The sequence below is a fragment of the Ruegeria sp. CH2 genome (assembly GCF_056537065.1).
The window spans coordinates 1-48438 of record NZ_JBQFQV010000020.1 but is presented as its reverse complement, the minus strand read 5'-3'; the positions used below and the strand labels follow the sequence as shown (position 1 = coordinate 48438).

Here is a 48438-nt window from a genome sequence, read left to right as displayed (position 1 = left end):
CCTCATGCGCACAGTCCCAGAACATGATCCCAGCCTTCGGAAACAGATCCGAAATCGGCATCATCGCAGAGCCAATGATCCCAAACGCATGCTCAATACCATGCATCTGCAAAACCTTAACAAAGGCCTCTTCCGTCGTCATCTTCATAGGGGTGTTTCCTTATCTTCAGAACGCCAAAGCGTTGGTAAATTAGAGTATTTCGTCTCTGAGGTAATAGCCGACATAGGCTATGCGCTGGCCGAGGCGGCGGAAGGGTGTCAGGATGCCATGGCTGGGCAGCGGGGACGTGAAGATCGGCAGGGCAAAGGCCTTGTCTTTCTTGCCCGCGATCAGCTGTGCCATACGACGCCCGGCCTGAGCCGAGTACATAACGCCGTTGCCACCGTATCCCATCGCGTAGAACACGCGCTGTTGCGGGTCCGGTTGAAAGATACGCGGCATCATGTCGTGGCTGACATCGACCCAGCCCCACCACGAGTAATCGAGGTTGATATCCGTCAACGCCGGGAACTTTCGGGCGAGGCCCTTCTTCAGAAGCTCCAGGTGTTTTTCGTTCTCGGCGTCTCGTCCTGTTACCGCGCTGCGGCTGCCGATCTGCATCCGGTTGTCGGGCAACAAACGATAGTAATGGCGCAGGGTGCGGGTGTCCGTCAGGGGTGATCTGGTCTGAATGCCACACTCATCCAGTTCGGCCTGGGTCAGCGGCCGTGTCACCATCGAGTTCGACAGGATAGGCATCAGGCGGTGCTTTGTGCGCGTGTTCAGGCCCGGTGGGGTATAGCCCGCGGTTGCCAGGGCCACCGTTTTGGCGCGGACGATGCCGCCCGGTGTGCGCAGGTGATGCACGCCGTTTTTCGTCTGCCATCCCATGACCGGACTGCCGGTGTGAATTTTCACCCCCAGACGGCGCGCCATGTTGACGTAGCCGAACGCCAGTTTACCCGCATGGATGCAGGTCCCGTCAGGTTCCCACATGGCACCTGCGGCCTCCATATCGCGCACGTGCTTTTCGTGAAGTTCTTCCCGAGAGAGGATGCGCGAGCCATAGCCGAACACATCGTTGAGCAGCTTGCTCTCTTTCTTGAGGGACGGCATGACCTTGTCGCGATGCGCGATGTAGTAGTGGCCACCCGGTTGGGGGTCGCATTCGATATCGTCGGACGCAATCAGATCGTTGAACAGCTGAAACGCTTCTGTGACCTCGGCATGCATGCGCTTGGCCACGTCCGTTCCCCACCGTTCGATCCATTGCGACCGCTTGAGCCGCCCGGATGAAATCTGGGCCTGCCCGCCGTTGCGGGTGGAGCAGCCCCAGGAGACGGTATTTGCTTCTAAAACAACGGCTTGAATGCCGTGTTCCTTGGCAAGATGGATGGCGGTGGACAGGCCGGTATACCCCGATCCGATCACCACCACATCTGCATCCATATCGCTGGACACAGGTCCATCATCGGCCGGAGGTGTTCCGGCCGTTCCAATCCAATATGTGGGCGCGTGGTCGCGATTGTGACCCGGACCCGCATCAATGATCGGGTCATATTTGGGGTCATAGCTGGCCTTGGGCCAGTGACGCGGGATGCTGTTATCCACCATTCTTGTTTTTCTCCGAGGCTGCGCGCAGGGCGGCGGATCAGGCTTTGAACATTGGGCGCGTTTTGCGAAGCGCCTGTTTTACAACGATTTTACCGTCACGAACCGTGAACAGATCCGCACCTTCAGCTTCGATCCGCATACCGTTTGCATCGGTTCCCGAGAAGGTCCACTCGGACACCGCACGATCACCGTGGACAAAATGGCTGTGATGATCCCAATGGGCGTCTTTCATGCCTGCCCAGACGCCCGAAAACGCAGCGGCGATGGCTTCGGCACCTTCAACCTTGTTGCCGTATTTTTCGTCACCGGCAACGGTGTAGAACACGCAGTCGTCGGCGAAGTGGGTCATCACCCCGTCGATGTCGTGGCGGTTAAACGCGTCAAACGTATCCGCCAGGTCCTGCGCGGTCAGGGATTTGTTCATTTTGTACTTCCTTGTCAGTGGTGTTGTTACATTTCGTCCGGGTTCGGAACGATCAGTGTCGGGATCCTCGAGCGCCGCAAAACGCGTTTTGCGACCGTGCCCAGAAAGGTGTGCGAAAAGCCGTGATCATGCGCGCCCAGCACGATCAGATCACAGCCCAGTTCGACCGAGCGGCGCAGGATCACTTCGGCCGGATGGCCATCTGTCACCTCGACCGAGGTAACCTGATCGCGAATTTTCCCGTCGTCGCCGTCGAACTGCGCCCAGAACTTGGCTTGCCGTTCGGCCAGAACCTTGCGCACCATCTCGTGACGACGCTCAATCGCGGTCTTGCGGGTCTCTTCGTTCATGATGAATATTTCCATCGTGATCTTGGCATCCTCCGACAGGGGTTCATTCACATGCAGCACGTGAATCTCCGCCCCGGTGGCCTGCGCGATGCTGGCGGCATGGCGCATGGCGTGACCCGAGTTTTCGGACAGGTCGGTGGCAAACAGGATGTTGGTGACCATCTGTTTCATGTCGTCATCCTTTCAGATCAGTAGCCAAACAGCCGTGGGAGCCACAGCGACAGTTCAGGGAAGAAGGCGATAACGAAGATCGCCACCGTGTTTGCAGCCGCAAAAGGCAGCGCGCGCAGCGAGATCTGTTCGATCGAGATGTTCGAGATACCGGATGCGATGAACAGGTTCTCGCCCAGCGGCGGGGTCTGGAACCCGATGCCCAGCGTACAGACCATCACCACGCCAAAATGGATCGGGTCAATACCCACCGAATAGGCCACCGGCAGCATCACCGGAACAAGGATCAGGATGGTGGCCAGCGTTTCCATGAACATGCCGACGAACAGCAGGAAGAAGATGATCAGCGCCCAGATCACATAGAGGTTGTCGGTAAAGCTGAGCATCCCTTCTGCGATGATTGCCGGGATCTGGTTTTCCACCAGCAGACGACCAAACACCGTTGCTGTGAACAGGATCAGCAGAACGCGGCCGGTCAGCCATGTGGTGGCTTCAAGCGACTGGAACAGCGACTGCCAGGTCAGTTCGCGATAGATGACGACACCCACGAACAGGGTATAGAAGATCGCGACGATTGCAGCCTCGGTCGGGGTGAAAAAGCCGGTATAGATACCGCCCAGGATCACCAGCGGAGCCATCAACGACCAGAACCCGCGATACATCTCGCACCCGACATTGCGGATCGACCAGCCCTCGGCGACGCCTTTGTAGCCGCGCTTTTTCGACATGAAATAGTTCAGGATCAGCAGGCTTGTGGCGATCAGGAAGGCGGGTACGAACCCGGCAATGAACAGTTTCGAAATCGAAACCGACTGGAAGGTGCCGAATTTCTCGACCGCTTCGGGCGGCGGGGCCATACCGAGCGCGGCAATGCCGAAGATCACCATCGGGATGGAGGGAGGAATGATAATCCCGAGGCCGCCAGAGGACGCAGTGATCGCCGAGGCATAGCCGCGCTCATAGCCGCGGTCGATCATTGCCGGGATCATCAGCATCCCAACAGCCGCGGTTGTTGCCGGGCCCGAGCCCGAGATGGCACCAAAGAACAGACAGGCCATGACCGTTGCGGCCGAAATACCACCGGTAAAAGGACCGGCCAGACTTTCGGCAACGTTGATCAGGCGTTTTGAGATACCGGCAGCCTCCATCAGGGCCCCGGCAAGGATAAAGGCTGGCAGCGCCATCAGCGGGAACGAGCCCACGGATGTAAAGGCGATCTGCACGAACTTGATCGGATTGTCGCCCAGATAGAGAAACGAGATCAGCGACGCGACACCCAGCGCCACCGTGATCGGCGCGCCAATGAGCAGCAAGAACAGAAATGATCCAAACAGGACCGTGACGATTTCGGATTCCATGGTTACCCCTCCCGGTCTCAGTGGTCTTTGGCCGCTTCGGCAGCGGCCTTGATCTCGTCCAGATCGATCTGGTCGGGATCGTGAATGTCCTCGCCTTTGACAAGGCGGCGGTAATTCACCTGAATGATGCGGAAGGTCATCAGCGCAAATGCGATGGGCAGCACCATGTAGATATACTTCATCTCGATGCCCAGTGTCTGGGATTTCCAGAACTTGTTCATCTTGTTGAAAACAAAGTCTGTCGCCAGATAGAGGAAGTAGACATTGAAGAAGAGCCAGAAGAGGTCGGCAAAGGCTTCGACATATTTGATCGACCCGTCAGGCAGGAATTTGAACTGGAACGTCACGCGGTTATGCGCCCCTTTCAGGGCGGCGTAACTTGCACCGAAATAGACGAACCATACGAACATGTAGACCGAGAGTTCTTCGATCCAGCTGACCGAAAAGCCGAAGACCTCGCGCGCGATGATCTGCACGAACAAAAGGCAGACAAAGCCGGATAAGAGTATCCGGCAGATGACACTTTCTATGTTGTCCAGAAATTTCCAGAACATGTGGTTTCACTCCTCCCTGAGATGAGAAGAGCGCCGTGGCGCTCTTCCCGGTATCGCTCTGCGGCGATTATTGCTGCACCGGCTCGCGGCCGATGGCTTCCAGAACGGTGTTCAGTTTTTCGACGCCACCGATGGAGTCGTAGAACTGGGGCCATACGGCACCGGTCGCCAGTTCGATGAACTCGGCTTCGTCGTTTTCGGGATCGATGATCTCCATGCCTTTGGCGGTCAGCTCTTCCTTGATGGCGGCTTCGGAATCCCGCAGGAATTGTGCGGATGCCAGGGTGGCTTCTTGTCCTGCTTCAAGGAGGATTGCCTGATCTTCTGCGGACAGGTCCTGGAAGACCGCTTCTGAAACGATCAGCGGTTCAATCGAGAAGATGTAGCGCAGGTTGGTGACGTGGTCCTGAACCTCGTAGAACTTCATCGCGTTGATGGTCAGGTAAGGGTTGTCCTGCCCGTCGACCACCTTGGTTTGCAGACCGGTGAAGGTTTCCGACCATGCCATCGGCGTCGGGTTGATACCCCATGCCTTGTAGGTTTCGATCATGATCTCGTTCTTGGGAACGCGGATGACCAGATCCTGAAGGTCAGCAACCGATTTGACCGGTTTTTTCGAGTTGGTCAGGCGGCGGAAACCGGTATAGGTCCAGCCGATGATGCGTACTCCGGCATCACGGATGGTGTTTTCGACCAGTTCCTGACCGATTGGGCCCTGGGTCAGCTTTTCGGCATCTTCCAGGCTGAGGATCACGTAAGGCAGCGTGAAAACACCGACCGAAGGCGAGAACGGCGTGATGTTGTTGATCGCCAGCAGAGACATATCCAGCGTGCCGATCGCCGCCTCGTTCACGGTGTCCTGTTCGGACCCCAGCTGACCGTTCAGAAACAGCGTTGCGGTGTGGGCACCGCCCGATTTCTCTTCCAGCGCCTTGACGAAGGCGATGCCCAGAGCTTCCTGTGCGCTTCCTGCGCTATCGCCCACCGCGATCTTGAAGTTCTTCGCATCAGCCGTGCCCGCAACCATCAGTGCAGCAACGGAAACGGCGGCGCTGATGGTGCCAAGCTTTTTGATAAATGACATGGATGTCCTCCCATTTGTCGTGTTTCGAGGTGCGCGATGGCCTGGGGAGAAGGTGGCCAGTCCGATTCTGCCTCGGCCACAAGAGGCTATCTTGCCAACATGGTTTCGTCGTTGTTAATATTTGCGTGAAAGGTTTCACAAATGTCGAACTTATAATATGAGACAAAACCCACTGGCCACCCGCATCGGGGACACGGACATCCGCCTTCTTCGGGTTTTCAAAACCGTTGCGGAAAGCGGAGGGTTTTCAGCGGCGGAAAATGAGCTCAACATCGGGAAGTCAACAATCTCGAAACACATATCGGATCTGGAGCTGCGGCTGGACTTGAAGCTGTGCAACCGTGGCCCGGCGGGTTTTTCCCTGACTGAAGACGGCGAAAAAGTGCTGGCCGCGACAGAAGACCTGCTGATTTCGGTTTCTCAGTTCAGAACCGAAGTCAACGAGATCAAGCAGCAACTGGCAGGAAGTATCCGCGTGGCGTTGTTCGATCAGTGTACCACGAACCCAGAAGCGCGCCTTGCCCGCGCCATTCACAGGTTCAACGAAGCCGCCCCTGCCATCCAGATCGAGTTGTCGATCGAACCGCCCAACGTCATTGAGACCATGGTTATCAGCGGGCAGCTGGATGTCGGGATCATCGCCCTGCACCGCCCCTCGGCAAGCCTGCATTATGCGCCACTTTATGGGGAAAACATGTTTCTGTATTGCGGGCAGGACAATCCGTTGTTCAGCCAGTCCGCTGACACGCTGAGTTTGCGGGACATTCAGGCGTACAACTATGCGGGTCTGAACGTGAATTCGCCCAACCTGATCTATGGCCAGCAACTGGGGTTTCGGCGCGCTGCCAAAGTGCAAAACGAGCAGGCTCTTGCAATTCTTATTCTGTCAGGCAGCTATCTGGGCTTTCTTCCGGACCATCTGGCGCAGGAATTTGTCGAACAGGGGCTTATGAGGCAGGTGATGCCGCAGGAAATCAAATACAGAACGCGCTTTGCGGCGGTGACACGGAAACATCCGGATCCGACACGTGCGGCCAAGCTGTTTCTGGAAACCCTGCTGAGCGTTCATTCCGACGTGCCCTGAGCCCGGCCTCGCCGCCTGTTTGCGCGTGGCACCCCGCAAGAGAATTTGTTCACCGAAGGCATGCGCCAACCGGGTGCGCGCGGCCACGCTTGTCCTGTCCACTCGGGCGTAAGGCATGAGGAAAATGGGTCGAAAACGTCTGATTGAAAACAAGTTTGACTTGGCAATTCCAGTTTGATTTCAATCAGCAAAGACCATCACCTCTTGCCCCCAGACAACCGGAGAGCCGCATGTCATCCGACCCTGTTGCCGCCTTGCGCACTCAAACCGATCACGAGGCGCTATCATGAGCCGCGATGCCTTGCTGCAACCTTATCAGCTAAAGCACCTGACGCTGAAGAACCGGATCATGACGACCAGTCACGAACCCGCCTATCCCGAAGATGGGATGCCGACGGAACGCTATCGTGCCTATCACGAGGTGCGGGCCAAAGCGGGGGTTGCGATGACGATGACGGCGGGGTCGGCCGTTGTCAGCCGCGACAGCCCGCCTGCGTTCAACAATATCCTGGCTTACAAGGACGAGGTTGTCCGCTGGATGGCGGAGCTGACGGATGCCTGCCATTCCCATGGCTGTGCGGTGATGATCCAGCTGACCCATCTGGGGCGGCGCACGGGCTGGAACAAGGGTGACTGGCTGCCATCCCTTTCGCCGTCGCACGACCGGGAACCGGCGCACCGGGCCTTTGCCAAGAAGATGGAAGATTTCGACATCGCGCGGATTGTGACCGATTACGCCGATGCTGCCGAACGGATGCAGGCCGCCGGGCTGGATGGAATTGAATTGCAGGCCTATGGCCATCTGATCGATCAGTTCTGGTCGCCGATGACCAATCGGATGGATGCGCCTTTTGGGGGCAATTTGGACAACCGGTTGCGCTTTGGCTTCATGGTTCTGGATGCAATCCGCGACCGCGTCGGGCGCGATTTCATCATAGGGGTCCGTTATACCGCCGATGAGGTGGAAAAGGGCGGCATCACCGAAGCGGAAGGGTTGGAGATTGCCCGAAGGCTGCGCGACAGTGGTCAGGTCGATTTCCTGAACATCATTCGCGGGCGTATTCACACTGACCCGGCCATGACGGACGTGATCCCGGTTCAGGGCATGAAAAGCGCACCCCATCTGGATTTTGCCGGGCGGGTTCGGGCCGAGGTTGGGATGCCAACCTTTCACGCCGCGCGCATTCCCGATGTGGCGACGGCGCGGCATGCGGTGGCCTCGGGCCTGCTGGACATGGTCGGCATGACCCGCGCGCATATGGCAGATCCGATGATCGTTGCCAAAATCCGGGCTGGACGGGAAGAGGACATCCGGCCCTGTGTCGGTGCCACCTACTGTCTTGACCGCATTTATCAGGCGGGTGAGGCGCTGTGTGTCCACAACCCGGCCACCGGGCGCGAATTGTCGATGCCGCATGTGATCCCTGCTGCTGAAACGCGCCGCCGCGCGGTGATTGTGGGCGCAGGCCCCGGCGGGCTTGAGGCCGCGCGGGTCGCGGCCGAGCGCGGGCATGACGTCACCGTTCTTGAGGCCGCGCCCGAACCCGGCGGTCAGGTGCGGCTGACCGCGCAATCCCGACGCCGGTCCGAGATGATCGGAATCATCGACTGGCGCATGGCCCAATGCGCGGCGCGCGACGTGACATTTCGGTTCAACACCTTTGCGGACGCCGATGCTGTAACCGCGCTTGCGCCGGACATGGTGGTGATCGCAACCGGCGGGTTGCCCGAGGTGACGGTTCTGGAGGCGGGTAACGATCTGGCGGTTACTGCATGGGATATCCTGACCGGTGATGTGCGCCCCGGCGACAATGTCCTTATTTATGACGATGCGGGGGATCACCCGGCCCTGATGGCGGCTGAGGCTATCGCACAAGCGGGCGGGCGGGTAGAAATCATGACCCGCGACCGCAGTTTTGCCCCCGAAATCATGGGGATGAACCTGGTGCCCTATATGCGGGCCCTGCAAAAAACCGGAGCCGTGTTCACAGTCGCCCGGACGCTGAAATCACTGGTGCGATCAGGCAACCAGCTGGAGGCAGCCATTGGCACGGATTACTCGGACCTGATAGAAAAGCGCCTGTATGATCAGGTGGTTGTCAATCAGGGTGTTTTACCACTGGATGATCTGTACTTCGATCTGAAACCGCTGTCGCGAAACCTGGGCGCCGTGGATTATGAAGCGCTGGTCGGCAGGTCCGGCCCCGTGTTTCCGCAATCTGTCCCAGAGGCCGGGTTTGATCTGTACCGGATCGGAGATGCCGTTTCATCACGCAACACGCATGCCGCCATTTATGATGCGCTGCGCTTGGGGCTTCGGTGGTGAGATCAATGAAGCACACCACAAGCAGCCTTTCACCTGACAGTCAGTCAAAGGACCGGACATGAGCAACACAGAGGTCATCGAAACCGTTTGGATTCCCATGCCGGACGGCGCAAAACTTGCGGCACGGCTTTGGCTGCCCGGATCGGCGCGAACAACGCCTGTTCCCTGTGTTCTGGAATACATCCCCTATCGCCGCCGGGATCGCACCCGGATGCGGGATGAAAGCATGCATCCGCATTTCGCCGCGGCAGGCTATGCGTCGATCCGGGTGGATATCCGCGGTTATGGTGACAGCGACGGGATTCCCGAAGATGAGTATTCGCATCAGGAGATTCAGGATGGGCACGACATCATCCTGTGGATTGCAGATCAGGACTGGTGCGACGGAAATGTCGGAATGTTCGGCAAAAGCTGGGGGGCGTATAACGCCTTTCAGGTGGCCGCGACCCGCCCACCAGCGCTGAAGGCGATTGCGCCGGTGATGGGAACGGATGACCGCTGGCGCGAGGATATTCACTTTTACGGCGGCTGTCTGGCCAATGACAATTTCTGGTGGGGTTCGATCATGCAGCTGTACAATGCCATGCCGCCCGACCCCGAGATCGTGGGCGCGGATCGCTGGATCGACATGTGGCGCGCACGGTTGGAGGGGGTCGAATTCTGGCCCGCCAAGTGGCTGGAACATCAGACCCATGACGACATGTGGCGGCGCGGCTCGATCTGCGAAAACTATGCGGATGTCGATGTGCCGGTGTATTTCTTTGGCGGATGGATGGACCTGTATCGCGACACGCCGTTCCGCATCGCGGAACATCTGAGCGGGCCGGTCAAGATCCTGATGGGCCCCTGGGCGCATCTGTATCCGCAAGAAGGGGTGCCGGGGCCCCGGGTCGATTTCGTCGGCGAGGTGATCCGGTTCTGGGACCATTGGCTGAAGGGGATCGACACCGGCCTGATGGACGAGCCGCCCTTGCGGTTTTTCCTGCAAGACAGTGCCGCCCCGTCCGGGACACATGTGCACCGCGAAGGGCGGTGGATCGAAGAGCCGAGCTGGCCGTCGCCAAATGTCAAGGACCAGCCCTTGTGGCTGAATGACGGAACCCTGGACGCCTCCGCCGGGTCGGGCGGGGAGATGTCGGTCTGTTCGCCACAGAATTTCGGGGCCGCAGCGGGCGACATGTGTTCCTTTGCAATACCCGGAGATATGGCAGCAGATTGCCGGATCGAGGCCGCAGGGGCGCTGCAATTCAAAGCAAAGCCCTTGGAAAAGCCCATAGATATTCTGGGCCAGCCCTCGGTTGACCTGACTGTTTCTGCCGATCGGACGCAGGGCATTGTTGCGGCCCTGCTGGTGGATGAGGCCCCGGACGGCGCGCAGACATTGATTGCACGCGGGTTCTGCAACCTGACGCACCGGATCAGTGACACTGAACCGACGCCGATTACACCCGGCGAAGACATGCACGTGACTGTCCCGCTTTATGGAACCGGTTATCGGGTATTGGCGGGTCATCGCATCGTTCTGCAAATCGCGTCTGCCTATTGGCCGGTCCTGTGGCCAGCGCCGGAACCTGTGACGCTGACGATCCGACCCGGCACGTCGCGGCTGATCCTGCCCGTGCGAAACCAGCGAGATGACGCGCCAGCCCCACGCCCGCTGCCCGAACCTCAGGGTTCCGACGTCGCCCCGCGGAAGACGAACGTTCGCTCTGGGTCGATGGAGCGTTCGGTCCACACCGATCTGACCAATGGCGCGGTGACACACAGGTATTTCCTTGACGGGGGTGTCTTTGGGCCGGTGGGCGATATTCGCCTTGACGATATCGGCACGGTGCTGAGCGATATGTCGGATCGACGCTATACCATCCAGCCGGGTGATCCATTGTCGGCAGTGGCCACAATGGAGCAAACCGCCGGTTTCGACCGCGAAGGGTGGTCAGCCAAGATCTGGACCTGTTCCGAACAAAGGGCGACAGCGACCGAATTTCACCTGACCGCTCGCCTAAAGGCGTGGTCGGGTGACGACCTGATCTTTGAGGAAGAACAGTCTTTTGTCATCCCCCGCAACGGGATGTAGGCGCAGAATGGTTTACAGACCTGCCGTCTTGTGATGCGTGGGCTGGTGTTCCCCTCGCGGGATCGAAATTGTTCAGGGCTCTCATCCGGGGGCAACGTGCATCAATCGGAACCTATCTTTGAGCGGGATTGCAAAACCCTGTAGCAATGACGAAAGAAAGCAGGACGAAGGAGAGTTGCCATGACGAGTTTTTTCGAAAACCTGCGCGCCCTGCGGCATGAGTTTCACCGCAACCCCGAGCTTGGCTTTCAGGAGGACTGGACCAAGGCCCGGATCGCCGATCACCTGAGAAGCCTTGGCATCGAAGTGCATGAGGGTGTCGGCGTTGTTGGTGTTCTACGAGCGGGCCATGGCAACCGGTCCATCGGTCTGCGCGCGGATTTCGACGCCCTGCCCATTACCGAGGCCAACAGCTTTGCCTACAAGTCTCAGAATCCGGGCGTGATGCATGCCTGCGGCCATGACGGCCATACGACGATGCTGCTGGGCGCGGCCGAGCTTTTGGCCAGGGATCAGGGCTTTGACGGCACCGTTGTCTTCCTGTTCCAGCCCAACGAGGAGCAAGGGCTGGGCGCGCGGGCGATGATTGAGGAAGGCGTCCTGCGGGATTTTCCGATTGACGAAATCTATGGCGCGCACAATCTGCCGGGCGAACCCGTCGGGCGGGTTTCAACCCGCGCCGGTGTCATTTGTTGCAGCGAAAGCCTATTCGAGATCACCATCACCGGTCAGGGCGGCCATGCCTCGATGCCCCATGTCGGGCGCGAGACAATCACGCCCGCAGCAGAGCTTGTTCTGGCCTTGCAAACCATCGTTTCGCGAAAGCTTGCCCCATTGTCTGGCGCGGTCGTTTCCGTGACCGAGTTCATCACCGATGGGCAGCGCAACGTCCTGCCGGGTCGAACAGTGTTGAAAGGGGACGCACGGGCGATGTCCCCCGATGACCGCGCGCGGATTGAAAACCATATGCGGCAGATCGCGGCGGGCCTGGCGGAAAGCCATGGTGTCGCGGTGACGGTGGAAATCCGGACCGAATTCATCGAGGCAATCAACGATGCCGACGCCGCAACCCATGTGGTTTCAGCAGCAAAAACGCTGGGCCTTGAGGTTGACGGCGACCGGACTGCCATGTCGTTTTCCGAGGATTTCGCGGAATTTGCGGCTGCGGTTCCGGGGTGTTTTCTGCTGATCGGCAATGGAACCGAGGGGTCGAATGGCCGCCCCCTGCACGCGGACGATTATGATTTCAACGACGCGCTGCTGCCATTGGGGGCAAACCTGTGGGCCGAACTGGTGCGGCAACGTCTGCCAGTGACCACCTGACTGCGCAGGACGATCCGTGGATGTTTCGGATCGCTTCCTCTGGTCGCCTCAAACATTCGCCCACGGATGCCGGACTTTTCCAGAATGATCAGCGTGCCGCTTCGGTGGACACGCGTGCCGAACCCGACCATTCAGCACCGGATGCGCCGGTCAGGAACCCATCGCTTAGCCTTATACCGGGATCGTCCGTGCGCAGGGCATGTTCCAGATCGCCCCGGTCAAGTTGACCATCCAGCCGCTGTCGGTAGAGCGCGCAGAGCCTTGGGAACCCCTGAGATTGCGGCGACAGTCGCAGGGCCGAGACGCCCGCGCTTTGCAGCAACTCGACCTGATGATCCGTGCAGGCATAGCTGTCTGACAGGGTCTGCACGCCGTTCATGGCCATGAATGGCTGTCCATCGCCGGTCAGCACATCCAGCCCGTCGGGGTCGTTTTCGCAGGCAAACTGGCAGTTGTCTTTGCTGCGCCCATGCAGGCGCGCGTGGTAACACCGGCCGGAGATGGCCAATGGCAGGCGACCGTGGCCCCAAACCTCGACCGCGACACCCAGACTGGCGGCGGCTTGTGCCAGAACCCTGACCGAGGCGATTGGCAGTTCCGGTGGCAGGCAAATGCGGCGCGCGCCACGTGACGCCAGCCATACCAATGTGCCTTCGTTATAGACATTGATCAGGGGTCCGACATCGAAAGCCGTGTTCTGGGGCAGATGCGCCAGCGCGGTCAGGTCGTTGATCTCGACCGTGACCCCCAGATCCGCCAGATCGGCGGTCAGCTTGCGTTCACGCTTGAGCGTCACCAGAGCAAGACTGGTCAGCGCAACCTGTTTGCCAGCCTCAACCAGTCGGGTAATCGCGTCGGGGATCCGGTCCTGATAGAACGGCAGGCGCTTGGAGCAAACCAGCTCACCCAGCACGATGCGGTCGACGGGGGTTTGGGCCAGATCCCCATAAAAAGACATCCAGTTCTCGGCGGGCCAGAAAAACTGGTTGGGGCCAACGGTCAGTTCCATCGCGCTATCTCCAGGTTTTTTTGTAGGCGCCGGTTGTCATGGCCTGCCCTTCGGACAAACGGGCCAGCATCCCCTCGGGCAGAGGGCGTCCGGCCTCAAGCGCGTCGACAGCGGCGCGGAAATTCCGAACCACCTGCGCGACGTAGGATTTCGAACGCTGGCGCCCTTCGATCTTCAGCGCGGTAACACCGGCCTTCTGCAATTGCGGGATCAGCCGTTCCGCGTTCAGGCTGACGGGGTCTTCGAACAGGTGGCCCGTCTTTTCACCTGCGGAAAAGCACCCTTTGCACAGTGTCGGATAGGGTGCAGGCTGGTTTCGTTCGACCCGGTGGATCAGGTAGCCACCCAGACGGGTGTTCAACGCGCCCTTGTCGTTCTGGTATTCAACATGGCTGGCGGGCGAACAGACGCCATTCATGTTCGGAGACAGCCCGGTGGCATAAGAGGACAGCGAACAGCGACCTTCGGCCATCACACAGAGCCCGCCGAACACAAAAACCTCGGTCTCGACTTCTGTTTCGGCGTTGATGGCGGCGATTTCGGGAACCGACAGCACGCGCGGCAGGACCACGCGTTTGACGCCAAAAGTTTCGGCATAGAAGTTGATCACATCGGCATTCGCCGCCGCGGCCTGCACGGACAGGTGCCTGCGCAGCCCCGGATGGTTGCACGCGGCATAATCCAGCAGCCCGATATCGGCGAGGATCACGGCATCCGCGCCGCAGGTTTCCGCATCGGCCACGGCGCGGTGCCAGATTGCTTCGCTGCCCGCGCGGGGAAACGTGTTGATCGCAACCAGCACCCTGGCCCCGTGGTCATGGGCAAAGGCAACGCCCGCGCGCATTTCGGCCCGGTCGAAGTTCAGGCCCGGAAAGTTGCGCGCATTGGTTTCATCATTGAAGCCGCAATAGACCGTATGCGCCCCGGCCTTGACGGCTGCGCGCAAGGCGGCGGGCGTTCCTGCCGGGCAGACGATTTCCATTAACATAGTACAGCGTCTTCCGGTCGGGTCAGGTACAGGCCGGTTCGACGTTCCACCAACGCAATGAGTTGCTTGAGCGGGCGCGCAAGCGGGCCGGAGAGGGCTTCGACCTCGTGCGCGAGGTCCAGTTCTGCGTCGTCGATTGCGTTGCGCAGGGCCAGCGCCGCGGCCGTATCGCCCTCGATCACCAGATCACGCGAAAAGAACAGCGCATCGCCGTCAAACGCACCGTGAACCAGCCCAAGAAGGGCCGCCAGAGGGCCGGAAATACGCGCAACCCCTGTCCCGCCGCGCCGGGTCAGTGTCACCTTTGGGGCACCGCCATTCGGATCAAGCAGCAGGACAACAGGCAAATCCGTCGGATCAAGAACGAAAACTGATCTTCCGTATGGGCCAAGCCGTTGAAACATTTCCGGGTTTTTCTTTGCCAACTGGCGCGTGAAGACCGTCAGCGACAGTGACAAGGGGGCAAGCGGCGCTATCCGAAGCGTGGCCGCCAAAGCCGCCGGGCAGCGCGGTATCGGGTTCTGAGGAACGGGCAACGAGACCTCCTGCTGTCTCAACGTTGTGACCTTGGATGCCTTCCTAGGGCGATCGCAACAGGGGTGACTTGACGGTTGTCAATTCGACGCCTCGCTTTCGTTGCTAGAGGGTGGAAACCACTGTCGGAGCAGCCCCATTCGCACCCTGCCGCAATATCCCAGCCTTCGGCGTTTTCTGAAATGGTGCGAAGACACCGGACAATTCAGGCGCATCCCTGATCCGGTTTCCGTACGCCATCAGATGACTGCCGTTCACCGCGCCGTGCTTGAGGCGGGCGGGCCGGTTCTGCAATTTGACCATCCGACAGACGTGGCCACTGATCGGCTCGATACCCCGGTCGTCGTCAACCTGTTCGGAACGGCGGAACGGGTTGCTGCCGGGCTGGGTGTCACACCCGACGGGCTGGACGATCTGGGGGCCTTTCTGGCCGCGCTGCGAGCCCCGACGCCGCCGGACGGGGTGCGGGACGCGCTGGCCAGATGGCCGATGCTGAAGGCGGCCCTGTCGACCCGACCGAAACTGGTCAGAACTGCCCCGGTTCAAAGCCACTGCCACAGCGGGGCGGATGTGGACCTGACCGCACTGCCGGTCCAGACCCACTGGCCCTGTGATGTGGGGCCGCTGATCACATGGCCCGTGGTCCTTACCCGGCCCTACGGCAGCGATGCAAACGCGGCGCAAGGCTATAACGCGGGTGTTTACCGCATTCAGGTGCTGGACCGGAACCGTGTCATCATGCGCTGGCTGCCTCATCGCGGCGGCGCGGCGCATCACAGAAGCTGGGCGAGGTGCGCCGAAAAGATGCCCGTCGCAATTGTGCTGGGCGCAAACCCCGCGACGCTGTTGTCGGCGGCCTTGCCACTGCCAGAGGCGGTATCCGAGCTGACATTTGCCGGAGCCCTGAACCAGAAGCGACCACATCTGATCCCGGCCAGAACCATCCCCCTGCTGGTCCCTGCTGATGCCGAGATTGTTCTGGAAGGTTGGGTTTCACCAAGCGAGACCGCCCCCGAGGGGCCTTTTGGGGATCACACCGGCTATTACAACCCGGCTGAACCCTTTCCGGTGATGCAGGTCAGCGCTGTCACCCATCGGGACGCGCCGCTGTATCTTTCCACCTATACCGGGCGGCCACCGGACGAGCCGTCGATCATTGGCGAGGTGTTCAACCGTCTGGCCTTGCCGACCATCCGCGCGCAAATCCCCGAAATCCACGATCTTTGGCTGCCGCCCGCCGCCTGTTCCTATCGCATCGCAATCGTTGCCATCGACAAACGGTATCCGGGGCAGGCCCGGCGCGTGATGATGGCCCTGTGGGGAATGCTGCCGCAATTCAGCTATACGAAAATGATCATCGCGGTCGATGCTGATATCGATCCGCGAAACTGGGAGGATATAGCCTGGGTGCTTGCCACACGCATGGACCCGGGCCGGGATGTGATGGTGCTGGACAGGACACCTATTGATTATCTGGATTTTGCATCGCCCGAACCCGGTCTGGCCGGAAAAATCGGCATCGACGCCACGACGAAACTGGGCAGTGAAACGCTGCGGGAATGGGGGACGGTGATGCACACTGCGGATGCCGATCACGCCTTTGCGGAAGACCTTGTAAACCGATTGATGCCGGAGCTGAGAGAATGACAAACGCCCGTGTTGTTCTGGGGGTATCCGGTGCGTCGGGCGCGGCGTTGGGCCTTGCCGTGGCCCGGTGTCTGGCGTCATCGGATATCGAGACCGACCTTGTGGTCAGCGCTGCCGGGATGCGGACCCTTGCGCAGGAATGCGGCCCGGATTCTTTGCAAAACCTGCGGCAACTGGTGACGCGGCATCACCCGAGCGCCGATATCGGTGCCAGCATTGCGTCCGGGTCGGTTCCGGTATCCGGCATGATCGTTGCGCCCTGTTCCATGCGAACGCTTGCCGCAATTGCGCATGGGCTGGACGATAACCTGCTGACGCGCGCCGCCAGTGTTCAGCTCAAGGAACGCAGGCCGTTGGTTTTACTGACACGCGAAGCACCGTTGACGCTGGCCCATTTGCGCAACATGACGGCGGCGGCAGAAATGGGGGCCGTCATCCTGCCCCCGGTTCCTGCGTTTTATCTGAAGCCCGACACCCTGATGGATATCGTGTCCCAGATCGCTGCACGCGCGGTGGACTGCCTGCGCATTTGTGACCCGGTGGCGCAAGAGTGGCGCCCGCAATGCACAGGTTGAGTGAGTTCGGACGCCTCCGGCGGGAGTATTTGGAAAAAGATGAAGTCGCCTGAAGTGCCGAGACGAGACATCTTTTGGAGCGTCTTATTGGCCTTGCCTGCCTGTAGACGGGTTATGAGCGTCAGCACCGCAGTCTGGCGCCTGTCGGGTCAAACGGAGCCTCGGCCAGTACGCGCGCCTTGTGCGGTTTGCCGATGACCTGAATGACCACCTCATCGCCCGGCTGTACCCTGTTTGGGTTGCGGAACCCCAGCGCCAGCGATTTCCCGACCGAATAGCCGAACGCCCCCGACGTGACACGACCCACGGGCGCGCCGTCGGGGGTAAAGATCGGCTCACCCCCGGTTGCGTCGGCATCTGCGGTCACATCCAGTTCGAAGACGGACAGCACCTCGCGCGCGGGGTTGTCCTTGATGGACAGATAGGCGTTTTTGTGCAGGAAATCCTTGTCCAGCTTGATCAGGCCGGCCAGCCCGACCTCTTGCGGCCAGTATTCCTGAGAAAACTCTCGACCCCACGAGCCATAGCCCTTTTCGATCCGCAGCGCCCCCAGCGCGCGCCCGCCCACCGGACCGCCACCACAGTCTTTGGCGGCCTCAAGCAGGGCGGTGTAGAGCGCCACCTGATCCCCCTCGGCGCAGTGCAGTTCCCAGCCCAGATCGCCGGTAAAGCTGACCCGGATGGCCACGCATTCGACGCCGGCGACCGTGATTTTCTGCGACCGCATGAAGCGGAACGCCTCGTTCGACAGATCGGCATTGGTCAGGCGTGCCAGCGCTTCGCGTGACCTGGGGCCTGCGATGTTGAACCCTGCGATGCGGTCGGTGGCGACCTCAAGCGTGGTGCCCTCGGGCATTTCCACCATTTGAAAGAAGCGCTGATGATAGCGTTCGGCCATGCCTGACCCGATCATCATGTATTCATCCTCGGCCAGCTTGGTGATGGTGAAATCGCCCGCCACGCCACCGCGAACCGAGATCAACGGCGTCAGACAGCTGCGCCCCACTTCGGCAGGCACCCGATTGGCCACCAGACGGTCCAGCCAGTCATGGGCACCGGGGCCCTTGATCACGTAATTGGCGAAGTTCGAAATGTCGATCAGGCCCACGCTGTCGCGCAGCATCTGCACCTCTCGGCCCACGGGCTTCCACCAGTTCTGGCGGGTAAAGCCGGTGGTCTCTTCCACCTCGGGCTCATCGGCGAACCAGAGCGGATGTTCCCAGCCGCAATTGAGGCCAAAGACGCAGCCCATCTGCTTTTGCATCTCATAGGCGGGGCGCACACGGGCCGGACGGCCTGCGCTGCGTTCCTCGTTGGGGAAATGGATCTTGAAGCGGTGGGTGTACGCATCCTGAACACGGGCCTTGGTGAATGCCTTGTCGGCCCAATCGCCAAACCGGGCCAGATCCCAGGCGAACATGTCATATTGCGGCTCGCCCTCGATCATCCATTGCGCCGCCAGCAGACCCAACCCCCCGGATTGCGAGAAACCGGGGATCAGGCCGCCGCAGAGGAAATAGTTCTTCAGCTCGGGCACCGGCCCCCACAGCATGTTGGCGTCGGGCGACCAGATCATCGGCCCGTTGATCACGCGTTTCACCCCGGCGGTCGCCGCAACCGGCACGCGTTCGGTGGCGCGGATGACGTTTTCCATGATCCGGTCCAGATCGTCGGGGAACAAATCATGCGCGAAGTCGAGCGGCGTGCCGTCCTCGGCCCAGAACTTCATATCTTTCTCATAAGCTCCGATCAGAAGGCCGTTGCCTTCCTGCCGGAAGTAATATTCGCCGTCGCGGTCAGCGATCGAGGGCAAACGACGGCCCAGACTGGCGACCTCGTCGATGCTTTCGGTCACGAAATACTGATGCTCGGTCGGTTGCAGCGGCAGGGTCAGACCCGCCAGCGCCGCTACCTCGCGGCCCCAGAGACCGGCGGCGTTGACAACCCATTGCGTGTGAATGTCGCCTTTGGGCGTGCGCACGATCCAGCTGCCGTCGGGCTGTTTTTCGGTCGCTGTCACCGGGCAGAACCGTTCAATAGTGGCCCCCATCGCACGGGCCCCGGCGGCATAGGCATGCGGCACGCCCGACGGGTCGACATTGCCGCCATCGGGTTCGTACATGATGCAGCGGATGTCATCGAACTGCGCCAGCGGATGCAGTTCCTTGGCTTCTTCACGGCTGACTTCGTAGAAGTTCAGACCATAGAACCGGGCTTTCGCCTCTTGCAGGCGCAGCTGGTGCTCACGCTCTTCGGTCTGGGCCAGATAGAGCGAGCCGGGCTGGAATACGCCGCAGCTTTGGCCGGTTTCCTGTTCCAGCTGTTTATACAGATTCATCGTATAGTGCTGGATGCGGGTGATGTTGTTGTTGTCGTGCAGCCCGTGGATATTCGCCGCTGCGTGCCAGGTCGAGCCGGAGGTCAACTCATTCCGTTCCAGCAGGACAACGTCGGTCCAGCCAAGCTTGGCCAGATGGTACAGGATCGAACAGCCGGCAAGGCCCCCTCCGATCACGACAGCTTGTGCATGGGTTTTCATGAGTGCATGTCCCTTGGTCCGCCGCAGCTCAGGCGGCGATTTCTTTCATGACAGCCAGAAATCTGGCGACTTCGCCGATTGAGTTGTAGTGGCACATCGAGACCCGGACGCAGGCGTCATAACCCAGCGGTGTCAATATGTTGCCAGAGTAATGGTCGGCCTTGCGCAAATGGGTGCGAATACCTTCATCGTTCAGCCGTTTGACGACATCTGCCGAGGCCACACCCTGAACGCGAAGCGACACCAGCCCTTCGCGTGCGGGGTTGTCGGCACCGCCCAGAATGGTGACCTTCTCCATCTCGGCCAGACCGCTCAGGTTGCCGGTGCCGTGGATCATCGCGTCGGTCAGCGCCTTTTCCTGCGCGTGGATGGCTTCGCCCGCTGCCAGAAATCTGGCACGCCGGTCGGTGGCGTCGCTGACCTGACTGCCAAGCCATTCGAAATAAGACACAACGTCGGACATGGTCGCATAAGCCCCGGTGTCGCGCGTGCCCATTTCCCAGTTATCTGCCGGGCCGTCCAAAAGGGCATTGTGTTCAAGTCGGGTCAGCCGGTCGGAAATCCACGCCACACCGTAGCCATGACGCGAAAACACCTTGTAGGGCGAGATCACGTAGCCGTCGACGTCATACGCGCTCAGGTCAATCTGGCCATGGGCGGCGTGCTGGATGCCATCGACAATGATGAAACAGTCTGGCGCCACGGCGCGAATAGCCTGCGAAACAGCGGCCACATCGACGCCCATGCCCGTCACGGGTGAGGTGTGCAGGATTGTCGCCACTTTGGTGTTGGGGGTAACAGCTGCGGCATAGGCCCCGGCTGTTACGGTGCCGGTGTCGTCATCATGGGGCACCAGCACATGGGCCTGCCCGGCAATACGGGCCCAACGATCACAGGCTGACCGTGTGGCGGGGTGTTCCAGTGTCGACCCCAGCACAACCCCCGGACCGGTTCCCAGACAGGCGTTCATGATTAGCCGGAACAGAAGTTCGGTGCCGCTTTCACCGACAAAGAACTGACCACCGGGTGCATTCATGAAATCCCGCATATCGGCCTTGGCCGCGTTGATCGTGGCAACCAGCGCATGAGACCCCGGATTGTCGCGCCCCTGATTGTCGGGGATTGCGGCATGACGCGCCGAGCTGTCCAGCACGGATTTCAGTGTCAAAGCCCCACCGGCGTTTTCGAAAAATATCCGCTCGCCCTGTTCGGGGCAGTGATCGATCTGGGCAAAACGGTTGCGGATCCGGTTCAGCAGGCTTTCCGAAATTTGGCTCATGAAAAGCGGCACCTTTGTATTTTGTGAACGTTTGATGTTTCAGACAAGCCTAAGATGGTTTCCCCGCGGGGCAGGCCAAATTTCCCGTGACTGTGCAGCTGGTTCAACATGTGCTTCATTCCCGAGCGACCCTTATTCCGACTATGGCGTAGAGGGCGCGGTATCTTGTTCTTTTGCGACGTAAATACAGTCACATCTGCGACACGGCGCGTTGGGGTGGCCAGATTTCCCGCCCCATATGCCGGGTCGCAATTGCCTTTGAGGCAGGCAGCCGTCCGGGGCGGATTCCGTTCTTTTGTCTGACCCACGGCTATAGCAGATCAAACACCCGCCCCGGAACATTTCTGTGCCTTGGCAGGTCAAGCGCCCGCATCAGGGCAAACATCATGGCCTGATTGGACGTGACGACAGGTTTATCAAGGGCCGCTTCGATCCGGTCTATGGCCTCGACTGCGCGCATGTCGGTGCAGCTGAGTATGATGGCCTCGGCCTTTGGGTGGTCGGCCTGCATGGCAAGGTCGAAAACCTCGTCCGGGGTCAGTTCGCCCTGCCCGTAATTGCCCAGTTCTCGGCCGATATCGGCGCATTTTACCGTTGCGATCCGGTTCTGCGTCAGAAAATCCATGGCCTGCGTGTTGATCTCGCCCAGATAGGGTGAGGAAAAACCGACCCTGGACACGCCAAGCGCATGGATCGCAGCAACAAGCGCCCCAGCGGCGGTAATACACACGGCCCCCGACGCGGCCCTGATGTCCTGCGCCAGCTGGTGGTCAAAGGACGGGCCATGGGTCAACGTGGCCGAGGTACAGCCATAGAGCACCACATCGGGCCGAACGCCCGAGATCATCTTGAGGTCGTGGCTGATATCCGAGGCCCCCAGACCCGCCATCTGATCCGATCCGGGGATCTCATCCACGTCATAGCCACCCATTCGCTGAAAATGCACCGTCGTGTCCGGGCAGCGCATCAGCATCATGTCAGCTTCGAGATTGGTGTTGGTAAAGGGCACCAGCACCCCGATTTTGGCCCGTGTCCGGGTTTCAAAGGTCATGACGTCACCTCTTTCAGAACAGTCAGGCAGCGCTCCATCACTGCCGTGTCGCAGATCGTGGCGCGCAGGCAATCCGCGAGGCCATAGCCGCCCATTCCGCGCATGAGCAAACCCACTTTGCGCAACGCGGCATCCGCTTTTTGCGCCGTCGCGGCATCGGCAAAGCGGATCAGGACAAAATTGGTGTGGCTGCGCGGAACAGATAATCCCAGCGCCCGGCACCCATCGGCAAAGCCATCCCGGATGGCGGCGGTTCTGGCAACCGTGTCGCGCATGTGGGGCTGATCCTGCATCGCTGCCGTTGCCATGGCCTGAGAGAGGGTCGATACGTTGTTGGGGTTGAGCAGCTTTCGCAGCTCAATCGCGACCTCTGACGGGAAAAGACCCCAACCCACGCGCGCGCCCGCCAGACCGTAAGCCTTTGAGAAGGTGCGTATGACCACGGTATCCCCACGTGTGATGAGGGCAAAGATTTCAGCCGGGTCGTGATCGCGGTCGGCGAATTCGGCATAGGCCTGATCGACCACCAGCAGCACGTTCCCGGGCAGGGTGCCGCGCAGGCGGATGATCTCGGTATTCGGGATCAGGGTGCCGGTCGGGTTGCCGGGGTTGCAGACAAAGACGATCCGGGTTTCAGGCGTGACAGCGGCCAGAATGTCATCGACCGAGACGGTCAGATCAACCTCGCGCGCTTTCACATAATCTGCCCGCACCTGCGCCGTGGCTGAGGCCACATAGGCATAGCCGTAATCCGTGCCCAATACATGGTCGCCCGGCCCTGAATAAGCGCGGATCAGGCAGCCGATCAACTCCATCGATCCGGCACCGCACAGGATGTTGTCGGCTGGCACCCCGTGCGCCTGAGCGATGGCCGCGCGCAGGTCCGACCAGTCGGGATCGGGATAAAGCGGCATCCGGTGCAATGCCGCCTGGCCCGCCGCAGTTGCGGCAGGGCTGACCGGAAAGGCGCTTTCATTCTGGGCCAGAGATACAGTGTCCGGCGCGCCCAGATCGGCCAGCGCATAGGCCGCCATGGCACGAATGTGACCAACTGCGCGGATCATGAGGCACCCCCATAGGCTTTGGCCCCTTCTTCCGTGACCAGCCCGCGCCTGAGGTCCAGCGCCAGCGCCTCGGGGTCGCGCGCGGCCGGATTGCCAAAGCCGCCGCCGCCGGGGGTGTCGAAGATCAGGTAATCGCCGCTTTCCACGCGCAGCTCGCCCTTGCCCGGAATGTCTGCGCCGCCATCGCGGAACCGGATACGCCCCGGTGCGCCGGGCAGGCCGCCCATGCGACCCAGAGCGGGGAATTTCAGTCGTTCAACCGACAGGAAGACGATGAAGGGGGCATCGTTCGCGGACGTCATCTCGATCCGCTGACCCAATCCGCCCCTGAACTGGCCCGCGCCGCCCGAGTCGGGCAACAATTCGCGTCGCCACATGATCACGGGTGCGACACTTTCGGTTATCTCGACCTGCGAGCCGAACACCCCCGAAGGGTAGGCTGTCGCGGACAGGCCATCCGCGTGGGGTCGCGCCCCGGTGCCGCCATTGTGAACGGGTTCGATGGCAAATTCGCGCCCGCCATTCGACGCCACTTCGGGAGCGTGGCGCATTGGCAGGTCGAACATGCACGAGGCCCCTTCGGCAGGCACCTGTTCGGGCAGCGCCTGATGCAGGCAGCCCAGAACCAGATCCGGTGTGACCTGTCCCAGCGTATGCCGCATGGCCACTGGCACCGGATGCTGGGCGTTCAGGATGCAACCCTTGGGGCCTTCCACCGTGAAAGGTTCCAACGAGCCTGCGTTGTTCGGGATATCCGGCCCGACGATGCAACGCAGGGCAAAGACCGTATAGGCGGTGGCATAGTTCAAAGGCACGTTGATGCCCTTTTTCGAACACCCGGACGTGCCCGTGAAATCAACATGCATCCCGTCTTTGGTGACGGTGAGCGTCGCGTGCAGCTCCAGCTCGGCCTCATAGCCGTCCATGTGCAGCACGTTTTTGTAAACGCCTTCGGGCACCTCGGCGATGGCCTGCAACGCGCCTTTGCGCGAGGTGTCGATGATATAGGTGCCAAGCCTGTCCAGATCATCGATCCCGAACTCCTCCATCATCGCAACAAGGCGGTTCACCCCGGCCTCGCAACAGGCGATCAGGGCGTAGATGTCGCCCTCATTGGCCACAGGCTCGCGCGAGTTGGCGCGGATGATATCCATCAGCAGCGCATTGGGCGTTCCGGCCTCGACCAGTTTGCAAGGCGGGATCAGCAGGCCTTCGTCATAGATGTCCGAGCCTTCAGGTCCCATACCCAGACCGCCCAGATCCACCAGATGCGAGGTGCAGGAGGTAAAGCCCACCACCTTGCCGTCCTTGAACGCGGGCATCATCAACAGGAAGTCGTTCAGATGCCCCGAGGCCAGCCACGGGTCGTTTGTCATGTAGATGTCGCCGGGGCGCATGTCCTGCACCGCGAAACGGGCGCGCAGGTGCAGCACGGCCTCGGCCATGGTGTTGATATGGCCAGGTGTTCCGGTCACGGCCTGCGCCAGCATCCGGCCATTCACGTCGAATATCCCGGCGGAAATGTCACCGCATTCACGCACGATGGGCGAAAAAGCTGCGCGGATCAGGGTCTGGCCCTGTTCTTCGACCACAGCCAGCAGACGGTTCCACATCACTTGCAGGCGGGCGGGGGACAGATCAGCGGTCATCATGCGCCTCCTTTCTGGTCCTGTATCAGGACAAGGTTGCCGATTGCGTCCATCTGGGCCGAGAAATCGGCGGAAACGAGTGTGGTTGTTTGTGGTTCATGGATCAGCGCGGGGCCTGCCACATGGTCACCGGGGCGCATATCGGCGCGGGCGAGAAAGGCGGCCTGTTTTACCGTGCCATCCAGATCACAGGTGATGGGGCGCGTCTGCGTGACCTGAAATGCGGTTTTGCCCGGCGTTTCCAACACCGTAGGCACCGCTTTGTCCGGGGTGGCAACGCGAACGGCCCAGTTGAGAACCTCGATCTTCATCCCCGGCACAGGACGTGAGAATTGTTTGCGGTATTCTTCTTCGAATGCGGCTGTCAGCGGGGCGATATCCGGGCGTGTCAGGGCGCGGTCCGGCAACGTAATCTCGATCTCATGCCCTTGCCCGCTATAGCGCATGAAGGCGGTGCGCAGGGTTTCGGTGGGTGCATCCCCTGCCCCTTGGGCGACGACCTCTTTTGCTTCGGCAATCATCGTATCGAACAGGGCGTTCACCCCGTCCATGTCCATGCTGTCGAGCAGAGAATAGCGCGAGCGGACGATTTCGAAAGATACCGGGGCAAACAGGAACCCAACCGCCGAACCGACACCGGGATTGGGCGGGATCACGATACGCGACACCCCGGCGGACCGGGCGACGCGGGTGGCATGCAGCGGCCCGTTGCCACCAAAGGCAATCATGGTGCGCGGGCCGAGGTCCTTGCCGCTTTCAACCGCATGCATCCGCCCGGCGCTGGCCATGCTTTCGACAACGATGCGGCTGACCCCATCTGCCGCACCTGTCGCATCCAGCCCCAGTTTATCCCCGATCACACGTCTCAGGGCGGCCTTGGCGCCAGCAGGTTCCAGCTGGATATGCCCCTCGGCAAAGGTGTCGGGCACGATATAGCCCAGAGTGATGTCGCTGTCGGTCACGGTCGGATTGACGCCGCCGCGCATGAAAGCGACCGGCCCGGGCTCCGAGCCTGCCGATTTTGGCCCGACCGTCAGACGCCCGAGACGGTCAACACCCGCGATCGAACCACCACCAGCACCAATTTCAATCATCTCGATCACCGGAATGCGCACCGGCATTCCCGACCCCTTGATAAACCGTGCCGCGCGGGCGATTTCGAATGAGCGCGAGGTCTGGGGGCGCGCCTTGTCGATCAGGCAGAGCTTGGCCGTGGTGCCACCGACGTCAAATGACAGGACCTGATCCAACCCGGCACGCGCGGCGATGCGGGCGGACAGAATAGCCCCACCGGCAGGGCCGGATTCCACCAGACGAATGGGGAAACGCGTGGCGGTGTCGATCGTGCACATACCACCGCCTGCCGTCATCATCAGGATCGGACAGGTTACGCCCTCGGCCGTGAACTGATCCACAAACCGGGTCAGATAGCTATCCATCAGCGGTTGAATATAGGCGTTGGCTACAGTGGTGCAGAGCCGGTCAAACTCACGCGCTTCGGGGCTGACATCGGACGAGATCGAGACGGTCAAACCGGGGCGGTGTCGCGCCAGAACATCGCGCAAACGCCATTCGTGGGTCGGGTTGGCGTAAGAGTGCATCAGGCAGATGGCCACCGCCTCGGCCCCGCTGGCGTCAATCTCGGCCAGCAACCGGTCTACTTGCCCTTCATCCAGTTCAATCAGCACCTCGCCTTCTGCCGACATGCGTTCGCGTATGGTCAACGAGCGTTCGCGCGGCACCAGCATGTCCGGCTTTTCAAGATTGATGTCGTATTGTGAATACCGACGTTCGTACCCGATATCGAGAATATCGCGGAATCCTTCGGTGCAGACCGTGGTCACGACCGCCCCGCGCCGTTCGATCAGCGCGTTGGTTGCCAGAGTGGTTCCGTGAATAAATCCGGTGACATCATTCAGCGACCGGCCAGCCTGCGCCATGACGCGCCGTGCGCCCTCCAGTGCGCCTTCTGCCGGGTTCTGGTGGGTGGTCAGGGTTTTGGTGGAGGCCAGTATCGTCTCATCACCCGAGACGAGGACCGTGTCGGTAAAAGTGCCGCCAATATCGATGGCGAGGCGCAGAGCGGTTGTCATGAGGTATTCCGTTGTCGTCTGAAAGCAGGCAGGCAGAACGGCCCCGCAGGGCGGTTACCGGCGCGTCGTGACCAGATCACAGCCGGTCGCACGGCGATCCAGACGGGTGGGAATACACTGACAGGTCATACAGTTTTGTCCCCTACTGTGCCCCGCTTCACTAGCTGGTTTACGACAGATTGGCCCGCAAGCGACACATTTGTCACCGCAGAGGGTTCTGCCCTGAACCTGCCTGGGGTCAGTCTAAGGGTGCTTTAGGTGAACCGTTTCGCCGGTTTGCAGGGCCTGCTGCGCCGCCAATCCCATTCGCACCGCCCACAGACCGTCTTGCACTGTTACATCCGGTTCGGCCTTGTGCCCGCGCACCAGATCCAGAAACCCCCTGTGCTGATAATAGGTCGAGCCGTTGTGGTCACCGGCAGCCAGCAAGCGGGGATCGACAGGGATGTCGTGCGATATTGGCCCCTTGGGGTCCCGCGGGCTGACGATGACCTGCGGCACTGGCGGTGTTCCCAGATGGTCGGGCCAGAACCGTCCCGGCCCCGGCACCAGAGCCTCGACCTTGGCGTTGGGCCCGATGGCCGAAATCTCTTCCTGATAGCGGGCGCCTTCGGCGAACATGCACAGCTCGAGCATCGCGCGCGCGCCATTGGCGAAATCGACCAGAACATAGCCATGATCCAGTATATCGGGTGTTTCGCCCCCGTAGGTTTCGTCCAGATGGTTCACCGCCTGCCCGCCGCTTGCGGTGATCCGCACAGGGTCGGATTGCAGGATCAGCCGCATCAGATCGAAGAAGTGGCAGCATTTCTCGACAAAGGTGCCGCCGGTGTTGCGGTTGAACCGGTTCCAGTCGCCGACTTTCCGCAGAAACGGAAAGCGATGTTCCCGGATCGACAGCATCCTGACCCCGCCTGTGTCCCCGATCTTGTCGATCAGGGTCGCGATGGGCGGCATATAACGGTATTCCATCGCGACCCAGATCGGGTGTGGATAGTCGCGCTGAACCTTCTCTAGCCTTGCGGCGTCCTGGGGGTTGGTGAACAGGGGCTTTTCCACCAATAGCGGCAAGGGGCGCGTTTGCGCGATTTCACAGATCTGGTCGACATGCATGTGGTTCGGGCTGGCGATGACCAAGCAGTCCAGGTCTTCGATATCCAACACCTCTTGCACCGAGCGTGCCATAACCGCACCCGGCGCAATCGCCTGCGCGGCTTTTGCCATCCCGGGATCGGGTTCGAATATCGCTGCGACACGCGTGCCGTCCAGCAGGGCGATGTTGTGCAGGTGTTCCTGCCCCATCATGCCACATCCGATCAGCCCGTAATTGATGGTCCGGGTCATGCGCGTTTCCTTTTACTTCAGACGTTGGACATAGGTGGCCCGGTCCGGGTCGAACCAGGTCTTGGAAAATTCGACAGGTTCGGCCTTGTCCGACCAGCTGAACCGTTCGATATAGCCCACCGTTTCACCGGCGGCTTTGGTGAACACCGCGGGCGTCCAATCGGGCAACTGGCCAATCGATACGCGATCTTCGGCCCGTGATATCCAGAAGCCCAGCTGGTGCTGATAATAGCGATAGAGCGAGTCTGACAGCAGGCTTCGCTTGATCAGGCCGGCTGATTCGTCCAGCCAGATTTCCTCGACCGCGATGATTGTGTCATTCAGATAGCGCATCCGACGTACGCGCGATCCGGTGTCTGAGGTACCAAAATCCGGCAGATCGGAAGGTTTCTTCAGATGATCGACCGACAGGATATCCGCACGCGGCAACCCGCCCCCTTGGGGCAGTTCCAGCCGGAACATCGCGTAGACGCTGTTCTGGGTTCCGGTCTCGCGGATGTAATTTCCTGAACCCTGAATACGCTCCAACATGCCTTTTTTCTCAAGCTCGGCGAGCGATTTTCGCAGCGTGCCGACCGACACGTTCAGCTCGGCCGCCATGTCGCGTTCTGGGGGCAGACGCTCACCATCGATCAAGCGGCCCGCAGCGACATCGCGGATCAGCAGCTCGGCAATCTGAACGTAGATAGGCAGGGCATTGGGGTTTCGGGTGTTGGGGGGCATTTCAGGCGCTTCATTCGGTCGCAGGAAAAATTGATACACTATTGATCTACATCAATGTGATTGCTACGCAAGAGGAAAGTAAAAGATGCACGGAGCGTGAATCAAATGACCATCGTCCCCATCACATCCCCTGATCTGGATGCGGCCGAGGTTTCGTGGTTCGCCGCCTTATGTTCGGACGATTATCAGTTCCTGGGTGTGCCTGATGGTGATCTGCGGTCCAGCTGGGAGCATTGCTCGGCCATCGTGAAAGAGGCCGAGGCGCAGGGGTTCCGCAACATCCTGTGCCCGTCGTCTTATCAGGTTGGGCAGGACACGCTGAGCTTTGTCGCCGGTTGTGCGCCGATCACGCAGAAGATCAACCTGTTGGCCGCCGTGCGCTGCGGCGAGATGCAGCCAATCATGCTGGCCCGCACGATCGCGACGCTGGATCACATGCTGAAGGGGCGGCTGACCGTCAACATCATTTCATCCGATTTTCCCGGCGAAAAGGCCGACAGTGCCTATCGCTATCAACGCTCGCGCGAAGTAGTCGAGATCCTGAAACAGGCCTGGACGCAGGAGGAAATCAACCATGCGGGCGAGGTCTACAACTTTACAGGTCTGACAACCGACCCGGCGCGACCCTATCAGACTGGCGGGCCGCTGCTGTATTTCGGCGGTTATTCGCCCTCGGCGCTGGAGCTGTGCGGCGAGCATTGCGATGTGTACCTGATGTGGCCGGAAACCAAGGATCAACTGGCCGAGCGGATGAAAGCTGTTCATGCAGTGGCCGAAAATTATGACCGTACGCTCGACTATGGCTTGCGGGTTCACATGATCGTTCGCGATACCGAAGCCGAGGCGCAGGAATACGCGGATTACATCGTTTCAAAACTGGATGACGACTATGGCCGCGCGATCCGCGAACGGGCGTTGGATGCAACGTCGCTTGGCGTAGCGCATCAGGCCAGGAATCGTGATCTGGCGGATAAGTACGGGTATGTGGAACCCGGTCTGTGGACCGGCGTCGGCCGCGCCCGCTCGGGCTGTGGTGCGGCACTGGTTGGATCAACCGATCAGGTCATGTCAAAGATCGAAGATTACCGGAAGATGGGCATTCGCGCGTTCATCTTCTCAGGCTATCCGCACATGGATGAGGCCATGCATTTCGGTGCTCGTGTGATGCCGCATCTGAAAACCTGCTCGCTTCCCGAAGCCTACGGGCGTGTGCCCAAGACACCCCCGGCCACACCGCTGGGCAACGGAGTGCGCCGCTGATGCAACGCGTGAAACTATCCCCGACGCTGGAAATGAGCCGCCTTGTCTATGGCATGTGGCGGCTGGGTGACGATAGCGACACCTCGGCAGGGCATGTCGAGGCCAAGATTCAGGCCTGTCTTGATCAGGGCATCACCACCTTCGATCAGGCCGATATTTATGGCGGTTACGCGGCCGAAGCCGTTCTGGGCAACGCCTTGCGCGCCAATCCCGGCCTGCGCCAGAAGATGGAGATCGTCACCAAATGTGACATCGTCGCACCTGTGGGGCGGCATTCCGATGCGAAGGTCAAATACTATGACACCTCACGCGCGCATATCCTGAAATCCATCGACATGTCCCTGTCGGAAATGGCCATCGACCACATCGATCTGCTGCTGATCCACCGTCCTGATCCGTTCATGGACCACCACGAAACCGGGGCTGCGCTGGATGAGGCTGTCGCCAGTGGCAAGGTGGGCGCGGTTGGTGTTTCGAACTTCCGCCCGTGGGACTGGACCCTGCTGCAATCGGCGATGAAAACCCGGCTGGTCACCAACCAGATCGAGATCTCACTGGGCGCGATCGCCCCTTTCACCAATGGCGATCTGGCGTTTCACCAGCAGCATGGGCACCACCTTATGGCGTGGTCGCCGCTGGGGGGTGGGCTGCTGATGGCCGGAAACCCGCCCGTCGGGGTTGTTGCTGATGAAATCGCAGAGGAGTTCGGTGTAGACCGGGCCGCTGTGGCCGTCGCCTTCCTGCTGGCTCATCCGGCGGGCATTCTGCCGGTTCTGGGCACCAACAACCTGAACCGTATCAAACGCATCTCGGACGCGCTGAAAGTCACAATTGATCGCGAAACCTGGTTCCGCCTGTACGAGGCGGCGCTGGGGCATGAGGTAGCATGATGAACGCAATCTCAAGAAACATGACCCACACCTTTGTGCCACATAAGGACGACACCCGGACCCTGCGGGATGCTTTTGGTCGGTTTGCAACCGGCGTTACCATCGTGACATGCGACAGCGGTGATGGCCCGATCTGCATCACAGCCAACAGCTTTTCGTCGCTGTCGCTGGACCCGCCACTGATCATGTGGGCCGGCGACCGCAACTCGCGCCGGTTCCCCTATTTTCGCGCGGCACCGCATTTCACGGTGCATGTGTTATCGTCTGCGCAGGCTGAGCTGTGTTTTGGCTGCTCGAAAGATGCCCATGCCCTGCGCGACATCCGGCACGAGCGCTGTGCAAACGGCACCCCGCTGCTGTCGGATTGTCTGGCACGGTTTGAATGCGAACAACATGCCTATCACGACGCGGGCGATCACGTGATCGTGGTGGGCAAAGTCCTGAAGGCCAGCATGAGCGACGGCGACGCGCTGACGTTCTATGCCGGGAAAATGGGCCAATTCGCGCAGCACTAAGCGCGATCTGACGACCGCGGGACACACCTGCGGCTGAACAAGGGAGGATCCGCATGGGCGGACTGGCATCGGTGCTTGCGCCGATTGCATTTGTAAACGAAACCGTGCTGCGTCTGGGCCGCGCGGTTGGCGTTGTTGCGATTGCATTCATGGTCATCGCAATCCTGATTCAGGTGTTCTTCCGATACGTTCTGGGCAACGCCCTGCCCTGGCCGGACGAGGCCGCGCGGTTCTGCATGTTGTGGATGACCGGGTTGATGGCACCGACGGCCTTTCGGCGCGGCGGTTTTGTAGCTATCGACATGCTGCAACGGTTTTTGCCGCGTATGCTCGGCCTGTCGCTCAATCTGTTCCTCCTGCTGATCTCGCTGGCCGTGCTTTTGGTTGCGGTCAATATCGGCTGGTCCGAGGTCACGGGCTTTGGCGGCAGGTTCGCCACCGCCGCCCTGTACCTGCCAACATCGCTTGGGTTTGACGAGTGGTATCGCATTCCGCGCAGTTGGATGATGGCTTCGCTGCTGGTGGGCATCATTCTGCTGATCTCGGTCAATATCGAGCTTATCCTGCGTTCCATGGTCACCTTGCTTGGCGGCGCGCATCTTTTGCCGGACATTCCCGACGCAGCGGTGGGGGCCGAATAGATGCTGATCTGGTTCCTGCCCACTTTCCTGATTTTCCTGCTGATTGGCTTGCCGGTCTTTTTCGCGCTTCTGGCGGCGCCCGGCATCCTGCTGTGGCTGAACGGGCAGACGAACGACATCACCCTGCTTTATCGCAATGTCTACAACGGCATGGACAGCTTTCCACTGATGGCCATCCCGTTCTTCATGCTGGCCGGTGAAATGATGAACCGTGGCGGCATTACCATCCGCCTTGTCGAATTCAGCCAGGCCCTGATGGGCCATCTGCGCGGCGGGCTGGCGCATGTAAATGTGCTGAGCTCGATCCTGTTCGCGGGCCTTTCGGGGTCTGCGGTGGCTGACACATCCGCCCTGGGGTCGATGCTGATCCCGGCGATGGAAAAACAGGGCTATACCCGAAAATTCGCCGCCGCCATCACAGCCGCAAGTTCGGTGATCGGGCCGATCATCCCGCCCTCGGGCATTATGATCATCTATGCCTATGTCATGGGTGAAAGCGTGGCCGCCTTGTTCCTTGCGGGGATCGTGCCCGGAATCATGGTGGGTGTCGGCCTGATGGTGATGATCAAGTTCATGGCCGACAAGTACGATTTTCCCGTCGCCAGCCGGAAATACACATGGGATGAGCGGCGCAAAGCCAGCCTCAAGGCGTTCTTCCCGCTGATGACGCCTGTGATCATTCTGGGCGGCATTCTGGGGGGCATCTTTACTCCGACCGAGGCCGCCGCTGTTGCTGTGGGCTACGCCTTTATCATCGGATTTTTCGTTCTGCGTACACTGACCCTGAGGGAAATTCCGGATGTTCTGAGCAATGCAGGTATGACGTCGGCTGTGGTGCTGCTGCTGGTTGGCGCAGCAATGGCGTTCAAGACCGTGGTCAGCCTGAGCCACGCCCCGGAACAATTGGCCTCGTTGATCCTCAGCCTGTCGGAAAATCCGCTGATCCTGTTGTTTCTGATCAACCTGTTGTTGTTTATCGTCGGTATGTTTCTGGACGCAGGCCCCGCGATCATCATCCTTGGCCCGATCCTTGGTCCCATTTTCACTGGCCTCGGCGTAGACCCGATCCATTTCGCCATCATCATGAGCGTCAATCTGACCGTCGGCCTTGCAACGCCCCCCATGGGGCTGGTGCTGTTCGTGGCCGCCGCCGTGTCGCGGGAGCGGGTCGAGACGATCGCCAAGGCGATCCTGCCGTTTCTGGCGGTCGAAATCATCGTGATCTTTCTGATCACCTACATCCCCGCACTATCCATGACGATCCCGAGGATAACGGGATTTGCAAACTGACTGAGTATCACAGGGAGGAAACGCATGCTCGGAAACTTCATCAAAACAGCGGCGATTGCCACATCGCTTGTGGCCGCGTCTGCGGTCGCTGCGGTGGCTGCGGACTATACGCTGCGCGCCACTGCCAATTCGAACGAAAATGACGAGGATTACGACGGTCTGATCGTTTTCAAGAACTATGTCGAGGCGGCGTCGAACGGCGCCATCGAGGTTGAGCTGTTCATCGGCACCCAGCTGTGTTCGAACGGTGCAGAGTGCCTACAAGGCGTGGCGGATGGCACCATCGATATCTATATCTCTACCTCGGGCGGTGCCTCGGGCATCTTCCCCTATGTGCAGGTTCTGGACCTGCCGTATCTGATGGCCGATGACCGGATCGCCGAGCATGTTCTGTCGGGCGATTTCACCCGCACCATGCGCGACATGGCGCTTGAGGATTCCGGAGGCGCGATCCGCCTGATGACCATCGGCAACACCGGTGGCTGGCGCAACTTCGCCAACACAAAACACCGCGTCGCAGAGCCTGCCGACATGGAAGGTCTGAAAATCCGCACTGTTGTCGCCGACCTGCCGCAGGAACTGGTCAAGGCCCTGGGCGCGTCACCTACACCGATCCCGTGGCCGGAACTCTTCACCAGCTTCCAGACCGGCGTTGTCGAGGGGTCAAAGAACGGCATCACCGACATCATGGGCATGAAGTTCCCGGATGCCGGCCTGCAGTATGTCACCCTGGACGGGCACGCCTATATGGGTGCGCTGTGGTGGATGAACAACGCCAAGTTCCAGGCGATGCCGGAAGATATGCGTCGGGTCGTTGTCGATGGGTTCTACGCCCTGCAACAGGCCACCTTTGCCTCGCCCAAGCGCAAGTCGATCCAGGCATATGAGGACTTCGTCGCAGGTGGCGGCGACCTTTATGTCCCGACGCCCGAGCAGAAGGCAGCGTTCAAAGCTGCGGCTTCGCCTGTCTATGACTGGTTCCAGACCAATGTTGCCCGTGGTGATGAAATCTTTGCCGCGCTGACCGAAGCGGTCGCGGCGGCTGAGGCGGACGTGAACGCCTCGCGCAATGCGGACCTGAACTAAACGGATGGGTCGGGCCTTGTGGCCCGGCCCTTATCGAAACGGGTACATCCACCCTTTGTAGTCGTTGACCAGAACATGCGCCTTCTCGATCTGCTCCGGCGACATTTTCTTGATCACTTCCTCAAGGCTGATCGCCGCATCGGGATCGCCGCCAATGGCGCTGAGCGTGTACCACATATAGGCCCGCACCAAATCGGGCGCGGGCATTCCCAGACCCAGTTCATAGTACCAGCCGACCCCCGACTGCGCCCCCGGATGCCCCTTCATCGAGGCACGCAGATACCATTCAAACGCCCTTTCATGGTCCTGCTCGACCCCAAGACCCAGCCCGTACATCACACCAATCAGTTCCTCGGCCTCGGCATTGCCCGACCGGGCGGCGGGCAGCAGTTCCGCGCGCGCGGCTTCAAACTCTCCGGCCTCCATCATGTCACGGGCCTGTTCCAGCTCAGCCAGAGCCGGGGTCGCAAGAAAACAAAGGGTAAAGAGAAACTGGCGCATTGGGCGATTGTCCTCGTTTGGGCGGGGGCCGCGGTGGCGCAGGACCTGCCGCGCCCGCTGACAGATGATGACTTTATCCCATTTGATATGGAACAGGCCGCTATCGGTCATCAACTGTTTTACGATCCGATCCTGTCAGGCAATCTGAACATTTCATGCGCCCATTGCCATCACCCCGATTTCGGCACCTCTGACGGGTTGTCCCTGGGGATCGGCGAAGGCGGACAGGGTCTTGGCCCGGAGCGCACGCCGGGCACCGGGGCGGACAGGATCCGCAAACGCATTCCCCGAAATGCGCCGGGGTTGTGGAACCTCGGGGCCAAGGACATCCATACCGTTTTCCACGATGGCCGCCTGAGCATCTCGGACCTCTATGGCAACGGGTTCAATTCGCCAGCACAGGAATGGCTGCCCGGCGGATTGAACTCGCTTCTGGCGGCGCAGGCTTTATTCCCGCTGACCGCGCAATTCGAGATGGCCGGTAATGTCGCTGAAAATCAGGTGACCGGCGCGGTTCACGACAGGATTGACAAGGGCTGGCCGATCCTTGCCAAACGCGTGCGGACCGATCCGCGCTATGGCCCTGCCATAGTCGCGGCTTTTGACGATATCGAGACCACCGAAGAAATCACAATCACCCAGATCGCCAACGCGCTGGCGGCCTTCATGGCCATTGAATGGCGCAGCACCGACAGCCCGTTCGACTAGTACTTGGCCGGGGACATGGATGCGCTGTCAGACGTCCAGAAAGACGGGATGAACCTGTTTTATGGCAAAGCGCGATGTGCGACATGCCATGCGGGTCCGTTGATGTCGGACCAAAAGTTTCACGCGCTGGGTTTGCCGCCATTCGGGCCGGGTCGGACCCGGCAATGGGATCCATATGCGCGGGACGTTGGGCGGATGGCGGAAAGCAACCGTGTGGAAGACGCCTATCGCTTTCGCACGCCGATGCTGCGCAATGTCGCCCTGACTGCGCCTTATGGACATAACGGCGCTTTTGCGGATCTCGAAAGCATGATCCGTCACCATCTTGACCCACAGACCAGCCTTGCCAAATGGAAACCCGACATGGCTGCGTTGCCCAAGGTCCCCTGGTTGCAAGAGGTGGATTTCGTAGTGTGGGACGACCGGTTCGAGATGGAACGCCAGCGCAGCAGGATCGACATTGTGCCAGTGACGCTGTCGGATGTGGAAATCGCCGCCCTGGTCGCATTTCTGCATTCCTTGACGGGCACCGGCGTTGGCTCTCCTCCTTTCGGGGTGCCGGCCGATTTCAACCCCTGATGGCGGTCACGCCATAATGACAATTATTCCGGCATAATGTCGGATAAGTCGATCACTTCGTCAAATTGCGGCCTATGAAATGTCTGGCCAGCCCTGCACCATAATATCAGGAACAGAATTTTACGGAGACGTTGATGTCCTGGAATATTTGCGTAATCGGGGCTGGCAAGATCGGTCAGATGATCGCGACGCTGCTGAGGGCCTCGCCAAACTATACAGTGACTGTGGCTGACCATGACCTGAAAGCACTGGGTGAAATCACAAGGCTTGGGATTGGAACAAAGCAGATTGATGCCCGGGATGCGGATCGTCTGGCAAAGGAGCTGACCGGGTTTAACGCCGTGGTATCAGCGGCACCGTTCTTTCTTACCCCAAACATTGCCAAGGCCGCCAAAGAGGCGGGCGCGCATTATTTTGACCTAACCGAAGACGTCGCGGCCACCGAGGCCGTACGCCAGCTGGCCGAAGGCAGTGAGACGGCTTTCATGCCGCAATGTGGTCTGGCACCTGGTTTTGTGGGCATCTCCGGAGCCGCGCTTGCAGCGGAGTTTGATGAGCTGGACAGCCTGCATATGCGGGTGGGCGCGCTGCCGCTTTATCCGACCAATGCACTGAAGTACAATCTGACCTGGTCGACCGATGGGTTGATCAACGAGTACTGCAATCCCTGCGACGCCATTGTGAACGGCAAACAGGTCAAGACCGCGCCGCTGGAAGATTACGAGATTCTGGGTCACGATGGCGTGGAATACGAATGCTTCAACACCTCGGGCGGGTTGGGCACGCTGCCGGAAACACTGGAAGGCAAGGCGCGGGCCGTGTCTTATCGCACGATCCGGTATCCCGGCCATTGTGAAATCCTGAAACTGTTGCTGCACGATCTGGGACTGGAACGCCGCCGCGATCTGCTGAAAGAGATCTTCGAGACCGCCCTGCCCCGCACCGATCAGGACGTTGTGCTGGTCTATTGCACGGCCAAGGGCATGATCAACGGCGTTCTGCGCGAGAAATCTCTGATCAACAAGAGCTTTTCCCGCACCATCAACGGACAGGTCTGGAGTGCCATTCAGGTCACCACAGCTGCGGGTATTCTGGGCGTTGTTGACCTGATGCGCACCGGCACGCTGCCTTCGAAAGGGTTCGTCCGGCAGGAACAGGTTAAACTGAACGACTTCCTGAATACGGAATTTGGCCAGCTGTATCGTGCTGGTGACGTGACCCGGCAGAACAAGGCGGCCTGAGATATGAAAGACATCGTAATGACAGCCCAAACCACGCTTGCAAATCTGGATCTGACGGATGCTGCATTGAAGGGCGGCACTCTGAAGGTGACGTCGCCGATTGACGGTAGCCTGCTGGCCGATGTGCATGAAACGCCGGCTACCGAAATGGAAGCGATCATTGCCCGCGCCAAAACCGCGTTCAAGGCGTGGCGCGTTGTGCCTGCCCCGCGTCGGGGCGAGCTGATCCGCCTGCTGGGCGAAGAGCTGCGCGCGGCCAAGGACGATCTGGGCGCGCTTGTCAGCTGGGAGGCCGGCAAGATCACCTCCGAAGGTCTGGGCGAAGTGCAGGAGATGATCGACATCTGCGACTTTGCCGTTGGTCTGTCGCGTCAGCTTTATGGTCTGACCATCGCGTCGGAACGCCCAGGTCACCGGATGATGGAAACCTGGCATCCGGCGGGCCCGGTCGGGGTGATCTCGGCCTTCAATTTCCCGGTTGCGGTCTGGTCGTGGAATGCCGCTTTGGCACTGGTCTGTGGCGATCCGGTGATCTGGAAACCGTCCGAGAAGACCCCGCTGACGGCGATGGCCTGCCAGAAGATCTTTGAACGCGCGCTGGTGCGGTTTGGCGATGCCCCCGAAGGGTTGCTTCAGGTCCTGATCGGTGGCGCGGAGTTGGGCGAGGCGCTGGTGGCCAGCGAAGATGTTCCGATCATCTCGGCCACGGGTTCGACACGTATGGGTCGTGCAGTTGCGCCCATTGTAGCGGCACGCTTTGGCAAGTGCATTCTGGAACTGGGTGGCAACAACGCGATGATCGTTGGCCCTTCGGCGGATCTGGAAATGGCCGTGCGCGCCATTGTCTTCTCGGCCGTTGGGACCGCCGGTCAGCGCTGTACGACGCTGCGCCGTCTGATCGTGCACAACTCGATCCGCGAGGAACTGGTGAGCCGCCTGAAAAAGGCTTATGCTGGTCTGCCCATCGGCAATCCGCTGTCTGAGGGCACGTTGATCGGGCCACTGGTGGATGAGGCATCGGGTGCCGCCATGACAGCCGCACTGGAAGCCGCAAGGGCCGAAGGCGGCACCGTGTTTGGCGGCGCGCGCGTGACCGCAGGGCTTCCTGCGGGTGTCTATATGCAGCCCGCAATCGTCGAAATGCCCGGCCAAAGTGCGGTCGTGAAAACCGAGACATTCGCACCGATCCTTTATGTCATGGGCTATGACGATTTTGACGATGCGATCCAGATTCAAAACGATGTGCCGCAAGGGCTGTCATCCTGTGTGTTCACGCTGAACATGCGCGAGGCCGAGCAATTCCTGACTGCGGCGGGGTCGGATTGCGGTATTGCCAACGTCAACATCGGCCCCTCGGGCGCCGAGATCGGTGGCGCATTCGGAGGCGAGAAAGAAACCGGTGGCGGACGCGAAAGCGGTTCGGACGCGTGGAAGGCCTATATGCGCCGCCAGACCAACACCGTGAACTACTCGGCAGAGCTCCCGCTGGCGCAGGGTGTCAAATTCGACATCTGAACCAGCGCGCAAACTGACGGACATTCTGATCCCCCCGGAGCTTTGATGTTTCGGGGGGATTGCTTTTGTCGCGCAGGGTTTGGCACTGGCAGGCTGAAGCAGGCACAAAACCGGTGGTTCTTGACGAAATCCCTGCCGTGCGGCATGTGATGTCGCTGGGGGGGAACGGCATGTCCGATAAGGTCAGATGGCCCGACACGGCATGTATGAACAGATTAAGCGTCCGAGTGGCCCCGATGGCTGGCTGCTTTTATACCGGAAGGTAAGTAAGATATGTGCCCTGCACCCGTTGATGCAGAGACCCCGCGCGGGTTCATCATCCCGATCGGCGGCGGCGAAGACCGCGTCAAGGAAATGCAGATCCACCGTAAGTTCGTAGAGCTTTCAGGGGGTGGGAATGCCGATATTGTCGTGATCCCGACAGCCTCGATGCTGGAAGAGACCGGACCGGATTACAATCGCATCTTTTCCGAGCTGGGCGCGGGCAAGGTCGAATTTCTGCCCATCTCGCGGCGTGCCGATTGCGATAATCCCGATTATGCCGAGATGCTGGACCGCGCTACAGGGATATTCATGACCGGCGGCAACCAGCTGCGGCTGTCGGCGATTCTGGGTGGCACACTTGTGGCGCAGAAAATTCGGCGCCGGAATGCGGCCGGTGTGCCGGTTGCCGGCACTTCAGCCGGGGCGTCGATCATGTCCGAACACATGGTGGCCGGGGGCAGCAGCAACTCGGCTCCGGCTGAGGGCAATATCACGCTGGCTCCGGGCATGGGTTTGACCAACGCCGTCATCATCGACCAGCACTTCACACAACGCAATCGGCTGGGACGTTTGCTAACCGCTTCATCTTTCAACCCTTTTTTGATCGGACTGGGTATCGACGAAGACACGGCAGCCTTCATCGGACCCGATAATGTCCTTGAAGTCGTGGGCAGCGGATCGGTTACCGTCGTGGACGCCAGTCATCTGACCCATTCATCGATGTGGGACGCGCGCCGCGGCGAAGCGCTGAGCCTGCTTGGACTTCGGCTTGACGTTCTGGGCGAAGGGTGCCGTTATGATCTGACGGCTCGCCAGGCTTTTCCGCCGGATGAGCATTTGGCGTTCTGCACATTGCCGGACATGTCCGGTCAAGAGGCCGCCAGCGGGGGGAAAACAAAAAGCTAACCAACGGGGAGCCTCATGAAAATAATCTCGACCAATGTCTTTGTCGGCCCGAATGTCTGGGCAAGTTTTCCGGTCATTCGCCACGTCATCGATCTGGGTGTTCTGGAAGAGTGGCCCTCGGCAAAAATTGGTTCCGAGTTTATTGACGCCTTGATCAAGGCGCTTCCCGGTCTGGCGGAACACGGCTGTTCCTATCGCGAACCCGGCGGCTTTATCCGCCGCCTGCGCGAGGATGAAGGCACCTGGCTGGGACATGTGCTGGAACATTGCGCCATCGAAGTTCAGAACGTGGCCGGGTCCGACGTGACCTTTGGACGTACGCGCGGCACAGGTGAGCCGGGCCAGTACAATATGGTCTATGAATACCGCCAGCGCGACGTCGGTCTGGATGCGGGCAATCTGGCGATGCGGTTACTGATGCACCTGCTGCCGCAATCCCTGAAAGATCAGGTGGATTACGAATTCGACCCGGACTTCAACTGGGATGAAGAACTGCGCAGCTTTGTGCTGCGGGCGCAACGCAAGGAATTTGGCCCATCGACCGGATCGCTGGTCAAGGCGGCGCAGGAACGCGACATTCCGTGGATCAGGCTGAATTCCGGCTCGCTTGTGCAATTTGGACACGGCAAGTTTCAGAAACGCATTCAGGCGACAATTACGTCCGAGACCAAGCATATCTCGGTCGAGATATCCTGTGACAAGGAAGACACCCATAATCTGCTGAACGATCTTGGCCTGCCGGTTCCGCAGCAGCGCATGGTCTATTCGGCCCGCGAGGCCGTACGCGCGGCAGCCCGGATCGGGTTTCCGGTGGTGGTCAAACCGTTGGACGCCAACCATGGGCGCGGCGTTTCGATCAATCTGAATTCCGATGCCGAGGTCGAGGCGGGTTTTGCCGAGGCCAAGGAGCATTCGCGCAGCCGCGCCATTCTGGTCGAGAGCTTCATCACCGGCTTTGATCACCGGATGCTGGTCGTGAACGACAAGCTGGTTGCGGTGGCCAAACGCGTCCCCGGCCATGTAATAGGCGACGGAACCCATACGATTGCCGAACTGGTCGACATCGTGAACCAGGACCCACGCCGGGGCATCGGGCACGAAAAAGTGCTGACCAGGCTCGAGCTGGACAATCAGGCTAACCGCCTGATGGAGAATGCGGGCGTGACGGAAGACACTGTCCTGCCCGAGGGTGAGGTTTTCTATCTGCGCTCGACCGCGAACCTGTCAACCGGTGGCACCGCCATCGATCTGACCGACGTGGTGCATCCTGACAACCGCGACATGGCCGAACGCGCCATCATGGCCGTCGGGCTGGATGTGGGCGGTGTCGATTTCCTGATCGACGATATCACCAAGTCCTACAAGGATATCGGTGGCGCGATTGTCGAAGTAAACGCCGCACCCGGTTTCCGGATGCATGTGGCCCCGTCCGAAGGTCAGCCGCGCGATGTGGCGGGCAAGGTCATCGACATGCTGTTCCCCGCCAATGAACAAACCCGCATCCCGATTGCGGCCATCACCGGCACCAACGGCAAGACGACCACGTCGCGGATGCTGGGTCATATCATGAAAACCAGCGGCAAGATCGTTGGCATGACCTCGACCGACGGCGTCTATGTGGATGGCAAGCTGAGCGTAAAAGGGGATATGACCGGCCCGAAATCGGCGCAGATCGTCCTGCGTGATCCGATGGTCGATTTTGCGGTGATGGAAACCGCGCGGGGCGGGCTGGTGCGCTCGGGTCTGGGCTATCAACGCTCGAACGTGGCAGCCTGTCTGAACGTCTCGGCAGATCATCTGGGCCTGGGCGGGATCAACACGGTCGAGGAGCTGGCCGTCGTCAAACGGGTGGTGGTGGAAAGCGCGACCGATACGGCCGTGCTGAACGCCGACGACATCAATTGTCTGAAGATGGCCGATTACGCCGGGGCGGATCAGATCTTCTATGTCACGACCAACCCCGGTCACAGTCTGGTCAAGGAACATATCAAGACAGGGGGCAAGGCCATCGTGCTGGAAAAAGGCATGAATGGCGACATGCTGACCATCTATGACAAAGGGCTTCACATCCCGGTTCTGTGGTCGCATCTGATCCCCGCCACGCTTGAAGGCAAGGCGATCTTCAACGTGCAAAACGCCATGGTCGCAGCTGCAATGGCCTATAGCTTTGGGGTCGATTTGGACAATATCCGGCATGGTCTGCGCACTTTCGACACCAGTTATTTCCAGGCACCGGGGCGGATGAATGTCTATGATGAACATCCCTTCAAGGTGATCCTTGATTACGGCCACAACCCGGCCGCGCTGAAGGCGATGGCCGCTTTGGCCGATCAGTTGGAGGTCAAGGGCCGCAGGCTGTGCGTTGTTGCGATGCCCGGTGATCGGCGCGATGAAGACATTGTTGATGGGGCCGCAGCGCTGGCCGGGCATTTTGACCACTTCATCTGCAAGGCCGATGACCGCCGCCGGGGTCGCGGGCATGACGAGGTGCCGCAAATGATGCGGCAGGCCCTGATCGATTGCGGGACACCGGATGAGGCAATCTCGATCATCCCGGATGAGGTTGAGGCCGTGACCACAGCGCTGGAGATGGCGGCACCGGGCGATCTGCTGGTGATCTTCGGAGATGACACCACACGCTGCTGGAAACAGATCATCTACTTCAACTCCGATGGAGAAACCTCTGAAACCGAGGCAGCACCCAGGACCAGCCCTGCCGACACCACGTTCGAGGACATGTTCGACAGCGATCAGAACCTGATCCGGGACGAACGCGGTGTAAGACTGGCGCGTGAAATCAGCGAAGACGCGGATTGAGCGGAGGTACCGGAATGGACCGGATCGAAGAGCTTGAAACCGCGCTGACCATCGAAAGCGCGACCGCTGATCATATTCAGGTGGATGACGCGCGGCGACTGACCGGCCCCGGCCTGTTATGGGATCACCCCGGCGCGGTGATGGATGTGTTTTTCACTATTATCGACCCCGCGCAGGTCATTGCACTGTGGGAAAAACACGCCCGGCGCGTTCTGGATGCGCTTGGCTGGCAGGATCAGGCACTGACCCACCGTACCTTTACCGGAGGCGTCAATCTGGCAATCTCGGCACCGATGGATCAGCTTTATTCCGCGATCTTTGCGGCTCAGACCGCCTGGCATTTCTGTGCGGCAGAGTTGCTGGAGGCCACACCGGGCGATTTTGATCAGATGATCCGGGATGTCAAAGGCGTCATGGCGAAGGAGGCCAATCCTGCGCTGATCGCCCTGATCGCGGCAGCCAACGCGCATGGTGTGGATATCCTGTGCGACGATGATGAGATTTCCATCGGGCATGGAACCGGCAGCCAAACCTGGCCTGTCGACGCGTTGCCCGCCCCGGATGACGTGGACTGGCCCGCCTTTCACAACATCCCCGTCGCCTTCATCACCGGAACCAATGGCAAGACCACCACGACCCGGTTGCTGGAGGCGATCGCCCGCGCCTCGGGCAAGGTCGCAGGGCTGACCTCGACCGAGTTTGTGCGGGTGGGCGACGATATTCTGGATCGCGGCGACTATTCCGGCCCCGGCGGAGGGCGGATGTTGCTGCGCGACAAGCGGCTTGAAATCGGATGCCTTGAAGTGGCCCGTGGGGGTATCCTGCGCCGCGGCCTGCCGACGCGTGCCGCCATGGCCGCCACTGTCACTAACGTGGCGAACGATCATCTGGGGCAATACGGCGTCAACACGGTGCCCGAGCTGGCTCAGGCGAAATTCGCCGTGCACCGGACACTGACCAAGGGCGGCGTTCTGGCCCTGAATGCCGATGATCCTTTTGTCCGTGCCGAAGCCGAAAACACGGCGGCGAATATCTGGTGGTTTTCACTGGATGCCGGGAATGATCTGATCCGTCGGGCGCGCGACGCGGGAACATGCTGCGCTTATGTCTCGCAGGGCAACATCGTCTTCTTTGACGGCCGGTCCGAGCATACGGTCATTGCCGTGTCCGACGTGCCCCTGACCATGGGCGGGGTCGCGAAATACAACATCCTGAACGCTCTGGCGGCTATGTGCCTTGCGCTGGCTTTGAAACTGCCGCTTGAAGCGGTGCGGCATGGGTTGGCCGGGTTCAAACCGGATGCCAAGGACAATCCGGGTCGCTGCAACGAATTCCAGCACAACGGCGCTCAGGTTTTCGTGGATTTCGCGCATAATCCGCATTCGATTTCTGCCGTGTGCGATGCGCTGTCGGCCTTGCCGGCAAAACGGCGGTTCATCATGCTCAGCCATGCCGGAGACCGCTCGGACCAGGACATTCGCGACGTCACCGCAACCGCCTTGAATTTCCAACCCGACGTGGTCGTTGCTGCTGAACTGGAAGGGTACCTACGGGGTCGCGCTTTGGGAGAGATACCGGACCTGATTGAAAAGTCGGCTCTGGAACAAGGGTATGACAAGACCCAGATCCAAAGGGCCGCATCCCCGTCCGAGGCCGCCGCGATGATCCTGAAACAGGTGGAACCGGGCGATCTAGCACTGCTGCTGGTTCTGTCGGAACGCGACGCCGTGCTTGAGATGCTGGACCAGCAGGTGACGTAGTGGGGTGAGGGAGCAGGAAGGCAGCGAGCCGCCATCTCCGGCTGCGGTCATCTAAGCAGCAAATTGCGCAACACCCTTGCATTGAAACCCTGCCTGACAATACTCGCCCAACACAGGCAACAGGTGGTTGAGGTTAGGTGTTATGGAGATTGAGCAGACGGGGTTGTCGGGTGTGTTGGTTATTCGCCCGCAGCGGCATGGGGATTTGCGCGGGTTTTTTTCCGAAAGCTGGAACAAGGCGCGGCTGGAGGAGGCTGGGGTTGTGTTGCCGGAATTTGTGCAGGACAACCATTCGCTGTCGTCCGCGGTGGGGACATTGCGCGGCCTGCATTTTCAGGCGCCTCCGCATGCGCAGGGCAAATTGGTGCGCGCGGGCCGGGGCGCGCTTTATGATGTCGCCGTCGATATCCGCAAGGGATCGCCAACTTATGGGCAATCTTTCGGCATCGAGCTCAGCTTTGAGAACGGGCGGCAGCTTTGGGTGCCGGCGGGATTTGCCCATGGTTTTGTGACGTTAGAGCCCGACACCGAAATCTGCTACAAATGTACCAGCTCTTACAATGCGGATGCCGATGGGGGTGTGCGCTGGGACAGCTGTGGTATTGATTGGCCCTTGCAGGGGAACCCGGTGCTGAGCGACAAGGACAGGATTGCGCCTGCGCTGGCCGATTTTGACAGCCCGTTTGTTTACGAAGGATAGAATATGAAACTGTTGGTGACAGGTGGTGCGGGTTTCATCGGGTCCGCGGTCGTGCGGCGTGCCATTGCGGACGGACATCAGGTCGTGAACCTTGATGCGCTGACCTATGCGGCCTGCCTCGACAATGTTGCCGAGGTTGCAGAGAACCCGAACTATGCCTTTGTTCACGCAGATATCCGCGACCCTGCGGCCCTGAAGGCGGTGTTTGCCGAGCATGCGCCTGATGCGGTGATGCACCTGGCGGCGGAATCCCATGTTGACCGGTCCATCGACGGGCCGGGGGCTTTCATCGAAACCAATGTCCTGGGCACATACAACATGCTGGAGGCGGCGCGCAGCTATTGGGCCGGACAAGGAAAACCGGACACTTTCAGGTTCCACCATATCTCGACCGATGAAGTCTTTGGCAGCCTGGGACCCACCGGACAGTTCACCGAGGATACCCCCTATGATCCGCGGTCACCCTATTCCGCGTCGAAAGCCTCCAGCGATCATCTGGTCCGGGCCTGGCACGAGACCTATGGCCTGCCGGTGGTGCTGACCAACTGTTCGAACAATTACGGGCCCTATCATTTCCCTGAAAAGCTGATCCCTGTTGTGATCCTGAACGCAATCGCGGGCAAGGCGCTGCCGATCTATGGCGACGGCTCGAATGTCCGCGACTGGCTGTATGTCGAGGATCACGCCGACGCACTTTTGCTGGTGGTGCAAAAGGGGACTGTCGGCCGGTCCTATAACATCGGTGGCGAGAACGAGCGCAGCAACCTGGAACTGGTGCAGACGCTGTGCGCGATCCTGGACGACCTGCGCCCGAAACCGCAGGGGGTCTATGCGGACCAGATCACCTTTGTCACAGACCGCCCCGGGCATGATGCGCGTTACGCCATCGATCCCTCGCGGATGCGCAGCGAAATGAACTGGCGCCCGTCCATGACGGTAGAGGAAGGTCTGCGCAGAACGGTTGAATGGTACCTGAACAATGAAGACTGGTGGCGGTCTTTACAGAACCGGTCCGGTGTTGGCGAACGGCTGGGGGTCAGCGCGTGAAACTTCTGGTCTTCGGGGCGACCGGTCAGCTGGGCCGGGAACTGACCCGGTGTGGCGGGGATATCTCGGTTGAAGCGCTTGGGCGCGACAAGGCGGATTTTGCCGATCCTGAAGGGTGCGCGGCCCTGGTTCGCAACACCGACGCGGATGCGGTGATCAACGCCGCCGCATATACCGCCGTCGACAAGGCCGAAGCGGAGGAAGACCTTGCCCTGCTGATCAACGGAACCACGCCCACGGCGCTGGCCAAAGCTGCGGCCGGGCGCGGATTGCCGTTTGTTCAGGTCTCGACAGATTATGTGTTTGACGGGGCGGGCACGGCCCCGTTCTTACCCAACCACGCGACCGGCCCGCTGGGCGCCTATGGGCGCACCAAGCTGGCGGGTGAGGCCGGTGTGATTGCGGCGGGCGGACCCCATGCCATCATACGAACCTCTTGGGTGGTGTCGTCACATGGACATAACTTCGTCAAAACCATGCTGCGCCTCGGCAAAGAGCGTGACCACCTGACGATCGTCGCAGACCAGATTGGCGGTCCAACCCCGGCATCGGCACTGGCCGGGGCCTGTATCGGCGCGGCCCGTGCCCTTTTGACAAACCCGGATGAAAAGACCGGAATTTACCATTGCAGCGGTGGCCCTGATGTCAGCTGGGCCGATTTTGCGCGCGAGATCTTCGATCAGGCCGGTATTGACTGCAATGTCGAAGACATCCCGTCCAGCGCATACCCGACCCCCGCGAAACGCCCCCTGAACAGCCGCCTGGACTGCACGACACTGACAACGGAACTGGGCGTGCCCCGTCCGGATTGGAAGGCGGGCCTGCATAGCATACTTGAAGACCTTGGAGAGCTCGGCACATGACGACCCGGAACGGCAAGAAACGCAAAGGTATCATTCTGGCAGGCGGGTCAGGCACCCGTCTTTATCCGATCACGATGGGCGTCTCGAAACAGCTTTTGCCCATCTATGACAAGCCGATGATCTATTACCCCCTTTCGGTGCTGATGCTGGCCGGGATCCGCGACATCGCGATGATCACGACGCCGCAGGATCAGGAGCAGTTTCAGCGCCTGTTGGGTGACGGAAGCCAATGGGGCCTGTCCCTGACCTGGATTGTTCAACCTTCTCCTGACGGGTTGGCGCAAGCCTATATTCTGGCAGAAGATTTTCTGGATGGTGCCCCCTCGGCCATGGTGCTGGGCGACAACATCTTCTTTGGGCACGGCCTGCCCGAGATCCTGCAATCGGCAGACGCCAAAGAGACGGGTGGCACTGTCTTCGGCTATCGGGTCGCTGATCCCGAACGCTATGGGGTCGTGGCCTATGACGAGGCTGGCGCCGTCACCCAGATTGTCGAGAAACCCCAAGTGCCGCCATCGAACTACGCCGTGACCGGGCTGTATTTTCTGGACGGCTCTGCCCCTGAACGGGCCCGCGCCGTAAAACCGTCTGCACGCGGCGAGCTTGAGATTGTCACCTTGCTTGAAATGTACCTTGAGGCCGGGTTGCTCAGCGTCAACCGCATGGGGCGCGGTTATGCCTGGCTGGATACCGGAACCCACGCAAGCCTGCTGGACGCCGGAAACTTTGTGCGTACGCTTCAGGACAGGCAAGGCCTGCAAACCGGATCACCTGACGAAATCGCCCATACGCTGGGCTGGATCAGCGACCAGGACCTCGAAGCCCGCGCCCAAAGATTCGGCAAAAACGACTACGGCGAATACCTCAAGAACCTGCTGAACCATTAGCCGTTCAATAGCGGTATTGGCTTGGTTTAGTTTTTTGGTTTTGGTTGCGGGTTTGTGTGTGAGGTCTTATTTAGCGTGTTTGGATGTTGGGATGGGTTGGTGTGCCGCAGGGTTGCATCTGTCCTTTA

42 protein-coding genes are annotated in these 48438 nt (G+C 60.1%); 23 read left to right on the top strand and 19 right to left on the bottom strand.

Annotated elements, in window-relative coordinates; genetic code table 11:
- The 7 genes from ACR0M9_RS19155 to ACR0M9_RS19125 form a co-directional block, all read right to left on the bottom strand.
- Positions 1 to 148: thiamine pyrophosphate-binding protein (locus ACR0M9_RS19155; RefSeq protein WP_480774324.1), on the bottom strand; the 148-nt coding region annotated here is incomplete at its 3' end.
- A gap of 42 nt (positions 149 to 190) precedes the next feature.
- Positions 191 to 1594 carry an NAD(P)/FAD-dependent oxidoreductase gene (locus ACR0M9_RS19150; protein ID WP_480774375.1) on the bottom strand — a complete coding sequence of 468 codons (1404 nt, stop codon included), beginning with the start codon at positions 1592 to 1594 and terminating at the stop codon, positions 191 to 193.
- Between the two features lie 37 nt (positions 1595 to 1631).
- Positions 1632 to 2018 (bottom strand): nuclear transport factor 2 family protein, encoded by a 387-nt coding sequence (locus ACR0M9_RS19145; protein ID WP_480774374.1) that lies wholly within the window; start codon positions 2016 to 2018, stop codon positions 1632 to 1634.
- 26 nt (positions 2019 to 2044) lie between these two features.
- Positions 2045 to 2539, bottom strand: coding sequence for a universal stress protein (locus ACR0M9_RS19140; protein ID WP_209507926.1), 495 nt, complete (start codon positions 2537 to 2539; stop codon positions 2045 to 2047).
- A 17-nt stretch (positions 2540 to 2556) separates the two neighbouring features.
- Entirely contained in the window at positions 2557 to 3897 is a 1341-nt protein-coding gene (locus ACR0M9_RS19135; protein ID WP_267366013.1) for a TRAP transporter large permease, read from the bottom strand.
- 17 nt (positions 3898 to 3914) lie between these two features.
- Positions 3915 to 4451 (bottom strand): TRAP transporter small permease, encoded by a 537-nt coding sequence (locus tag ACR0M9_RS19130; protein ID WP_480477503.1) that lies wholly within the window; start codon positions 4449 to 4451, stop codon positions 3915 to 3917.
- Positions 4452 to 4518: 67 nt separating this feature from the next.
- Complete coding sequence (locus tag ACR0M9_RS19125; RefSeq protein ID WP_267366014.1) at positions 4519 to 5535, bottom strand: TRAP transporter substrate-binding protein; 1017 nt, start codon at positions 5533 to 5535, stop codon at positions 4519 to 4521.
- Positions 5536 to 5692: 157 nt separating this feature from the next.
- Between ACR0M9_RS19125 and ACR0M9_RS19120 the strand changes: the two genes are divergently transcribed.
- The 4 genes from ACR0M9_RS19120 to ACR0M9_RS19105 all read left to right on the top strand — a co-directional run bounded on the left by ACR0M9_RS19120 (position 5693) and on the right by ACR0M9_RS19105 (position 12345).
- On the top strand, positions 5693 to 6619 hold the full coding sequence (locus ACR0M9_RS19120; protein ID WP_480508719.1) for a LysR family transcriptional regulator: 927 nt from the start codon (positions 5693 to 5695) through the stop codon (positions 6617 to 6619).
- Positions 6620 to 6905: 286 nt separating this feature from the next.
- Positions 6906 to 8945 (top strand): oxidoreductase, encoded by a 2040-nt coding sequence (locus ACR0M9_RS19115; protein WP_480774373.1) that lies wholly within the window; start codon positions 6906 to 6908, stop codon positions 8943 to 8945.
- Between the two features lie 58 nt (positions 8946 to 9003).
- Positions 9004 to 11022, top strand: a complete 2019-nt coding sequence (locus ACR0M9_RS19110) for a CocE/NonD family hydrolase (RefSeq protein ID WP_480774372.1) — start codon at positions 9004 to 9006, stop codon at positions 11020 to 11022.
- A 180-nt stretch (positions 11023 to 11202) separates the two neighbouring features.
- Positions 11203 to 12345, top strand: coding sequence for an amidohydrolase (locus tag ACR0M9_RS19105; protein WP_480774371.1), 1143 nt, complete (start codon positions 11203 to 11205; stop codon positions 12343 to 12345).
- A gap of 88 nt (positions 12346 to 12433) precedes the next feature.
- Here the strand turns inward: ACR0M9_RS19105 and ubiV are convergent, their stop codons facing one another.
- From ubiV to ubiT, 3 genes are read right to left on the bottom strand one after another with little or no spacing between them, the layout of a single operon-like run.
- Positions 12434 to 13354, bottom strand: coding sequence for a ubiquinone anaerobic biosynthesis protein UbiV (ubiV, locus tag ACR0M9_RS19100; protein ID WP_480774370.1), 921 nt, complete (start codon positions 13352 to 13354; stop codon positions 12434 to 12436).
- 4 nt (positions 13355 to 13358) lie between these two features.
- Positions 13359 to 14336 carry a ubiquinone anaerobic biosynthesis protein UbiU gene (gene ubiU, locus ACR0M9_RS19095; RefSeq protein ID WP_480774377.1) on the bottom strand — a complete coding sequence of 326 codons (978 nt, stop codon included), beginning with the start codon at positions 14334 to 14336 and terminating at the stop codon, positions 13359 to 13361.
- Entirely contained in the window at positions 14336 to 14878 is a 543-nt protein-coding gene (ubiT, locus tag ACR0M9_RS19090) for a ubiquinone anaerobic biosynthesis accessory factor UbiT (protein WP_480774369.1), read from the bottom strand. The genes ubiU and ubiT overlap by 1 nt, the downstream gene beginning before the upstream one ends.
- A gap of 136 nt (positions 14879 to 15014) precedes the next feature.
- Here ubiT and ACR0M9_RS19085 point away from each other — a divergent pair, with 136 nt between their 5' ends.
- Positions 15015 to 16523 carry a UbiD family decarboxylase gene (locus ACR0M9_RS19085; RefSeq protein ID WP_480774376.1) on the top strand — a complete coding sequence of 503 codons (1509 nt, stop codon included), beginning with the start codon at positions 15015 to 15017 and terminating at the stop codon, positions 16521 to 16523.
- Positions 16520 to 17098, top strand: a complete 579-nt coding sequence (locus ACR0M9_RS19080; RefSeq protein WP_480774368.1) for a UbiX family flavin prenyltransferase — start codon at positions 16520 to 16522, stop codon at positions 17096 to 17098. The genes ACR0M9_RS19085 and ACR0M9_RS19080 overlap by 4 nt, the downstream gene beginning before the upstream one ends.
- A gap of 121 nt (positions 17099 to 17219) precedes the next feature.
- On the opposite strand, the gene ACR0M9_RS19075 is transcribed toward ACR0M9_RS19080, so the two are convergent.
- From ACR0M9_RS19075 to ACR0M9_RS19040, 8 genes are all read right to left on the bottom strand, one after another.
- Positions 17220 to 19637, bottom strand: a complete 2418-nt coding sequence (locus ACR0M9_RS19075; protein WP_480774367.1) for a GcvT family protein — start codon at positions 19635 to 19637, stop codon at positions 17220 to 17222.
- Positions 19638 to 19665: 28 nt separating this feature from the next.
- Positions 19666 to 20916, bottom strand: a complete 1251-nt coding sequence (locus ACR0M9_RS19070) for an aminotransferase class V-fold PLP-dependent enzyme (protein ID WP_480774366.1) — start codon at positions 20914 to 20916, stop codon at positions 19666 to 19668.
- A 310-nt stretch (positions 20917 to 21226) separates the two neighbouring features.
- Positions 21227 to 21967 carry a maleate cis-trans isomerase family protein gene (locus ACR0M9_RS19065; protein ID WP_480774365.1) on the bottom strand — a complete coding sequence of 247 codons (741 nt, stop codon included), beginning with the start codon at positions 21965 to 21967 and terminating at the stop codon, positions 21227 to 21229.
- On the bottom strand, positions 21964 to 23031 hold the full coding sequence (locus tag ACR0M9_RS19060) for a pyridoxal phosphate-dependent aminotransferase (protein ID WP_480774364.1): 1068 nt from the start codon (positions 23029 to 23031) through the stop codon (positions 21964 to 21966). Before ACR0M9_RS19060 ends, ACR0M9_RS19065 begins: the two co-directional genes overlap by 4 nt.
- The gene (locus ACR0M9_RS19055; RefSeq protein WP_480774363.1) at positions 23028 to 24680 is read right to left on the bottom strand and encodes a hydantoinase B/oxoprolinase family protein; all 1653 of its coding nucleotides are present in this window, start codon (positions 24678 to 24680) and stop codon (positions 23028 to 23030) included. The genes ACR0M9_RS19060 and ACR0M9_RS19055 overlap by 4 nt, the downstream gene beginning before the upstream one ends.
- Positions 24680 to 26773, bottom strand: a complete 2094-nt coding sequence (locus ACR0M9_RS19050) for a hydantoinase/oxoprolinase family protein (protein ID WP_480774362.1) — start codon at positions 26771 to 26773, stop codon at positions 24680 to 24682. The genes ACR0M9_RS19055 and ACR0M9_RS19050 overlap by 1 nt, the downstream gene beginning before the upstream one ends.
- 243 nt (positions 26774 to 27016) lie before the next feature.
- Positions 27017 to 28117, bottom strand: coding sequence for a Gfo/Idh/MocA family protein (locus ACR0M9_RS19045; RefSeq protein WP_480774361.1), 1101 nt, complete (start codon positions 28115 to 28117; stop codon positions 27017 to 27019).
- A gap of 12 nt (positions 28118 to 28129) precedes the next feature.
- Positions 28130 to 28840, bottom strand: coding sequence for a GntR family transcriptional regulator (locus tag ACR0M9_RS19040; protein WP_480488966.1), 711 nt, complete (start codon positions 28838 to 28840; stop codon positions 28130 to 28132).
- Positions 28841 to 28945: 105 nt separating this feature from the next.
- Here ACR0M9_RS19040 and ACR0M9_RS19035 point away from each other — a divergent pair, with 105 nt between their 5' ends.
- Genes ACR0M9_RS19035 through ACR0M9_RS19010 form a run of 6 tightly spaced genes read left to right on the top strand, consistent with a single transcriptional unit; the run spans position 28946 to position 34522 of the window.
- Positions 28946 to 30100, top strand: a complete 1155-nt coding sequence (locus tag ACR0M9_RS19035) for an LLM class flavin-dependent oxidoreductase (RefSeq protein WP_480488968.1) — start codon at positions 28946 to 28948, stop codon at positions 30098 to 30100.
- Positions 30100 to 30990, top strand: coding sequence for an aldo/keto reductase (locus ACR0M9_RS19030; RefSeq protein WP_480539941.1), 891 nt, complete (start codon positions 30100 to 30102; stop codon positions 30988 to 30990). The genes ACR0M9_RS19035 and ACR0M9_RS19030 overlap by 1 nt, the downstream gene beginning before the upstream one ends.
- Positions 30990 to 31505, top strand: coding sequence for a flavin reductase family protein (locus ACR0M9_RS19025; RefSeq protein WP_480484813.1), 516 nt, complete (start codon positions 30990 to 30992; stop codon positions 31503 to 31505). Before ACR0M9_RS19030 ends, ACR0M9_RS19025 begins: the two co-directional genes overlap by 1 nt.
- A gap of 53 nt (positions 31506 to 31558) precedes the next feature.
- Entirely contained in the window at positions 31559 to 32146 is a 588-nt protein-coding gene (locus ACR0M9_RS19020; RefSeq protein WP_480774360.1) for a TRAP transporter small permease, read from the top strand.
- Complete coding sequence (locus ACR0M9_RS19015; RefSeq protein WP_480477545.1) at positions 32147 to 33436, top strand: TRAP transporter large permease; 1290 nt, start codon at positions 32147 to 32149, stop codon at positions 33434 to 33436. It abuts the gene before it with no gap.
- Positions 33437 to 33460: 24 nt separating this feature from the next.
- A complete protein-coding gene (locus ACR0M9_RS19010) occupies positions 33461 to 34522 on the top strand; it encodes a TRAP transporter substrate-binding protein (protein WP_480484794.1) in 1062 nt (353 codons plus the stop codon).
- A gap of 30 nt (positions 34523 to 34552) precedes the next feature.
- Here the strand turns inward: ACR0M9_RS19010 and ACR0M9_RS19005 are convergent, their stop codons facing one another.
- A complete protein-coding gene (locus tag ACR0M9_RS19005) occupies positions 34553 to 35023 on the bottom strand; it encodes a tetratricopeptide repeat protein (RefSeq protein WP_267365609.1) in 471 nt (156 codons plus the stop codon).
- Positions 35024 to 35056: 33 nt separating this feature from the next.
- Between ACR0M9_RS19005 and ACR0M9_RS19000 the strand changes: the two genes are divergently transcribed.
- From ACR0M9_RS19000 to rfbA, 11 genes are all read left to right on the top strand, one after another.
- Positions 35057 to 35731, top strand: a complete 675-nt coding sequence (locus tag ACR0M9_RS19000) for a cytochrome-c peroxidase (protein ID WP_480774359.1) — start codon at positions 35057 to 35059, stop codon at positions 35729 to 35731.
- Positions 35732 to 35746: 15 nt separating this feature from the next.
- Entirely contained in the window at positions 35747 to 36310 is a 564-nt protein-coding gene (locus ACR0M9_RS18995; RefSeq protein ID WP_480774358.1) for a cytochrome-c peroxidase, read from the top strand.
- Between the two features lie 134 nt (positions 36311 to 36444).
- Entirely contained in the window at positions 36445 to 37551 is a 1107-nt protein-coding gene (locus tag ACR0M9_RS18990) for a saccharopine dehydrogenase family protein (RefSeq protein ID WP_480774357.1), read from the top strand.
- A gap of 3 nt (positions 37552 to 37554) precedes the next feature.
- Positions 37555 to 39066, top strand: a complete 1512-nt coding sequence (gene amaB / locus ACR0M9_RS18985) for an L-piperidine-6-carboxylate dehydrogenase (protein ID WP_480774356.1) — start codon at positions 37555 to 37557, stop codon at positions 39064 to 39066.
- Positions 39067 to 39339: 273 nt separating this feature from the next.
- Positions 39340 to 40236 (top strand): cyanophycinase, encoded by an 897-nt coding sequence (locus tag ACR0M9_RS18980; protein WP_480774355.1) that lies wholly within the window; start codon positions 39340 to 39342, stop codon positions 40234 to 40236.
- Positions 40237 to 40251: 15 nt separating this feature from the next.
- Positions 40252 to 43053, top strand: coding sequence for a cyanophycin synthetase (cphA, locus tag ACR0M9_RS18975; protein ID WP_480774354.1), 2802 nt, complete (start codon positions 40252 to 40254; stop codon positions 43051 to 43053).
- Positions 43054 to 43067: 14 nt separating this feature from the next.
- On the top strand, positions 43068 to 44813 hold the full coding sequence (locus tag ACR0M9_RS18970; protein ID WP_480774353.1) for a Mur ligase family protein: 1746 nt from the start codon (positions 43068 to 43070) through the stop codon (positions 44811 to 44813).
- A gap of 142 nt (positions 44814 to 44955) precedes the next feature.
- Complete coding sequence (gene rfbC, locus ACR0M9_RS18965) at positions 44956 to 45513, top strand: dTDP-4-dehydrorhamnose 3,5-epimerase (protein WP_480488984.1); 558 nt, start codon at positions 44956 to 44958, stop codon at positions 45511 to 45513.
- A 3-nt stretch (positions 45514 to 45516) separates the two neighbouring features.
- Positions 45517 to 46560 (top strand): dTDP-glucose 4,6-dehydratase, encoded by a 1044-nt coding sequence (gene rfbB, locus ACR0M9_RS18960; RefSeq protein ID WP_480774352.1) that lies wholly within the window; start codon positions 45517 to 45519, stop codon positions 46558 to 46560.
- Positions 46557 to 47423 (top strand): dTDP-4-dehydrorhamnose reductase, encoded by an 867-nt coding sequence (gene rfbD, locus ACR0M9_RS18955; RefSeq protein WP_480539956.1) that lies wholly within the window; start codon positions 46557 to 46559, stop codon positions 47421 to 47423. The genes rfbB and rfbD overlap by 4 nt, the downstream gene beginning before the upstream one ends.
- Positions 47420 to 48310 carry a glucose-1-phosphate thymidylyltransferase RfbA gene (gene rfbA / locus ACR0M9_RS18950; RefSeq protein WP_480484785.1) on the top strand — a complete coding sequence of 297 codons (891 nt, stop codon included), beginning with the start codon at positions 47420 to 47422 and terminating at the stop codon, positions 48308 to 48310. Before rfbD ends, rfbA begins: the two co-directional genes overlap by 4 nt.
- The last annotated feature ends 128 nt before the right edge of the window (positions 48311 to 48438 follow it).

Coding starts and splice junctions, on each gene's coding strand:
- ACR0M9_RS18970 (WP_480774353.1), top strand. CDS start 43,068: ATGGACCGGATCGAAGAGCTTGAAACCGCGCTGACCATCGAAAGCGCG.
- ACR0M9_RS19120 (WP_480508719.1), top strand. CDS start 5,693: ATGAGACAAAACCCACTGGCCACCCGCATCGGGGACACGGACATCCGC.
- rfbB (WP_480774352.1), top strand. CDS start 45,517: ATGAAACTGTTGGTGACAGGTGGTGCGGGTTTCATCGGGTCCGCGGTC.
- ACR0M9_RS19060 (WP_480774364.1), bottom strand. CDS start 23,031: ATGATCCGCGCAGTTGGTCACATTCGTGCCATGGCGGCCTATGCGCTG.
- ubiV (WP_480774370.1), bottom strand. CDS start 13,354: ATGGAACTGACCGTTGGCCCCAACCAGTTTTTCTGGCCCGCCGAGAAC.
- ACR0M9_RS19130 (WP_480477503.1), bottom strand. CDS start 4,451: ATGTTCTGGAAATTTCTGGACAACATAGAAAGTGTCATCTGCCGGATA.
- amaB (WP_480774356.1), top strand. CDS start 37,555: ATGAAAGACATCGTAATGACAGCCCAAACCACGCTTGCAAATCTGGAT.
- ACR0M9_RS18995 (WP_480774358.1), top strand. CDS start 35,747: ATGGATGCGCTGTCAGACGTCCAGAAAGACGGGATGAACCTGTTTTAT.
- ACR0M9_RS19135 (WP_267366013.1), bottom strand. CDS start 3,897: ATGGAATCCGAAATCGTCACGGTCCTGTTTGGATCATTTCTGTTCTTG.
- ACR0M9_RS19105 (WP_480774371.1), top strand. CDS start 11,203: ATGACGAGTTTTTTCGAAAACCTGCGCGCCCTGCGGCATGAGTTTCAC.
- rfbC (WP_480488984.1), top strand. CDS start 44,956: ATGGAGATTGAGCAGACGGGGTTGTCGGGTGTGTTGGTTATTCGCCCG.
- ACR0M9_RS19025 (WP_480484813.1), top strand. CDS start 30,990: ATGAACGCAATCTCAAGAAACATGACCCACACCTTTGTGCCACATAAG.
- ACR0M9_RS19080 (WP_480774368.1), top strand. CDS start 16,520: ATGACAAACGCCCGTGTTGTTCTGGGGGTATCCGGTGCGTCGGGCGCG.
- ACR0M9_RS19015 (WP_480477545.1), top strand. CDS start 32,147: ATGCTGATCTGGTTCCTGCCCACTTTCCTGATTTTCCTGCTGATTGGC.
- ACR0M9_RS19110 (WP_480774372.1), top strand. CDS start 9,004: ATGAGCAACACAGAGGTCATCGAAACCGTTTGGATTCCCATGCCGGAC.
- ACR0M9_RS19045 (WP_480774361.1), bottom strand. CDS start 28,117: ATGACCCGGACCATCAATTACGGGCTGATCGGATGTGGCATGATGGGG.
- ACR0M9_RS19035 (WP_480488968.1), top strand. CDS start 28,946: ATGACCATCGTCCCCATCACATCCCCTGATCTGGATGCGGCCGAGGTT.
- ACR0M9_RS19140 (WP_209507926.1), bottom strand. CDS start 2,539: ATGAAACAGATGGTCACCAACATCCTGTTTGCCACCGACCTGTCCGAA.
- ubiU (WP_480774377.1), bottom strand. CDS start 14,336: ATGGAAATCGTCTGCCCGGCAGGAACGCCCGCCGCCTTGCGCGCAGCC.
- ACR0M9_RS19150 (WP_480774375.1), bottom strand. CDS start 1,594: ATGGTGGATAACAGCATCCCGCGTCACTGGCCCAAGGCCAGCTATGAC.
- ACR0M9_RS19030 (WP_480539941.1), top strand. CDS start 30,100: ATGCAACGCGTGAAACTATCCCCGACGCTGGAAATGAGCCGCCTTGTC.
- ACR0M9_RS19040 (WP_480488966.1), bottom strand. CDS start 28,840: ATGCCCCCCAACACCCGAAACCCCAATGCCCTGCCTATCTACGTTCAG.
- ACR0M9_RS18980 (WP_480774355.1), top strand. CDS start 39,340: ATGTGCCCTGCACCCGTTGATGCAGAGACCCCGCGCGGGTTCATCATC.
- ACR0M9_RS19010 (WP_480484794.1), top strand. CDS start 33,461: ATGCTCGGAAACTTCATCAAAACAGCGGCGATTGCCACATCGCTTGTG.
- ACR0M9_RS19050 (WP_480774362.1), bottom strand. CDS start 26,773: ATGACAACCGCTCTGCGCCTCGCCATCGATATTGGCGGCACTTTTACC.
- rfbA (WP_480484785.1), top strand. CDS start 47,420: ATGACGACCCGGAACGGCAAGAAACGCAAAGGTATCATTCTGGCAGGC.
- ACR0M9_RS19125 (WP_267366014.1), bottom strand. CDS start 5,535: ATGTCATTTATCAAAAAGCTTGGCACCATCAGCGCCGCCGTTTCCGTT.
- ACR0M9_RS18990 (WP_480774357.1), top strand. CDS start 36,445: ATGTCCTGGAATATTTGCGTAATCGGGGCTGGCAAGATCGGTCAGATG.
- ACR0M9_RS19145 (WP_480774374.1), bottom strand. CDS start 2,018: ATGAACAAATCCCTGACCGCGCAGGACCTGGCGGATACGTTTGACGCG.
- ACR0M9_RS19070 (WP_480774366.1), bottom strand. CDS start 20,916: ATGAGCCAAATTTCGGAAAGCCTGCTGAACCGGATCCGCAACCGTTTT.
- ACR0M9_RS19115 (WP_480774373.1), top strand. CDS start 6,906: ATGAGCCGCGATGCCTTGCTGCAACCTTATCAGCTAAAGCACCTGACG.
- ACR0M9_RS19065 (WP_480774365.1), bottom strand. CDS start 21,967: ATGACCTTTGAAACCCGGACACGGGCCAAAATCGGGGTGCTGGTGCCC.
- ACR0M9_RS19020 (WP_480774360.1), top strand. CDS start 31,559: ATGGGCGGACTGGCATCGGTGCTTGCGCCGATTGCATTTGTAAACGAA.
- ACR0M9_RS19005 (WP_267365609.1), bottom strand. CDS start 35,023: ATGCGCCAGTTTCTCTTTACCCTTTGTTTTCTTGCGACCCCGGCTCTG.
- ACR0M9_RS19075 (WP_480774367.1), bottom strand. CDS start 19,637: ATGAAAACCCATGCACAAGCTGTCGTGATCGGAGGGGGCCTTGCCGGC.
- ACR0M9_RS19055 (WP_480774363.1), bottom strand. CDS start 24,680: ATGACCGCTGATCTGTCCCCCGCCCGCCTGCAAGTGATGTGGAACCGT.
- cphA (WP_480774354.1), top strand. CDS start 40,252: ATGAAAATAATCTCGACCAATGTCTTTGTCGGCCCGAATGTCTGGGCA.